Origin of the sequence: Caballeronia sordidicola (assembly GCF_000729995.1) — a bacterium.
GTDB lineage: Bacteria > Pseudomonadota > Gammaproteobacteria > Burkholderiales > Burkholderiaceae > Caballeronia > Caballeronia sordidicola_A.
In genome coordinates, this window is sequence record NZ_JNFG01000021.1 from 57,056 (window position 1) to 114,382 (window position 57,327).

The 57,327-nt window shown below is 59.8% G+C and carries 55 protein-coding genes, 2 pseudogenes and 3 riboswitches (2 of these 60 only partly in view); of the genes and pseudogenes, 43 read left to right on the plus strand and 14 right to left on the minus strand.

Translation table 11 applies throughout. The features are described 5' to 3' along the window. On the minus strand, window positions 1-149 hold the 5' end (the start) of the coding sequence (locus FH08_RS0121605) for a substrate-binding domain-containing protein (protein WP_031360356.1). 649 nt of this gene lie to the left of the window's left edge; the window shows 149 of its 798 coding nt (coding positions 1-149); the start codon lies at window positions 147-149; the stop codon falls past the left edge of the window. Between the two features lie 511 nt (window positions 150-660). On the opposite strand from FH08_RS0121605, the gene FH08_RS52595 reads away from it, so the two are divergent. From FH08_RS52595 to FH08_RS52605, 13 genes are all read left to right on the plus strand, one after another. After that, entirely contained in the window at window positions 661-813 is a 153-nt protein-coding gene (locus FH08_RS52595) for a hypothetical protein (protein ID WP_160172488.1), read from the plus strand. A gap of 15 nt (window positions 814-828) precedes the next feature. Then, window positions 829-1,236: a hypothetical protein gene (locus FH08_RS0121615; RefSeq protein ID WP_051888424.1), complete on the plus strand. Its 408-nt coding sequence runs from the start codon at window positions 829-831 to the stop codon at window positions 1,234-1,236. 109 nt (window positions 1,237-1,345) lie between these two features. Further along, window positions 1,346-2,044 (plus strand): response regulator transcription factor, encoded by a 699-nt coding sequence (locus FH08_RS0121620; RefSeq protein ID WP_031360358.1) that lies wholly within the window; start codon window positions 1,346-1,348, stop codon window positions 2,042-2,044. A gap of 68 nt (window positions 2,045-2,112) precedes the next feature. Then, entirely contained in the window at window positions 2,113-3,471 is a 1,359-nt protein-coding gene (locus FH08_RS0121625; RefSeq protein WP_152602881.1) for a FecR domain-containing protein, read from the plus strand. A gap of 9 nt (window positions 3,472-3,480) precedes the next feature. Continuing rightward, the gene (locus FH08_RS0121630; RefSeq protein ID WP_051888426.1) at window positions 3,481-5,931 is read left to right on the plus strand and encodes a CHASE2 domain-containing protein; all 2,451 of its coding nucleotides are present in this window, start codon (window positions 3,481-3,483) and stop codon (window positions 5,929-5,931) included. A 19-nt stretch (window positions 5,932-5,950) separates the two neighbouring features. Next, window positions 5,951-6,523 carry a DUF4136 domain-containing protein gene (locus FH08_RS49570; protein ID WP_152602882.1) on the plus strand — a complete coding sequence of 191 codons (573 nt, stop codon included), beginning with the start codon at window positions 5,951-5,953 and terminating at the stop codon, window positions 6,521-6,523. Between the two features lie 210 nt (window positions 6,524-6,733). Then, window positions 6,734-7,504, plus strand: a complete 771-nt coding sequence (locus tag FH08_RS0121640) for a MipA/OmpV family protein (protein ID WP_419178020.1) — start codon at window positions 6,734-6,736, stop codon at window positions 7,502-7,504. Window positions 7,505-7,959: 455 nt separating this feature from the next. After that, complete coding sequence (locus tag FH08_RS0121650; RefSeq protein WP_235210442.1) at window positions 7,960-8,451, plus strand: hypothetical protein; 492 nt, start codon at window positions 7,960-7,962, stop codon at window positions 8,449-8,451. Window positions 8,452-8,712: 261 nt separating this feature from the next. Beyond that, window positions 8,713-9,435, plus strand: a complete 723-nt coding sequence (locus tag FH08_RS0121655; RefSeq protein WP_031360364.1) for a helix-turn-helix transcriptional regulator — start codon at window positions 8,713-8,715, stop codon at window positions 9,433-9,435. 32 nt (window positions 9,436-9,467) lie between these two features. Beyond that, complete coding sequence (locus FH08_RS0121660) at window positions 9,468-9,842, plus strand: VOC family protein (protein ID WP_031360365.1); 375 nt, start codon at window positions 9,468-9,470, stop codon at window positions 9,840-9,842. A 281-nt stretch (window positions 9,843-10,123) separates the two neighbouring features. After that, a complete protein-coding gene (locus FH08_RS54410) occupies window positions 10,124-10,282 on the plus strand; it encodes a cupin domain-containing protein (protein ID WP_160172489.1) in 159 nt (52 codons plus the stop codon). A gap of 337 nt (window positions 10,283-10,619) precedes the next feature. Further along, window positions 10,620-12,221 (plus strand): FAD-dependent monooxygenase, encoded by a 1,602-nt coding sequence (locus FH08_RS0121670; RefSeq protein WP_031360366.1) that lies wholly within the window; start codon window positions 10,620-10,622, stop codon window positions 12,219-12,221. Window positions 12,222-12,329: 108 nt separating this feature from the next. Continuing rightward, window positions 12,330-12,497 carry a hypothetical protein gene (locus FH08_RS52605; protein WP_160172490.1) on the plus strand — a complete coding sequence of 56 codons (168 nt, stop codon included), beginning with the start codon at window positions 12,330-12,332 and terminating at the stop codon, window positions 12,495-12,497. A gap of 287 nt (window positions 12,498-12,784) precedes the next feature. Here FH08_RS52605 and FH08_RS0121680 read toward each other — a convergent pair whose 3' ends face one another. Next, window positions 12,785-13,090: a DUF4148 domain-containing protein gene (locus tag FH08_RS0121680; RefSeq protein WP_031360367.1), complete on the minus strand. Its 306-nt coding sequence runs from the start codon at window positions 13,088-13,090 to the stop codon at window positions 12,785-12,787. Window positions 13,091-13,228: 138 nt separating this feature from the next. Beyond that, entirely contained in the window at window positions 13,229-14,167 is a 939-nt protein-coding gene (locus tag FH08_RS0121685; protein WP_031360368.1) for a LysR family transcriptional regulator, read from the minus strand. 185 nt (window positions 14,168-14,352) lie between these two features. On the opposite strand from FH08_RS0121685, the gene FH08_RS0121690 reads away from it, so the two are divergent. From FH08_RS0121690 to FH08_RS0121760, 15 genes are all read left to right on the plus strand, one after another. Beyond that, on the plus strand, window positions 14,353-14,931 hold the full coding sequence (locus tag FH08_RS0121690) for a YceI family protein (protein ID WP_031360369.1): 579 nt from the start codon (window positions 14,353-14,355) through the stop codon (window positions 14,929-14,931). A 69-nt stretch (window positions 14,932-15,000) separates the two neighbouring features. Then, window positions 15,001-15,906, plus strand: a complete 906-nt coding sequence (locus FH08_RS0121695) for an NmrA/HSCARG family protein (RefSeq protein ID WP_031360370.1) — start codon at window positions 15,001-15,003, stop codon at window positions 15,904-15,906. A 39-nt stretch (window positions 15,907-15,945) separates the two neighbouring features. Further along, complete coding sequence (locus tag FH08_RS49575; protein ID WP_235210443.1) at window positions 15,946-16,299, plus strand: hypothetical protein; 354 nt, start codon at window positions 15,946-15,948, stop codon at window positions 16,297-16,299. A gap of 87 nt (window positions 16,300-16,386) precedes the next feature. Further along, window positions 16,387-16,450, plus strand: a riboswitch (Fluoride riboswitch). A gap of 404 nt (window positions 16,451-16,854) precedes the next feature. Continuing rightward, complete coding sequence (locus FH08_RS0121705) at window positions 16,855-18,390, plus strand: MutS-related protein (RefSeq protein ID WP_031360372.1); 1,536 nt, start codon at window positions 16,855-16,857, stop codon at window positions 18,388-18,390. Continuing rightward, window positions 18,387-19,949, plus strand: coding sequence for a MutS-related protein (locus tag FH08_RS0121710; protein ID WP_031360373.1), 1,563 nt, complete (start codon window positions 18,387-18,389; stop codon window positions 19,947-19,949). The genes FH08_RS0121705 and FH08_RS0121710 overlap by 4 nt, the downstream gene beginning before the upstream one ends. A gap of 270 nt (window positions 19,950-20,219) precedes the next feature. Beyond that, the gene (locus FH08_RS0121715; protein WP_031360374.1) at window positions 20,220-20,588 is read left to right on the plus strand and encodes a DUF190 domain-containing protein; all 369 of its coding nucleotides are present in this window, start codon (window positions 20,220-20,222) and stop codon (window positions 20,586-20,588) included. Between the two features lie 48 nt (window positions 20,589-20,636). Next, window positions 20,637-20,707, plus strand: a riboswitch (Fluoride riboswitch). Window positions 20,708-20,956: 249 nt separating this feature from the next. Continuing rightward, on the plus strand, window positions 20,957-21,904 hold the full coding sequence (locus FH08_RS0121720) for a respiratory chain complex I subunit 1 family protein (RefSeq protein ID WP_031360375.1): 948 nt from the start codon (window positions 20,957-20,959) through the stop codon (window positions 21,902-21,904). A gap of 19 nt (window positions 21,905-21,923) precedes the next feature. After that, the gene (locus FH08_RS0121725; protein WP_031360376.1) at window positions 21,924-22,604 is read left to right on the plus strand and encodes a hydrogenase; all 681 of its coding nucleotides are present in this window, start codon (window positions 21,924-21,926) and stop codon (window positions 22,602-22,604) included. Between the two features lie 2 nt (window positions 22,605-22,606). Further along, window positions 22,607-24,082: a hydrogenase 4 subunit F gene (locus tag FH08_RS0121730; RefSeq protein WP_031360377.1), complete on the plus strand. Its 1,476-nt coding sequence runs from the start codon at window positions 22,607-22,609 to the stop codon at window positions 24,080-24,082. Between the two features lie 8 nt (window positions 24,083-24,090). Further along, window positions 24,091-25,566: an NADH-quinone oxidoreductase subunit C gene (locus tag FH08_RS0121735; RefSeq protein ID WP_235210444.1), complete on the plus strand. Its 1,476-nt coding sequence runs from the start codon at window positions 24,091-24,093 to the stop codon at window positions 25,564-25,566. Window positions 25,567-25,578: 12 nt separating this feature from the next. Next, entirely contained in the window at window positions 25,579-26,388 is an 810-nt protein-coding gene (nuoB, locus tag FH08_RS0121740; RefSeq protein WP_031360379.1) for an NADH-quinone oxidoreductase subunit NuoB, read from the plus strand. Beyond that, window positions 26,378-28,369, plus strand: coding sequence for a proton-conducting transporter membrane subunit (locus tag FH08_RS0121745; RefSeq protein ID WP_031360380.1), 1,992 nt, complete (start codon window positions 26,378-26,380; stop codon window positions 28,367-28,369). Before nuoB ends, FH08_RS0121745 begins: the two co-directional genes overlap by 11 nt. Window positions 28,370-28,411: 42 nt before the next feature. Beyond that, window positions 28,412-28,478: riboswitch (Fluoride riboswitch) on the plus strand. A gap of 76 nt (window positions 28,479-28,554) precedes the next feature. After that, window positions 28,555-29,865: a voltage-gated chloride channel family protein gene (locus tag FH08_RS0121750; RefSeq protein ID WP_031360381.1), complete on the plus strand. Its 1,311-nt coding sequence runs from the start codon at window positions 28,555-28,557 to the stop codon at window positions 29,863-29,865. A 29-nt stretch (window positions 29,866-29,894) separates the two neighbouring features. Further along, entirely contained in the window at window positions 29,895-30,242 is a 348-nt protein-coding gene (locus tag FH08_RS0121755; RefSeq protein ID WP_031360382.1) for a DUF190 domain-containing protein, read from the plus strand. 27 nt (window positions 30,243-30,269) lie between these two features. After that, on the plus strand, window positions 30,270-30,503 hold the full coding sequence (locus FH08_RS0121760) for a hypothetical protein (protein ID WP_152602883.1): 234 nt from the start codon (window positions 30,270-30,272) through the stop codon (window positions 30,501-30,503). A gap of 149 nt (window positions 30,504-30,652) precedes the next feature. Here FH08_RS0121760 and FH08_RS48540 read toward each other — a convergent pair. Both FH08_RS48540 and FH08_RS0121775 read right to left on the minus strand, forming a co-directional pair. Further along, a pseudogene (locus tag FH08_RS48540) lies at window positions 30,653-30,898 on the minus strand (cupin domain-containing protein); the annotation flags it as partial. Between the two features lie 132 nt (window positions 30,899-31,030). Beyond that, window positions 31,031-31,666: an FMN-binding negative transcriptional regulator gene (locus FH08_RS0121775; RefSeq protein WP_031360384.1), complete on the minus strand. Its 636-nt coding sequence runs from the start codon at window positions 31,664-31,666 to the stop codon at window positions 31,031-31,033. A gap of 122 nt (window positions 31,667-31,788) precedes the next feature. Between FH08_RS0121775 and FH08_RS0121780 the strand changes: the two genes are divergently transcribed. The 3 genes from FH08_RS0121780 to FH08_RS0121790 all read left to right on the plus strand — a co-directional run bounded on the left by FH08_RS0121780 (window position 31,789) and on the right by FH08_RS0121790 (window position 35,910). Next, complete coding sequence (locus tag FH08_RS0121780; RefSeq protein ID WP_031360385.1) at window positions 31,789-33,318, plus strand: PLP-dependent aminotransferase family protein; 1,530 nt, start codon at window positions 31,789-31,791, stop codon at window positions 33,316-33,318. A 289-nt stretch (window positions 33,319-33,607) separates the two neighbouring features. Further along, entirely contained in the window at window positions 33,608-34,351 is a 744-nt protein-coding gene (locus tag FH08_RS0121785; RefSeq protein ID WP_235210446.1) for a DUF4239 domain-containing protein, read from the plus strand. Window positions 34,352-34,464: 113 nt separating this feature from the next. Further along, window positions 34,465-35,910, plus strand: a complete 1,446-nt coding sequence (locus FH08_RS0121790) for a DEAD/DEAH box helicase (RefSeq protein ID WP_031360387.1) — start codon at window positions 34,465-34,467, stop codon at window positions 35,908-35,910. Window positions 35,911-36,031: 121 nt separating this feature from the next. On the opposite strand, the pseudogene FH08_RS50510 reads toward FH08_RS0121790, so the two are convergent. The 3 genes and pseudogenes from FH08_RS50510 to FH08_RS0121805 form a co-directional block, all read right to left on the minus strand. Next, window positions 36,032-36,214, minus strand: a pseudogene (locus tag FH08_RS50510) (phage integrase N-terminal SAM-like domain-containing protein); the annotation flags it as partial. 390 nt (window positions 36,215-36,604) lie between these two features. After that, window positions 36,605-38,320: a ShlB/FhaC/HecB family hemolysin secretion/activation protein gene (locus tag FH08_RS0121800; RefSeq protein ID WP_031360389.1), complete on the minus strand. Its 1,716-nt coding sequence runs from the start codon at window positions 38,318-38,320 to the stop codon at window positions 36,605-36,607. An 88-nt stretch (window positions 38,321-38,408) separates the two neighbouring features. Next, window positions 38,409-40,754 (minus strand): filamentous hemagglutinin N-terminal domain-containing protein, encoded by a 2,346-nt coding sequence (locus tag FH08_RS0121805; RefSeq protein ID WP_326928972.1) that lies wholly within the window; start codon window positions 40,752-40,754, stop codon window positions 38,409-38,411. 1,195 nt (window positions 40,755-41,949) lie between these two features. Between FH08_RS0121805 and FH08_RS0121820 the strand changes: the two genes are divergently transcribed. Together FH08_RS0121820 and FH08_RS0121830 are read left to right on the plus strand one after the other, a co-directional pair. Beyond that, on the plus strand, window positions 41,950-42,426 hold the full coding sequence (locus FH08_RS0121820; RefSeq protein ID WP_031360392.1) for a cupin domain-containing protein: 477 nt from the start codon (window positions 41,950-41,952) through the stop codon (window positions 42,424-42,426). A gap of 403 nt (window positions 42,427-42,829) precedes the next feature. After that, window positions 42,830-43,657, plus strand: a complete 828-nt coding sequence (locus FH08_RS0121830) for an AraC family transcriptional regulator (protein ID WP_031360394.1) — start codon at window positions 42,830-42,832, stop codon at window positions 43,655-43,657. A gap of 23 nt (window positions 43,658-43,680) precedes the next feature. On the opposite strand, the gene FH08_RS0121835 is transcribed toward FH08_RS0121830, so the two are convergent. Both FH08_RS0121835 and FH08_RS0121840 read right to left on the minus strand, forming a co-directional pair. After that, the gene (locus tag FH08_RS0121835) at window positions 43,681-44,268 is read right to left on the minus strand and encodes a LysE family translocator (RefSeq protein WP_031360395.1); all 588 of its coding nucleotides are present in this window, start codon (window positions 44,266-44,268) and stop codon (window positions 43,681-43,683) included. A gap of 370 nt (window positions 44,269-44,638) precedes the next feature. Continuing rightward, the gene (locus tag FH08_RS0121840) at window positions 44,639-45,550 is read right to left on the minus strand and encodes an amidohydrolase family protein (RefSeq protein WP_031360396.1); all 912 of its coding nucleotides are present in this window, start codon (window positions 45,548-45,550) and stop codon (window positions 44,639-44,641) included. Between the two features lie 287 nt (window positions 45,551-45,837). Between FH08_RS0121840 and FH08_RS0121845 the strand changes: the two genes are divergently transcribed. From FH08_RS0121845 to FH08_RS0121865, 5 genes are all read left to right on the plus strand, one after another. Next, window positions 45,838-46,266, plus strand: a complete 429-nt coding sequence (locus tag FH08_RS0121845; RefSeq protein WP_031360397.1) for a YciI family protein — start codon at window positions 45,838-45,840, stop codon at window positions 46,264-46,266. 152 nt (window positions 46,267-46,418) lie between these two features. Beyond that, on the plus strand, window positions 46,419-47,042 hold the full coding sequence (locus FH08_RS0121850) for a glutathione S-transferase family protein (protein ID WP_031360398.1): 624 nt from the start codon (window positions 46,419-46,421) through the stop codon (window positions 47,040-47,042). 286 nt (window positions 47,043-47,328) lie between these two features. Further along, entirely contained in the window at window positions 47,329-48,201 is an 873-nt protein-coding gene (locus FH08_RS0121855; protein ID WP_031360399.1) for an AraC family transcriptional regulator, read from the plus strand. Between the two features lie 61 nt (window positions 48,202-48,262). Beyond that, window positions 48,263-49,291: an alpha/beta hydrolase gene (locus FH08_RS0121860; protein ID WP_152602884.1), complete on the plus strand. Its 1,029-nt coding sequence runs from the start codon at window positions 48,263-48,265 to the stop codon at window positions 49,289-49,291. Window positions 49,292-49,480: 189 nt separating this feature from the next. After that, window positions 49,481-49,876: a nuclear transport factor 2 family protein gene (locus FH08_RS0121865; RefSeq protein WP_031360401.1), complete on the plus strand. Its 396-nt coding sequence runs from the start codon at window positions 49,481-49,483 to the stop codon at window positions 49,874-49,876. 137 nt (window positions 49,877-50,013) lie between these two features. On the opposite strand, the gene FH08_RS50515 is transcribed toward FH08_RS0121865, so the two are convergent. Together FH08_RS50515 and FH08_RS0121875 are read right to left on the minus strand one after the other, a co-directional pair. Next, entirely contained in the window at window positions 50,014-51,579 is a 1,566-nt protein-coding gene (locus FH08_RS50515) for a M56 family metallopeptidase (RefSeq protein ID WP_075583358.1), read from the minus strand. Further along, window positions 51,579-51,953 (minus strand): BlaI/MecI/CopY family transcriptional regulator, encoded by a 375-nt coding sequence (locus FH08_RS0121875; RefSeq protein WP_031360403.1) that lies wholly within the window; start codon window positions 51,951-51,953, stop codon window positions 51,579-51,581. The genes FH08_RS50515 and FH08_RS0121875 overlap by 1 nt, the downstream gene beginning before the upstream one ends. A gap of 350 nt (window positions 51,954-52,303) precedes the next feature. Between FH08_RS0121875 and FH08_RS0121880 the strand changes: the two genes are divergently transcribed. Then, a complete protein-coding gene (locus FH08_RS0121880) occupies window positions 52,304-52,675 on the plus strand; it encodes a VOC family protein (RefSeq protein ID WP_031360404.1) in 372 nt (123 codons plus the stop codon). Between the two features lie 217 nt (window positions 52,676-52,892). Here the strand turns inward: FH08_RS0121880 and FH08_RS0121885 are convergent, their stop codons facing one another. Continuing rightward, window positions 52,893-53,384: a GNAT family N-acetyltransferase gene (locus FH08_RS0121885; protein ID WP_031360405.1), complete on the minus strand. Its 492-nt coding sequence runs from the start codon at window positions 53,382-53,384 to the stop codon at window positions 52,893-52,895. A 66-nt stretch (window positions 53,385-53,450) separates the two neighbouring features. On the opposite strand from FH08_RS0121885, the gene FH08_RS0121890 reads away from it, so the two are divergent. The 4 genes from FH08_RS0121890 (at window position 53,451) to FH08_RS0121905 (ending at window position 57,222) form a co-directional block, all read left to right on the plus strand. Continuing rightward, a complete protein-coding gene (locus FH08_RS0121890; RefSeq protein WP_031360406.1) occupies window positions 53,451-54,431 on the plus strand; it encodes a LysR family transcriptional regulator in 981 nt (326 codons plus the stop codon). Between the two features lie 193 nt (window positions 54,432-54,624). Beyond that, complete coding sequence (locus FH08_RS0121895; protein ID WP_235210447.1) at window positions 54,625-55,344, plus strand: hypothetical protein; 720 nt, start codon at window positions 54,625-54,627, stop codon at window positions 55,342-55,344. 220 nt (window positions 55,345-55,564) lie between these two features. Continuing rightward, a complete protein-coding gene (locus FH08_RS0121900; protein ID WP_031360408.1) occupies window positions 55,565-55,936 on the plus strand; it encodes a YciI family protein in 372 nt (123 codons plus the stop codon). Further along, window positions 55,933-57,222: an RNA polymerase sigma factor gene (locus FH08_RS0121905; RefSeq protein WP_031360409.1), complete on the plus strand. Its 1,290-nt coding sequence runs from the start codon at window positions 55,933-55,935 to the stop codon at window positions 57,220-57,222. The genes FH08_RS0121900 and FH08_RS0121905 overlap by 4 nt, the downstream gene beginning before the upstream one ends. Window positions 57,223-57,239: 17 nt before the next feature. On the opposite strand, the gene FH08_RS50520 is transcribed toward FH08_RS0121905, so the two are convergent. Beyond that, on the minus strand, window positions 57,240-57,327 hold the 3' portion of the coding sequence (locus tag FH08_RS50520) for an FmdB family zinc ribbon protein (RefSeq protein WP_075583359.1). It continues 77 nt past the right edge of the window; only the last 88 of its 165 coding nucleotides appear in the window; its start codon lies off the right edge, out of view; its stop codon occupies window positions 57,240-57,242.

Here is a 57,327-nt window from a genome sequence, read left to right on the forward strand (position 1 = left end):
AATTTTGGCCCGAGGATTTTATAGGCCGCCGTGAATCCGCCTGAACTCATGACATGTAATTCCGCGGCATGAACGGTGGTGGCAGTGGTCGCGGCCGCAACGCCGCCGATGAACGCGAATGCGGAAAGCTTCAGCAAGAACGATTTCATGGATGACCGTAAAAAGTAGATGAACCGATAACGTTTGCGCCGACGAAGTTTAAACGCATCGAAGGTAATGGTCGTTAGGGAACACCCCGTGTTATTCGGCGCAAATAGACGCGCAAACGATTTCCGCCTTAGCCTGACGATTAACTTACCGCTCAAAGCCAAACGTTGTACTTTCAACGCCTCCGACCATGTAAGCCGAGGCTCTCTGGTGGAACTGTCAAATACTGAAAAGTACGTGAAATAGCGCAGTGATTGGCGGTAGAGTGTTTCATCGAAAGACATTTTTGGTTTGTCCTTCGGTAAATAATATTAGTGGGGAAAAACATGCCCGGCGCCACGCTCCGAGGGATGAGAACCCATGAAGGCGATCTGGTTTATTTAGCGCTGAGAGGCTGGCTCGCCGCGCACAAGACGTCAGTTTCGGGGATATCAAGTGAATACCAAAACGCCATACCAGGGAAATCGCGCGTCGATAATAATCGATGCGGAAATAGTCCACATTGAAGGGATCATGTCCCGTTGTCTCGCGATGGGCGCCAATGGCGCTATTTTTCACGCGAACTATTGGCGCAACCGTTTATTGACGCTGCGGGATTCCGGTCTGAGCCATACGCAGGACGTCGCGGTGCAATCGCTTCTAAGCAATCTCGTTGCGTGTCACTAAACCGGGGTGCTTTGAATGTTGAATAAATCCAGCGGCGGCCCGCTTGCGTGGAAGTCGAAAATCCGGCCAGAGCAATCGGTCGACAGCTTACATTATGTGACGCTGGATCTTGCGTCGGATTCGCATGCTCGTGCGGCAATCGAGGCTTATGCCGATTCGTGCGCTGCCGAAATACCGTGGCTGGCGGATATTCTGCGGGCACGACTGGAGAAACTAAACCGTTCGGTAGACCGCACTCAGGATCGATTTGCTGGAATTGAGGAAGATGAAGCCGTTCCAATGCCGCTGACGTATTGCGAGCAGACGGCGCGGCGATTGATTGCTTTCGCGTGCATGTGCGCGCGGGCGCGTGAGGATTACTCGGATGCGGCGTGGGATCATGTCATGAAAAGCTTTGACCGGATGCTGATTCAAATGCGTTGATTTCGCATAAAAAAGTATAATAAAAATAGCAGCTAATCTGCATCGGCATTCGGCGTCCAAGCAAAATAAATGACAAGGCCGTCTTGACTATTTAACGGGATATCAGGCAATGCGGATTTGTGTGCTGGACGATGACCTGAGCCAGACGGCGTTCGTGGCTCAGACATTGACTGCGGCCGGGCACTCCTGCCAGGTTTTCACCGAGGGCAAGAGCCTGATCCATGAGCTGAGGCGTCAGCCGTACGACCTGCTGCTGCTCGACTGGAACATGCCGGAAATGCCGGGCGACGTCGTGCTGAAATGGGTCAGGCAAAACCTCACCACGAACCTGCCGGTGCTCTTCCTGACAAGCCGCAGTGTTGAAAGCGACATCGTCCAGATGCTTAACGCCGGCGCCGACGACTACATCCTCAAGCCGGTGTCGCGGCCTGTGCTGCTCGCCCGCGTGGAAGCTTTGCTGCGGCGGATCTACATGAGTCAGAACGACGTGACCGAGGAAACCTACGGCATCTATCGATTCGATCTGACCACCCAGACCGCACTGGTCAGTGAAACTCCGGCCGTGTTGACGCAGAAGGAATTCGAGCTGGCGCTGCTGCTCTTTCGCAACCTGTCGCGGCCGTTATCACGCTCCCATATTCGCGAATCGGTGTGGCGGCAGGACGTGGATATCCCGTCGCGCACTATCGATACCCATGTCTCGCAGATTCGCTCCAAGCTGGTGTTGCGGCCGCAAAACGGTTACCGCATAACACCCATCTACAGCTACGGCTACCGGTTGGAAAAAGTGGGGAATGAATCGCCGTGAACGGGTTCCATAAAAACAGGCGCGGTTGGGCGGCGCATCAACGTTCGCACTCAGGGCTGGATGCTGCAATGGCGGTGGCCGGTGTCATCGCGATGATCTGTTCGATCCAGCCGGCCTATGCCAAACGCGTGCCGCCGCAGGACATGACGCCTTACGTGGTGCGCGCGGACGATTCGCTCTTCACGCTCGCGGACCGTTATATGCAGAGTCCTGCCGACTGGCGGCTGTTGCGCGACATCAATCACGTGGCGAATCCGCGGCACTTGCAGGTCAACGCCCGTCTTTCTATCCCCACCTCGCGGCTCAGGCAGACACTGCTGACAGCCAAGGTAGTGGCGGTGCGCGGCAGTGTCGAGAAGCTTGATACGGCGGGTGCACCCCCGCTGCCGGTGAGCGCGGGGACGCTGCTGATGGAGGGCGACGAAATCAGCACTGGCCGCGACGCATTTGTCTCCATGACGTTGCCCGACGGCTCGCATGTCGTGTTGCCATCGAGCAGCCGGATCCACATCGGCCGCTTGCGGACCACGCTGCTGACCGGTGCGGTCGATCGCCAGTTCGACCTGAAGCAAGGCGAGGTCACAACCGACGTCACGCCGTTCAAGAACCCGCGCGATTCGTTCCGGGTCATTACGCCGTCAGTGGTGGCAGGTGTACGCGGCACGCGTTTCCGGGTGAACTACCTGTCCGCGCAGGATGCGACTACCGTCGAGGTGCTGGCGGGCAAGATCGGCGTGGATGGAGCAGGGCCGGACGGAGCGGCCAACAGCACGTCTGCTCCGCAGCCTGTCCCGGGAGGCGCGCAGACGCTCGTGCTGGCCGGCTACGGCAACCTGACGCGCACGGGGAACGCCGCCGGCGCTCCGGTACGGCTGCTCGATCCGCCGGAGATTGCCGATCCGGGCAAGTTGCAGAACGCCCCGGAAGTCGCCTTCGACCTGATGCCGGTCGCGAGCGCGGGCGCGTACCGTACGGAGATCGCGACCGATGCCGATTTCCTCGACCTGCTTCGCGACCAGCGCACCACCGGCCTGCACGCGGCGTTCGACAACATTCCTGACGGCAACTATTTCGTGCGTGTCTCGGCCACCGACACCCACAGTATCGATGGCTTGCCGCAAGTGTTCACGTTCAGCCGTCATCTCGATACCACCAACGCGGCGGCCACGCCCATCGACGGGAATGGCTACACATTCCGCTGGCATGTCGATGGGGAGGCAAAGGGCGCGCGGTATCGGTTCATCCTGTCGGATCATGCGGACCTGAGCGCGCCGTATATCGACTTGCTCGATGTGGCGGGAGGCGAGATGACGGTGGCGAATCTGCCGCCAGGAAAGTACTACTGGACGGTTGTTGTCGATACCTTCGAGAACGGCCGGCTCCTGTCCATTCCGAGTGAAATCCGGTCGTTCACTCAAACGCGGTAGGCGCCACCCATGCCATGGCGCTTCCCCTTCCACAACCGGCGCTGGCTCGCGCCATCGATCGGCAAGCGCTTCTTGCTGGAGTGGACGCTGATCGGCGTGGTGGGAGTGGCCGCGGTGCTCTTTGGCGTAGTGAGCCCACTGACGGAACGCGCCAGTTTCCTGTTCTACGATCAGTTGTTGTTGCACGCCGCGGGCCATCCGTCGAACGGCATTGTGATTGTCGCGATCGACGACGAGAGCATCGCGGAACTCGGGCGCTGGCCGTGGCCACGCGAGACCCACGCGGCGCTGCTGACGCAACTTGCGAAGGCCAAGCCGGCGAGCGTCGCGTACGACGTGCTGTTCACCGAACCCACTCCCGGCGACGCCGTTTTCGCCGCGGCAATGAAGCATGTGCCGACCTATCTGCCGCTGCTCGTCGACCGGCTGCCCGTCAACCAAAACGAGCCCGCCGTAGTCGAACCCGTCCCGGTGTTGCGCGAGGCGGCGGCGGGCGTGGGTCATATCGACCTTGAGGTGAATCACGACGGTATCGTGCGCAGCGTCTCGCTGTTCGAAGGCAGCGGCAAGGATTGGTGGCCGAGCATTACGGTGCCGGTGTATCAGGCGTTGCGAGGGCCGGATGCAGCGCTGCCCGGGATCGAAAGGGCGGCGACCGACACGGCGTTCGCGGCGTCGGAACCGGCGGGCGAGGGCGACCTGAAGCGCGCACATCGGATGATGATCCCGTTCTCGCGCACGTCGCTGGACTATCCGCGCGTGTCGTTCGCGGCGGCGATGCAGGGCGCGGTGCCGCCTGAATTCTTCGCAGGCAAGATCGTGCTGGTCGGCGCAACTGCGGCCGGCCTGCGTGACCGCTTTGCCACGCCGATCTCCGGCGAAGTGGGTGAACTCCCCGGTGTCGATATCTACGCAACCATCCTCGACGCGTTGTTCGACGGCCGCGCCATCGAACCAGTAAGCAACAAGGCGGCTGGCTGGGTGAGCCTCGTGCCGGTCTGCATCCTGCTCGCGGCCCTGCTGGTGGTGTCGCCGTTGCAGTCACTCATGCTCACGATCGCACTGGGTGGCGCCAGCCTGATTGCGAGCGCTTGCCTGGTGTATCTGCGCTCGCGGTGGCTTTCGCCCGTGCCGGCACTGGGCGGCCTGGCGCTGATCTATCTGTTGTGGAGCTGGCGGCGTCTCGAGGTCGCGATGTCGTATCTCGGCCAGGAGTTGCGTCTGCTGGCTGCCGAGCCCAACCTGCTGCCTGGGGCCGACCAGAAACCGCAGGGCACGGCAGGCGATCTGCTCGAGCGCCTGATCGCGCTGACGCGTCAGGCCGTGCAGCGCCAGCGCAATATGCGGCAGTTCATCTGGGACAGCTTGAACAGCTTGCCCGAGCCGATCATGGTCTGCGATCGCAACGGCCGCATTCTGATGGTTAATGATCCCGCACGGCTGCATTTCGGACCCATGCGTTTCAACGACATGTCCATCGTGCAGATCTTCAGCGAGTTCCACTTCGTGCGTCCCGTCGATGAAGACAGCAGCGGCGCGCTGCCCAGCGGAATGTCATGGCCGGCGATGCTCGACCCGCGCGTCGAGCGGCACACTGCCGTGATGATGCACGGCATTGAAGTGCGCGATCGCCAGGGCCGCGATCACATGCTGCGGTACGCGCCCTGCACGACCAGCACGGGTGAATCGCTTGGATGGATCGCAAGTTGGGTCGATATCACCGCGCTCCACGCTTCCGAGCGTCAGCGCGACGACATGCTGCATCTGCTGTCTCACGACATGCGCTCACCGCAGGCGTCGATTATCGCGTTGCTCGACACCGAGCGGCCGCGCATCGACTCAAAGCCGGCGATGGAGTTGATGGAGCGCGTGGAACGTTACGCGCGCCGCGCGCTTGCGCTGGCTGATGATTTTGTGCAACTCGCCCGCGCCGAGTCTCAGCACTACAGCCTCGAGCTGCTGAACCTGCACGAACTCGCGATCGACGCCAGCGACGAAATCTGGCCGCTTGCGAACGCGAAGGACATCGAGGTGCGTTGCGACAGCGAAGGCCAGGTTTTCTGGGTCCTGGCCGACCGGTCGCTGATGACGCGCGCGCTCATCAACCTGCTCAGCAACGCGGTGAAATACAGCCCGCCCGGCACGCGCGTCGACTGTATCGTCACGGAGTTGCCGGGCGCGATCGTGTGCGTGGTGCGCGACGCGGGCTACGGTATCGCGCTTGAGCAGCAGGCACATTTGTTCGAACGCTTCCGGCGCTTTCATCTCGATGGCCAGCCGCCGAGCGACGGCACCGGGCTGGGGATGGCATTCGTGAAGACGGTGATCAGCCGCCACGCGGGCGAGATCGCGATTCAAAGCGCGCCGGACCAGGGGACAACAGTGACGATCACCTTGCGCTCGCAGACAATCGAGCCGCGCGAAGCGAGCGGCGAACAACCCGGTGCGCCGAAGCAATGAACGTTTTTTGGGGAATGAAGTGAACCTACGATCGATGGCATGCGCCATTTTCTTTCTCGCGCTTCTCGGCGGGTGCGCCAGCGAACCGCCGGTGAGGATCAGTGCCTACAGTGGAGATTTCGCGACGACGGACGCTAAGACCTATGCGTTGCAATCATCGAGTATCCAGGCTCAGGGAGACGCCGTGACCAGCGTGGTGACCGACGCTGCCACCGCTCGCTGGCTTGATGAAGCACTGGCCGCAAAGGGCTTGCGGCACGCGCCTGCGAACAGCGCGGACTACCTCGTCAAGCTGGGTTATGCAACGCGTCCGCAAGCTGTGCGTGTGCACGCCGAGTGCACCGGCGCACCCGAAAGCGCATGCGACGATGTGGCGCCACAGAAGGAATGGTTTGGGCGCAAGCACTACGTTCATGCGCTGACCATCCAGTTCGTCGAGCGCTCGAGCGGGGCGTTGAGTTATCAGGTGAGCGTCACGCATACGGATCGCGACCCAGCCGGTAGCGCGGTGCTGCACAGCCTCATGAATTGTGCGTTCGCGGACTTTCCCATGCACAATGCCGGACGGCGCGAGGTCGCGCACTGTGATTAGCGGCTGGCGGTTGATCGGCATGCGGGAGATTGGCGTGCGGAGATTGGCGTATTCTTGCGCCTGAACGAAGCGGCGAGCATTGCAGGCGACGCCCAAGCCGCTGAAGCCGTTCAGTCCACACGAGCCCGAAGGACTCGACATGCCAGGGAACCCGCAGTGAAGTTTGCCGATTTTTGCCGTTGCACCGTAATCTCGTTTGCTTGCGTTTGGCTGACGAACGCCATTGCGGACGAGCCAAGCACTGCGCCTGATGTCGGCGCTTCCCCCAATGCGAGCGCCGCTTCCGCCGATCCATGGAAAGTCTCGATCGGCCCCGCGTTGATGGTGTCGCCGAAATACCCCGGTTCCCGTGCGTTCCAGGTGCTGCCGCTGCCATCGCTCGATATTTCCTACGATGACCGGATCTTCTCGCAAGGTCTCGACGTACTCGGCATCAACCTCCTGAAAGGTCCGGCGTATCACTTCGGTACGGCAATCAGCTTCGATTTTCAATCGCGTAACGAGTCCGACGATCCGCGTCTTCACGGCCTGGGTAATGTGCATTACGGGCCCAAGCTGAAAGTGTTTGCGGATTATTCGGTGTCGCTGTTGACGGGCTCGGTCGCGGCTTATCAGGACATCGCGGGGACGGGGCAGGGGTTGCTCGTCAGTGGGGATCTGGTGGCGAATATGCCACTTACTTCGAAGCTGCTGGTGTCGGTCGGGCCCGGCGTGACATGGGCCAATGCCGTCTATAACCGTACGCTGTTTGGCGTGTCCGCGAGTCAAAGTGCTGCTTCCGGTTTGCCGGTCTACGACACGAGTTCGGGCATCCGGGACGTTCACCTCAACACCTACGTCAGCTACGATTTTTCGAAGAAATGGGTGGGATCGGTCTCGCTCACGGCCGGCCGGTTGGAGCACAACGCAGGGCATAGCCCGATCACCGAGCAAAGAACTGAATTGAATTTTCTGGCTGCGGTGAATTATCGGTTCAAGTGAACTGACTTCTGGTGGTGCCGGGCGACACCATTCCTGAAAAGTTGGTCTTTGAATTTAAAGCGATTTTCAGAAACAGTGGCACCGGGCGCCCTGCACGTGCCACGGAAAGTGAAATAACCGTCTCGCACGGCGTCAGTAAGCGAAAAAAACTATTGTGTTCTCATCGTCCGCTTGACGCTGGTGGACGCCCTTCGCGACAGCCGGCTGGGGGCCGGAAGCACACGTCTGGTGGGAGGGCTGTGTCCATTCCATCTCGGCCATCGGCGTGCGTTCAAATGGCCTAAAATTCACGGGAGACGCATCGGCTCGACGCTCGCTGGGTATTGCAGCGGGGCTAACGCGGAGCCGGCACCGCAGTTCCGTGAACGGTTCGACTTGACCACATTGGTGAACACACCAGGGACACCTTCCTGAGTCACGAACTAAGGGCCGAAATGTTCGCTGTTGGACGGGTCATGCCGGATATCGATCGCTGGGGCACGTCCAACTCGGACGTCACAACCTATGGGAGTAGAGCCATGGTCGCGGTCAAATACGACGATCTTTCTATGGCCTTGGACTTCATTAGCTCCGCATCGCTGATGGAGCACAACGCGTACGTCTCGCTTGATACGGGCGAAGTCTATTGCACATCTGATTCCATCGACGCATTCGACGAGGAGGTTCCTGACGACCTTGAATCTTCGGATCGCTACCTTGCGATACCGCATAAAAGCGATCTCGATCTCGGAAGAAGGCTCGCCTTGCGCTTTGTCGCTCAAGAGTTGCCTGCGCGTTACGACGAGGTCGAAGGATTTTTCCAACGGCAAGGCGCTTACTCGCGCTTCAAGGATCTGCTGCAGCACGAAGGCGTTCTCGAAGCCTGGTTTACGTTTGAAGCCGACTCTGTCGAAAGCGCACTGAGGCAATGGTGTGCCGACAACGGCATCGAGATGATTAAGACGTGACTGGCCGTTTTGTGGGGCGACAAAATGTCTGGTCGCGCCGGGTTACGATCGCCGTGACAAAGAATCACCCAGCGTATCCGCTCCGAGTCCGATCAGAACTCTCCGGTCTGGATTGTTGGCAATCGGCCAACTGGAGACGTTCGACAGAGTCTTATAGATCGTTAACAATGCAATCTCTTATCTGGAAGCAACCAATTGTTATGCGGCTCGAAGCCACCGATGGTGTCGTCGACTTACTGGAGTGTCGATCAGGATCAGCGTATGCCACGCTCCGAACGTCTCCTTAATCTCTTGCAAGTGTTACGGGGTTGTCGACGCCCCGTAAGTGGTCAAGCTTTGTCCGAGAAGCTTGGCGTGAGCATCCGAACGCTATACCGGGACATCGCCAGTCTGCAAGCGCAAGGAGCAATGATCGAGGGGGAGCCGGGCGTTGGATACGTTATGAAACCGGGCTTCATGCTGCCGCCAATGATGTTCCGCTCAGAGGAACTCGACGCCTTGGTTCTTGGCATGCGCTGGGTGGCTGATCGCTGCGACAAGACGCTATCGGACGGCGCGCTGAGCACACTTGCGAAGGTAGCAGCTGTACTACCCACTGAACTGCGTCGAGAACTGGAGGAATCGTCGCTGCTAGTCGGTGCGCCGTTGAAGAGACCTGCCCACAAGGTCTCGCAAGACCTTCTACGTGCCGCAGTGCGGGCGGAGCGAAAGCTTAATATTACTTACGCGGACGGCAGCGGTATTAACTCGCAGCGTGTAGTTTGGCCATTTGCTCTGGTGTATTTCGACCAAGCCCGGGTGCTAATGTGTTGGTGCGAGCTTCGAGCAGATTTTCGGAATTTCCGATCGGACCGAATCTTGAACGTCGAGCAGATGGAGGAGCGCTACCCCAAAAGACGGTCAACGCTGCTTCGAGAGTGGCGTAAGGTCAATCACGTAGCTAGCCGCACAATACTGCCAGAATCTGACAGCATCGACCATTAAACTGAGTTTCCTTTCTTAGCCAGGAGCTCAAAATGAAGTTCGCATCTGTTCGTGTTGTTACCCAGGATATTGAAGGTCTGGTCGAGTTTTACCAAAGGCTTTCCGGTCTCGGGGCTGCGCGGCCGGCCGATGGGTTTGCTGAAATACAATTCGAAGGAGCGACGCTTGCGATTTCGTCTGAGCACCTGATTAAGCTTTTTAATGTCGGTGCCGCCATCGCGGCTGCGAATCAGTCGGCGATCCTGGAGTTTGAAGTGGAGGACGTTGACGCAGTGTTCGAACGAATGAACGCTTCGGGGACAGACATCGTTATGCCGACAACGTTGATGCCGTGGGGCAATCGCTCGCTGTTGCTGCGTGACCCGGATGGGAATCTCGTTAACATATTCTCTCGACCTAAGCGTTGAGGAAACCCGCTGGAGCACGGTAACTTCCCCGACTTCAGTTCCTCATCGCAGCCGCCCGTAGCTTCGCTGTCGTTCATTTACGAACGGCCGTTTTAGAGAGATGCGAACATCCCTATACAGGGTCGCTTTGCGACCGTCACGGAAGGCCGAGTCTTCGCACTAGCGTGTCAGCCGCCCGGATTATTTCACTAACCGTGTCAGTAGTTTTCCACTTACCAGTCACAGTTTTCACTTTCTGTGTCATCCGACAGGCGGTTCAAGATTTAACGGAGTGCGTCCGTGTGGTCGCGGGCGAACTCATCGCTGAAGTTGCTGGTGTCGACTACACCGTCGTCGGTGGTGAAAGCGTTTCCTTCGACGGGCGGCTAGCGCATCGATATCGGAATGAGTCGGACAAGCAAACCGAGATCATCTTGTCGGTTACGCCGCCGAATCCTTAAACTCGGCGTTAATTCTGAACTCTGAATTGTCCGGCAAAGGGTGGGTTCCGCGAAGATCAGAATCGGCCAGGAACGTCCGTTCGACACAGCTGCCCGTATTGTCGAAAATGCGCGCAAACAGTTGAAATCGAGACTACATTTTGACGAAAGCCGGTGAGTCTCACTCCCAATATGCGTTCGAGTCGTTTGCCGTTAGCTGCTGCCGCCTCACGCATGCTCGGACGCGCGAGTGCGTCGCTTCGGTAGACCTGCTCGGCCCGGTAATTTGTATGTGGAATCGATAGCTCCGCGTTACAAAACAATGATTCCCGCCACTCATCATTGAGGGTTCATTGACATGCTAAATGCTGCTACAGACGTCCTGATCGTTGGCGCCGGCCCGGTCGGTCTACTGCTCGCGACAGAGTTGCGACGAGATGGTGTCGATGTGCGTCTCATCGACTCTATGGCCGCCCGAATTTTCTACTGCAAGGCGCTTGGGGTCACCCCGCGCACCATCGAAATTTTCGAGGACATCGGCATCGCCCAACGCGCGATTGAGGCCGGCACATGGCTAACCGGCATTGAATCCTGGCAGGATGGTGTCCGGGACTCCGCGCGCAGCATGAGTGTCCCGACGCAAGGCCTGCCGTACGGCTCGTTGTCGCTCGCGCAGTTTGAAACGGAACGCCTGCTTGAGGCCGCACTCGCGACGCATGGCGGACGTGTCGAGTATGGCGTCGAGCTGATCGCTTTCGAAGAGCACGAGGGCGCGGTCCATGCACAACTCACCGACCCTCACGGGCAAGCGCACACCTTGCGCTGCCGTTGGCTCGTGGGCTGTGACGGCGCGCACAGCAAGGTTCGCTCGACGCTCGGTCTTCCGTTTGAAGGCGGTCATTACCCGCAGACATTCGCGCTCGCCGATCTCGACGTGGAGTGGGACTTGCCCCGGGGACCCATGTATCGCTTCGACTGGAGTGCTGGCGCACGCCCGAAAGCGTCGCTCGCGGCGGTTCCGATTCGTGGCTCGGCGCGGCGCTATCGCCTCTCGGTCGTCGTGCCTGAAGAAAGGGCTGTGGCGCTCGCCAATACCCCTTCGCCCGATTTCGATACGATGCGCGCGTTGCTCCAGCCGGCATTGCCCGATGGCACGCAGTTGTCGTCCATGCGCTGGTCATCGGTCTATCGTGTCAGCCATCGCATCGTGCCGGCTTACGCTCGAAGTCGCGTGTTTATCGCCGGCGACGCCGCGCATATCCATCCTCCGGTAGGCGGTCAGGGCATGAATACGGGGTTGCAGGATGCACACAATCTGGCGTGGAAGCTAACGCTTGCGGCCAAGGGTCTCGCACAGCCTGAATTGCTCGAGAGCTATTCGGAAGAACGGCATCCCGTCGGAGTCGACGTCGTCCAGTCCACCAGCGCAGCATTGAATGCGGTGCTCGCTCGCGGGGTGGCGACACCGGCCATGCGCGAAACCCAGTTGCTTGTGACCTATCGAGGTAGCCGCATCGTCTCCGACGAGTGTCCAGACATGGACGCGACGTTACCCGCGCCCGGCGACCGGGTTCCCGAACTAGGGAGCCTCCGGCAGACGTTCGTCGGGCATGCGCGTCGGCTGCATGAATGTGTCGGCCGGGGCCGGCATGTCTTGCTCGGCTATATCGATGCACCCGGCATTCAATATGATGCGTTCGTCGAGGGTTCCTCTGCGCTCGATGCCTTGCCTCACGAGCTGGCGTCTGCGGTGCTGATCGCTGCACCGGGATGCGAAGTGCCTCCCAACGAGCAGATCACTGTGCTGACCGATGCGGCAAACGAATTCACTACCGCGTTTCGTGCCCCAGGCGGCACGGTGTGGGGAGTACGGCCTGATGGGCATATCGGCTGGCGTAGCCGTCACTGTTCGAAAGAGGCGGTGAAAGGATGGTTGCGGCGTTCGATAGAGCTCGACTGATTTGAGGCGCGGCGGGTCGGAGTAATTGCAGCTCGCCCCGAAGGTGTTCCGGAGAGACGATGGAACGCGCGTACTGATCGTCAATGATCACGAGCTATTAGAGCCGGATTGGCACTGCTGCTGAGAGACCTCTTTCCGGACATCGAGTTGCTGCACGCGAGTACGTTGTCGCAAGGCGTGAGTCACGCACTCGGCGAGCTCCTGAACATCGTTTTTCTCGATCTCGACCTTCCTGACGGCCACGGTTGCAGCGCGCTTGGCCGATTGAAGGCGTAGCGGCCGTCGTTACCGGTGATCGTGATATCGGCCGATGAGAGCGCGGAAACCATTACGCGATGCATCGAGCTTCGCGCCATGGGATACGTGCCCAAATCGTCGCCTCCTGACGCGCTTCATGCCGCCATCAGCGCGATGCTTGCCGGGGGCATATTCCTGCCCGCCGCCAGCATCGCGAGGCTCAGGCGTGACATGGGCACGAGCTGCGGAGATGTCCGAGGAACGTATTTACTGCTTGCCCGAAGCGTGGGCGCGCACGCCGGGGGGCCGGTATTTACGCAACCGGGCTATGTTTTCGGGCACTCGGTCTCGTACCAGATATTGACCTGACGCTGCGCGGCCTCCAGATCGGCTGGGTAGTAAGGATCATCATTAAACCATCCAGGGTGGTAGCCCGCTTTCTCCAAAGCCGACAGTTCACTCATATTGCGCTCGTGGGTAACGGGTGCCTTATTCCTGATCTCGGTCAGGTCGCGACATTCCATTGCGCTCAGGTGTGTCCCCGAGCCTGCCTGCATGCCCCCTGTGGCACATGCGGTAAGCAGAAGCACCAACGCGGGAAGCATCGGCCAAGCCTTGTTTGCATTCTTCATTTTGCATTTCCTCCAATGAAGGAACGCTTACCACGCATGGTTTATTCCCGGCCGCAGGTCGGGTGTCGAGCCGAGGCGCTTCCCACCCCTCGGCCTTCGCCAGCCTGTGATTGCCGGCAAAGGTCGATAACCGGCTATCTACGGCCGTTCGGCCGGCGACTCGGTATGGCTCTGCGAGGGGTTTGTCATCGCTTCGCCCATTTTCTCCGCAAGAAATTCGGCGAAGACCGCAACTGCGGGCGGCACCGGTGGGCGGCTCGTGTAGACGAGCTGCAGACCGAGGCCGGTGCTCGCGCGCCGATAGGTCGGCAGCACGCGCACCAGTTTCCCCTTCGCCATGTTTGGCTCAACTATTAGCTGCGGCAGCAGCGCAATACCCAGTCCAGCTGTGCAAGCCTGCGCCAGCACGCGCATGTCGTTGACCGCGAACCGGCTGTTGATCGAGACTTCCTGACTGCCGCGTGGACCCTGCAGCCGCCACGTGTGGCGCCCCTGCCGATTGGAAATCGTCAGACAGTCGTGTTCGGCCAGTTCACGCAGCGTGCGCGGTGCAGCGCGCTGCTCCAGATAGGCCGGACTCGCCGCGAGGATCATTGCACTCGGAGCAAGCCGACGTACCTTAAAACCGCTACCGGTCTCGATGCCCATGCGCAAGGCCAGATCGATACGCTCAGAGATCAGATCGGTCGGCGTATCGTCGAGCAGGAACTCGAGGCTGATGTGTGGATAGCGCGCGTAAAACTCGACCAGCCATTCCATCCCGATGAGTTCGAACAGGCCAGCCATCGCGGCAACGCGAACCGAGCCGGACGGTGCCTGTTCATCTGCATGGAGCCGCCCGATCTCGAGGATCTGGTCAAGCGCCGGCGCATAGCGCTCGAACAGCGCCTGACCTTCCGTGCTCAGCGCGAGTTTGCGGGTGGAGCGATGAAGCAGACGTGTGCCGAGTTGCCCTTCGAGTTTATCGATGCGCCGGCTCAGCGTGTTTGCTGGCATTCGGAGAAGCCGCGCTGCCTCGGAGAAACTACGGGCGCGGACCACCTGGACGAACATCGCCAGATCATTCAGATCGAGCATGTTATTCCTCCATAAATGGATTAATCCAATCCCATTTTACCATCTAGTGTGAAGCGAATTTGATCTCCATACTTGAGATGTTCCACAAGAGGCGGCCGTAAAAAGTCATTCCTCCGCTCCACCGTGGCATTGCATCACCTGAAACCGCGCACGGCGCGGCAACTTAACGATTCAAGGAAATTGATTTGAAGAAGCATCTGATGATTGCGGCTGGTGCACTCGCCGCCTCGCTGTCGTTTTCGGCATTCGCGGACGTGTCAACGTACCAGCTTGATCCTGACCACACGTACCCGAGTTTCGAGGCCGACCACATTGGCGGCCTGTCGGTCTGGCGTGGCAAGTTCGACAAGTCGCAGGGCACCGTGACGCTCGACCGCGCGGCGAAGACTGGCGCCGTTGAAGTGACGACCGACATTGCGTCGGTCCACACGGGTAGCACGAAGCTCGATCAGAACCTGCAGTCGGATCAGTTCTTCGACGCGTCGAAGTTTCCGGACGCGACCTACAAGGGCACGATCGAGTTCACGGGCGACAAGCCGGCCGCTATCGTCGGCAATCTCACGATGCATGGCGTGACCAAGCCACTAACGCTGAAAATTGACTCGTTCAAGTGCATGCAACATCCGATGCTCAAGCGCGAAGTGTGCGGCGTCGACGCGGTGGGCGAATTCGATCGCAGCGACTTCGGCGTCGACTTTGGCAAGACTTACGGCTTCAGTATGAAGACCAAACTGCTCATCTCGGCCGAAGCGCTGAAGCAGTAGTTCCGTCGGACCGCCGCCCTCGCTGCGTGAGGTCGCACCCTTCAACAAAATATCCCTTGGAGCGCAATCATGTCGAACACCCAGAAGCTCATCGCCGTCGTGGGCGCAACCGGCCAGCAAGGCGGCGCCGTTGTGCGCGCGCTGCAGGCGAGCGGTCAATTCAAAGTGCGCGCGTTGACGCGCAATCCGGCCAAGCATCCGAACCTGGGTGACGAAGTCGTTCTGGCAGATTTCGATCGACCGGAAACCCTTAAGGCCGCCTTTGCCGGAGCACATGGCGCTTTCCTGGTGACCAATGCCTGGGAAGCACAGGCAGACGAGCCCAGGCAGGCGCTCGCGGCCGTCAACGCGGCGAAAGACGCCGGCGTGCAGCACGTCATCTGGTCGACGCTTCCCAATGTGGAGACGATCACAGGCGGCACGATCGATGTCGCGCACTTCACGGCCAAGGCGAAAATTGAACCCGTCGTGAGAGAGGCCGGGTTTGCGTATCACACGTTCGTGATCGCGCCGTTCTATTACCAAAACCTGATCGGCCAGATGGCTCCGCAGAAGCAACCGGATGGTAGCGTTGGTTGGGCGCTGCCGCTCGATCCGGAGCGGCGCGTCATCCATATGGGCGACATCACTGAACTCGGCCGCCTCGTGGCCGGCGCGTTCGCGCAGCCGGAACTCGCGGGGCACGGCGAACATTTGGCGCTGGTGGGCGATTTTCTGAGCTTCAACGAGATCATCGCCACCCTGAATCAGCAAGGAAACACGCTCTCGTTCAAGCAAGTCCCGCGCGAGGTTTTTGCCAACTGGTTTCCGCACGCAGACGGTATCGCGGCCATGCTCGCCTACTTCGAAGCGCACACCTATCTCGGCTCGGATTCGCGTGACGCGATCGCGCTCGCCATCAAAGTCGCCGGCCAGCAGCCGACGAAGTTTGCGGCGTGGGCCAAAGCGAACTTTTCGATCCCCGCCGCCACCTGAACGAAGTGCACTCATCGAATCACGAACGAGCCAAACCCCATGAGCCGAATTCCTACCCACACAGTCGAGAGCGCACCCGATGCGTCGCGCCCGCTTCTGCAAAAGATTGCCCAGTCTTCGCCGACGGGACGTCACCTGAACCTGCATGCCCAGATGGCGCATTCTCCTGCAGTGTTGGCGGCGTACGCATCGCTGCGCGCCGTGACCGCCGAGCACGGCACCCTTGATCCGAAGGTGAGCTGGGCGCTAAATCTCGCCACTGCGGCCACGGTCGGGAACGACTACATGATGGGTATCGCCAGTCGATTCGCCGGCATGAACGGTTGGACCGACGCACAGATCACCGCCCTGCGGACAGGCACAACGACGGGCGACGCCCATCAAGCTAGATGACTTGGACACCCCTCGCGGAATAAACAGGTGTCCGACCGCTGCTTGGCAAGGGGGTTGTCCCTGCAGCTTGCGAGGCGTAGACTTTGAATTGACGTCGGAGATGGCATTCCTCCGTAACCGCCCGCAACGGGCTGATGATGCCTACAGGCCTGGGTATGGCACTGTGGGCGCGCGTCCAACGGCTTCACTTGCTTTAAAACATGCGCCTCGTTAGCACGGCGCCCGATCCCAGTTTCCATCACCGTCCGTGCAGTCCCTCCGCGATCCAATTCGATTGCGTAGGCTGCTCGTCGAACAAGGAAGCATGATGGGTCGGCTATCTCTCGACTATCGGCCTGCGGGCCTCTCTTAGGACATTCCGCTCGATGCGGGCGCACGCGTGCGCGCTGCCCGGAGTGTCCTCTTGCGCCGCGTGGTGTCGCGTCATCCGGTTCAGCGCTAGCCCGCTAGCGGCATGGCTTGCCCGAATCAATGTGGAGGCGACCTACAGGCGGGCTATCGGCCGCATTGATCTGCGGGGTGCGAATGTAGTCTTCAAACAAGAAGGGGATACGCGTGGTCTTTCACAGCATCCTGTTCGAAAAGCAGGAAGACGGCCCAAGGCGCGACGATACGTCGGAGCCGGCGTTTTTCGGCGACCTCAATCTCGACCAGATCGTCTCTGCAGTCACGCTGGGACGGGACGAGTACATGCTTAAGCCCTTCTTCCACACCGAGCTGGCGCGCGAGGGAGCGATCACCTACCGGCATGAGGTCATGCAGGACCTCGACAATGTCGCCGTGCTCGACAGCCTCAACGCTTTCGCCGTCGGCCTGCGCAAGATGCGCCAGCATCTTGCGCAGGCGGAGAAGCTCCACTACCGGCTCCAGAGCGAGTGGTGGCTTCTCGAAGCGATCGCGGTTTATTGCAAGACACTCGAGACCTTTTCCCGTGATCTGCCGCTGGCGGCGCCCAGATCGAAAGGGTTGCGTGAGTTTCATCTGACCCTGAGCGGGTATGTTGCATCAGCTCGCTTTCAGTCGCTCATGCATGACGCGATCCATATCAAGGAGAGTCTGGCGGCGATTCGGTATTGCATTCGCGTCAAGGGGAGCACGGTCACGGTGCTTCACTATGATTCAGAAATTGATCAAAGTGCCGACGTCCTGAGTATCTTCGAAAAATTCAAGCAAGGGGCGGTCAAGGATCACCGCGCAGAGCTGCGCGACTGGCTGGACATGAACCATGTCGAAGCCCGTGTACTGGATTTCGTCGCGCAGCTGCACCCTCAGGTGTTCATCGAACTCGCTGCGTATTGCGTGAACAACGCGGATTATCTCGACGCCACGATCCAGACGTTCGATCGTGAAGTTCAATTTTACCTGGCGTACCGCGACTACATCGGCATCTGCAAATCTGTGGGTTTGAGTTTTTGCTACCCACGTATGTCGTCGACTAGCAAAGCGGTGCACTGCGACGAGACGTTTGATCTGGCGCTCGCGCACAAGCTCGCTGTCGAAAAGGCGCATGTGGTCTGTAACGATTGCCATCTCGATGGCGAAGAACGCCTGATTGTCGTATCGGGTCCCAACAACGGCGGAAAAACGACCTTTGCCCGCACGTTCGGCCAACTGCACTATCTGGCGAAGATAGGTTGTCCCATACCAGGCCGGAACGCCGAGCTTTTTCTGTGCGACCAGCTGTTCACGCACTTCGAGCGCGAGGAGAATACGAAAGACCTGCGAGGCAAGCTCCAGGACGACCTGATGCGGGTCCGTCAAATCCTGGCGCACGCCACGTCGCGAAGCGTCATCATCATGAACGAAATATTCAGTTCTACAACGCTGACGGACGCGCTGTTCCTGAGCAGGAAAATCATCGGCGAGATACTGCAACGCGATGCCTTGTGCGTTTGCGTGACCTTCATCGAAGAGCTCGCTCATCTCGACGATCGAGCCGTGAGCATGGTGAGCGAAGTCACGCCCGAAGACCCGGCTTCTCGAACCTTCCGCGTGAGAAGAAGGCCCGCCGACGGCCGGGCGTATGCAGTGTCGGTCGCAGAGCTTTATGGCCTGACCTATGATCATTTGACGGAGCGGCTCGGGCTATGAAGGCTTATCTTTTATACCAGGAACGCGACCTGGATATGTGCCAGGAGGCCGTGTGGAATGAGGCGGAGCTCGTACAGGACCTGGAGTTGAACACGCTCTATCAGGCGATGGCGCAGGGCGATGCGTTCGTCTACGACGTGACCAAACGAGTGGTCCCGGCGAGCTCCATCAAACTGGACGAAATTATTTATCGTCAGGCAGTCCTTAGCGACTGCATCTTCTTCGAAGCAGTAGTGAGGCAGATATACGCTATCGCGATCGAGGGGATCGAAACAAGGCGAAAGTGCTACTACGGGGTGTTTTCGGGGTCACCCAGTTCGGTGCTGCACGGCGCACGCGACTTGATTCAGCAATTCGTCGGCGTTCTGAAGAAACTGCGAGATGTCGCCGACACGCAGGCGGCGCAGTTTCAATCAGAAGGGTTCGATCAATTCTTCTCGATGATCCAGCGAGAGTTGACGGACGAGTATTTCGTGACAATTCAACGTTGCCTCAAGGAGCTCAGGTTCAACCACGGCCTGCTGATCAGTGCCGGGCTGGGCCAGGGCAACAAGGGAATCCACTACGTGCTCCGGAAACCTCACGAGAAGGATCCCAATCTTCTGAGGCGATTGTTTGCAAAGCGGCCTCGCTCGTCGACGTTTCATATCGCGGACCGGGACGAGGCGGGTGCCAGAGCATTGTCGGACCTGGAGGCGCGCGGCATCAATCTCGTCGCGAATGCACTTGCCCAGTCCGCGGAACACATACTCAGCTTCTTTACGATGCTGCGCACGGAACTGGCTTTCTACATCGGATGCGTCAATCTGCATCACGAACTGACGCGGCTGCGCCTGGCCGTGTGCGTTCCTGTTCCATTGGAGCGCAGTGAAAGGAGGCACACCTTTAACGGGTTGTACGATGCCAGTCTCGCGCTGCGCATCGCGCGTGCGCCCGTCGGCAACGACGTGGCCGGGGATGGCCGCGACCTCGTTGTCATCACCGGTGCAAATCAAGGCGGCAAGTCGACGTTCTTACGCGCCGTCGGCCAGGCGCAGGTCATGATGCAATGCGGAATGTTCGTCGCGGCGGCGTCGTTTTCGGCGAACGTATGCGACGGGATTTTTACGCATTACAAGCGCGAAGAAGACGCGTCGATGAAGAGCGGCAAGCTCGATGAGGAACTCAAGCGAATGAGCGAAATCGTCGATCACATTCGCGAACACTCGCTGCTGTTGTGCAATGAGTCATTCGCGGCAACCAACGAGCGCGAGGGTTCCGAGATCGCGCGCCAGATCATCGCGGCGTTGTTGAAAAAGCGCGTGAAAATTGTATTGGTGACGCATCTGTACGCGCTGGCTCACGGGCTGCATGAGCAGGAGGCGCGGGGCATGATGTTCCTGAGAGCGGAGCGGCGCGCGGACGGCGAGCGCACGTTCAAGTTGACTGAGGCTGAACCCTTGCAAACCAGCTATGGGGAAGATCTGTACAGGCGAATATTCTTCTCGCAAGGTGACTCGGAGGATGACTTGGAAGCGCATGGCGAGTCCATCTCCGTCAGTCTGTCGAAGGTTGAATAGATGGGTTTGTAAGAACGCATGCACCGCCGCGCGGTAGTCAATCTCGAGTCGGAGTGACCTAGAAAAGGCAGTCAGCTAAGGGTGTTCGCGGCTAACCAGAGCCATCGCAAGAATCACATGACGGCGCTCGCGCAGTATCGCACTGCACAGTCGTGCATCGCCGGACCCATGAACTAGAATGAATAGTGATAGGGGCCCTTGACAGTCTGCCAGCGCGTCGCAGCGCCGCACGGTGGGCAGGAGGGCCTATTGCGCCAAGGGAGGTGGGTGATGAACGGCTATCAACTGACGTTCTATACCGAGCAGAACCGCAAGCACGGCCACCAGACCGTATGCGAGTGGCTGTTACACGAGGTTCGCGAACTTGGGATCCGCGGTGCGACCGTCATCAGCTGCGCAGAAGGCATCGGCCACGCGGGTGGGCATCATGCGGCGCACATGCTTAAACTCGCCGATCAGCCGCTGCAGATCATTCTTGCTGTGACCGAGGACGAGGCCGAACACATCCTGGATGTCGTGCGTGCCGAAAACGTGCACGTGTTCTATACGCGCTTTCCCATCGAGTTCGGAATTATCGGCGACGATGTCCCGCCTAAGCCGCCGAAGCATTTTTCGCTCTACGGCCGCTCGCCAAGATAGTTCGATGCCGACCTTGCACACGTCGGCGCGTCACCTATACTCAAGTTTGAATCTGGCGGAGATGGCATTCCTCCCTAACCGCCGCTAGCAGCTTAGCGGCTAATGATGCCTACATGGTCCCCGGGCGCTTCGGGGCCGGTAGGCATTTTTCCGCCGGCTCGTTTCTTTGAGCATCCCCGGGCATATTGTTGCCTACAAGAACACAAGAATATGGGATGCATCAGCGAGTCGCCGTATCGTGCTTGTTCCCGCTTTCGTCGCCGCCTTCGTGACCGCGTTTGGTCGCGTCATTGTCTAGCGATCCGCACGTGCGTTGAGACACGTTCCCATCGCAGTGTAAGCGCACCCTTCGTTTCAGCGGAGGGCGCATGAGCACACGCGACGTGGCACTCCAGGTTGCCCAGGTGGTAACCGTCATCGCAGTATCGCCGCTGCTGCAGGGCGTCATCCTGCAATGGGAAGAGCGTGTGCAACGCGCACGCGGCCCTGGCATATTCCAACCGTATCGGGATCTGTGGAAGCTCTTCCACAAGCAACTCGTGGTGCCGGACAGCGCCTCGTGGATCTACTGGGTTGCGCCCGTCGTGGCCTTCACCTGCATGCTGACGGTGCCCATCCTGATTCCGGTGCTCACGGACTTTCCGCTTCCTCTATCCGACATGGGCGACATCCTGGGCGGCGGCCTTATCCTGACGCTCGGGTCGTTTGCTGTCGTGCTCGCGGGGCTGGATTCGGGTAGCGCTTATGGTGGCATTGGCTCGAGCCGCTCGGTCATGCTCGGCATTCTCGCGGAGCCGACGCTGATCCTCGTGCTGGTCGGCATTACGCTCCTCGCCAAATCGATGCTGCCGTTCGTCGTGAACCATTTGCTGGTGGCACAACCCTCCGTGTACTGGAGTCCTGCGCACCTTTTTCTCGTGTTCGCCTTTTTTGTTTTGCTGCTGGTGGAGACGGACCGTCTGCCGATTCACTCGAGCACGCACATCGAGGTGTACATGATCGAAGAGGCACGCATCCTCGAGTATTCGGGATCGCTTCTCGCGCTGCTCAAATGGGCGTCGATGATGAAGCAGTTCATTCTCTACACCATCTTTTGCAACGTGTTGACGTTGCCGTGGGGACTCTCGCAACGCGGTACGGCCTTGGGTGTACTGGGTGCAGCGATCGGCCTATTCCTGCGCATGCTGCTGGTTGCACTCGTCGTGGTGCTGGTCGAGACGGCGCAATCCCGCTTGCGCTTCTTTCGTTATCAGGAACCGCTTGCTGCATCGTTCATGCTGGCGGTGCTTGCGATCGCCGCCAACCAGCTTCGGTGACCAACTTAGGTGACACATCATGCTGCTCGCCCATTTGAGTCCGCTTGCCGCATCCCTCTTCAGCCTGCTGGCGATCGGCAGTCTCCTGCTCGCGTTCGTGATGCTGGGTTCGCGCTGGTTGAAAGACTACCTGCTCGCGTTCATGGCCGAGTCGTGGCTGATCGCGGCGCTCTCCGGAGCCGTGGGTTACTACGGTAACTATCACGAGCTGTACCTGATCGCGGCCCTGACCGCGCTCTTTCGGGGGCTGGTGTTGCCTTATCTGATCTGGCGAATCATCGTCCGGCTGAAAGTCGAGCGTGAGTTGCACGTCATCTTGCAGCCGAGTTCAAGCATCGTGCTCGGTGCGCTGCTGGTGCTCTTTGCGTTCGTGGTATCGAACCATCTGGGTAACGCGCTGGGTTTCGGCGGCACTGTCGTAGTGCTGGCGCTCACAGTGATGCTGTCGATGAAGCTCATTGGTTTCCTGATGCTCGCGGTGCGTCATGAGGCGATCAGCCAGGTGCTCGGCCTGCTGATCCTGGAGAACGGCATTTTCCTGGGCTCACAAATCCTCGTTCCGGGCATGCCGATGTTGATCGAACTGGTGTTGCTCTTCGATCTGCTCGTCATCGTGGTGAGCTTCGGCGTGTTGGTTCGTTATCTGGTCGAGCACGTCGGCAGCACGAGCAGCCGTGAACTCACACGGCTGGTGGGGTGATCATGATCGAAACGTTGAGCATCGTGATCGTTGTTTCACCCCTCGTTGCTGCAGCTATTTGCGCCGCGTGCCGGCATGCGCGCGTCGCTGAGTATGCGAACCTGATCGCGTCGTTCGTCTGCGTGGTTGCGGCGCTTTCGCTGGCGTGCAACGTCAAGGACGGGTATCGGTTCCTGCACGATTATGTGGTGGTCGATGCGCTGGCCGCCTGGACGCTGGTTTGCACCGCGCTCGTGTATTGCCTCGCTTCGATCTATGCCGTCGGCTACATGCGCTTGCTGGCTGAGGAGCGCGAACAGCTGCCGAACTTCTATGCGCTTTTTGCCCTGTTCGCGGCAACGATGATCTGCGGACCGATCATGAACAATATCGGTGTCTACTGGATTGCGATCGAGCTGACCACGCTCGTCAGCACGTTCCTCGTCGGCTTCGAGCGCGGCCGGGAAGCGATCGAAGCGGCGTGGAAATACATCATCGTGGTGTCCGCGGGCATCAGCCTCGCGCTGCTCGGGACCGTGCTGTTCTACTGGGCGGGAAGTCTCGTCATTGGCCCGACTTACGACATGACCTGGGATGCGCTGCGCCATGCGGCCCCGCAGATGAATCCGGCCCTCACCCAGATGGCGTTCCTGCTCGTGCTGGTGGGCTATGGCACGAAAGCGGGCCTCGCGCCGATGCATACGTGGCTGCCCGACGCACACAGCGAGGGTCCAGCGCCGGTGTCCGCCATGCTCTCCGGTGCGCTTTTAAACACGGCGATGCTTGGCATCGCGCGATTCCTCACCATCACGGATGCCGCGAGTTCCTCGCTGCTGCCGCGCACGGTGCTCGTCGCGTTTGGCGCGTTTTCGCTGTTTGTCGCCGCGCTCTTCATCGTGAAGCAGCAGGGCATCAAGCGGCTGATGGCCTATTCCAGCGTCGAGCACATGGGCGTGCTGGCGCTCGGATTCGGATTCGGCGGCCCGCTCGCGATCGCCGCCGTGCTTTATCACATGCTCAACCATTCGCTAAACAAGTCGCTCATGTTCTTTGGCGCCGGCAACGTCATGCGCGTATTCGGCACCAAGGACATGGGCGAGATACGCAACGTGTGGACTCGTTTTCCGGTCACGGGGGCGCTGTGGCTGGCTGGCGCCGTGGCGATCACGGGTGCACCTCCGTTCGGGCTCTTTCTGAGCGAACTGACATTGATGCGCGCTGGCATGGCGAGTTCGAACGCCTGGGCCGTGATCGTGATGTTGCTACTGCTGATTGTTATCTTCATCGGCTTTCTCAACCACTTCAGGGCCATGTACTTTGAAGCCACGCCAGCGGGCGAGGCACACGAGATTATTCGTAAGGTGAGCGTCAGCGCCTGGATGACCGTCCCGATGTGGCTCGCCCTGGCGCCGGTGTTGATCCTCGGTGTGTGGTGGCCGCAAGACCTGTGGCGCTTCTTCGAACTGGTCGCCGCGGATCTGGGAGGGGTGGCGCGATGAACAACTGCATGCTCAAGACCATAACGCCTGCCGAACTCAACGCGGCCGCTGCCGATCTTCTTGATCACGGAGGTCGCATGCAGGTTGCGTATGCGTGGTTTCCGAGACCGGACGCACCGGAATTGCGGTACATCTCGACCACGCCCGGCCAGCGGGAGTTTATGAGCTGGCGTGTCGATGCGGGCAAAGAACCAGTCGCGAGTCTTGCGGCGAAGTCTCCACTGCTTGGCTGGCACGAGCGCGAGATCATGGAGATGAGCGGCATCGCGTTCGCCGGCCATCCAGAGCCGGAGCGTCTGGTGAGTGCATTTCTGCCTCAGACGGCGCGTGGCCCGCTCGAGCCTGGCGGGGCGGTGCATGCGAGCGCAGCGGCCTCACTTGCGGCACCAACGCTGCCGCAAGTCTCCGGCAAGCACGTTCAGTTATTGCCCTTCGGTCCCGTGCGAGCTGATGTGGTCGAGTCGGCCCAGTTCATTTTCTACTACGTCGGCGAAGGCATTCTCCACTATCACCCGAACCTGTTCCTCAAGCATCGTGGGATGGAGAAACAGTTCGAGGGGATCGACATTGAACGAGGTGTTCTGCTGGCCGAGCGTGTATCGGGCGTGGACACTGTCGCGCACGCGCTCGCGTATGCGCAGGCCGTCGAGGACGCCTCGGGGTGCATTGTTCCGCGGCGCGCACAGTGGCTTCGTGTCATCGCGGCGGAACTCGAGCGTACCTACAACCACTTGCACTACCTCGGCCACTTGTGCCACACGACCACGCTGAAGGTTGGCGAGGCCCAGGGCAAGCTCCTGGAGGAGCGCGCAAAACAAATGAATGCGCTTGCATCGGGTAGCCGGCTGTTGCGCAGCATTGTCTGGCCGGGTGGTGTACGCCGTGATCTGGACGTGGTTGCGATTTCCCAGGGCGTCGCGACGCTCCGGCGTGAACTGGACCGGTACGTCGACCTCATCGAGCGGACCACCAGTCATCTCGACCGGCTCATTTCCACCGCGCCGCTCAGTCAGCAGCTCGCCTTTGATCAAGGCGCTACTGGGCCTATCGAACGGGCGTCAGGCATCGATCGTGATCTCAGGCGGGATCATCCGTATGCCGCGTACGGTGAACTGACGCCGGCTGTCGCGGTCCGCAGCGAGGGCGATGCGTATGCCCGGATGAAGGTGCGTATCGCGGAACTCCAGGCGAGCCTGGGACTGCTCGACGACGCCATCACACGCGGCGTTCCAACCGGGCCACTGCTCGAGCCTTGCCGGCGCGTGCCCAACGCCGAAGGGCTCGGGTGGGCGGAATCGTCGCGCGGCAGCGTGCTCTACGCGCTTCACTTCGACGACCAGTCACGCATTGCGCGCGCGAAGATCAAGTCGCCATCAGTTTCGAACTGGCGGGTTTTCCCCTTCACCGTGCACGACAGCAACATGATGGACTATGCGATCAACGAGGCGAGTTTTGGTTTGACCATTTCGGGTTGCGCACGATAGGACGGAGCGGTTATGTCTCTATGGACATGGTTCGGCTTGACGAGCGGCAGCGCCAGTACCGGCTGGCCGCTCAAGGGCGACGCGCATGGCCAGCAAGGCGTGCTCGGCATGCCGCGTTATGACCCGGCCAAATGCCAGGACGGCTGCGACGCGTGCGTGCAGTCTTGCGTGACGCACGCCATCACGTTTTCGCCGAAGCTTGGCGAGAATGCGCGTCCCGAGGTGGACTGGGGCCGCTGCATCGTCTGCCAGCTCTGTACCGAAGCGTGTCCGACAGGCGCTTTTTCAGCGTCTGAAGATTGGGCGCTGGGTGTGAAGCAACGCGACGATCTGGTGTGGGCCGAGGCGCTCGCGCCCGGTGCAGCCAGCGACCTCTCGGACCGTACGCGACGACCGTTTCGGCGCAGTCTCCATATCCGGCACGTCGATGCAGGCTCGTGCAATGGATGTGAATCGGAGCTGCAGGCGTTGAACAATCCGTTCTACAACCTGCATCGGCTCGGCATCTTCTTCACGGCGTCTCCGCGCTCGGCCGATGTCCTGCTCGTCACCGGTCCGGTGACGCACGCGATGCGCGCGCCGCTGCTGCAGACCTATGAGGCGATGCCGGATCCGAAGTGGGTCATCGCGACTGGCACGTGCGCGGTGTCGGGCGGTGTCACTGGCGGCAATTACGCATGCGGCAACGGGCTTGATGGCGTGCTGCCGGTTGACATCTATCTACCGGGCTGTCCGCCGAACCCGGCCGCGATCATTCACGCGCTGCTGTTGCTCCTCGGCCGCGCAGAGCAACGGATGCGAGGAGGGCAGCTTGAGCGCTGATCTGATTCTGGCCACGAGCGCACTGTGGCTCGCCGCCGCCATCCTTTCGCCGCTGCCTCCGCTGCGCGCGTTGGTCAGATATTCGCTGACCGCCGGTTGCGTACTGGGCGTCGTTGCGTGTCTGCTCGCTTTGCCAACCGCGACGCCGCGCGTCGAATTTCCGTTTGCGCTCGCGTCACAGCGAATCGCGTTCAAGCTTGAGCCGTCGGCGCTATGGTTATTGGGCTTTGGCCTGGTACCGGCCATCTTTGCCTGCTGGCTGGGCTCACCGCTCTCGGGGCACTCGGGGACGTGGTGGATGGGCGCATCGCTGAGCTTGTTGGGCGCGTTGGGCGTATTCGGCCTGCAAGACGGCATGTCGATGCTCGTCGCCTGGGAGGTGATGAGCCTCGGCGGAGCAGTGATGCTCGCAGGCGAGCGCGCACGCGATACCAATGGCAACTCCGTGCTGCTCATGCTTGCGCTGCTCGAGGTGGGGGCTATCGCGCTCGTCCTCGCGATCCTGCTGCTCGACCACGCGTCGGGCGGTATCAGCTTCGATGCGTTCAGTGCTCATGCGCCCCACGCGTCAGCGCTTCTCTCGTGGGTGGCCGGGGTCGCGCTGCTCGTCGGCTTCGGCGCCAAGCTGGGTCTCATCCCCTTCTATGAGTGGTTTCCGCGTGCGTACTCGAGCGGCAGCGGTGCGACCGGCGTGCTGTTTTCCGGTGTTGTATTGAACGCCGGCTATTTCGCGTTGAGCCGTGGCTGGAATAGCTGGCTCGGCGTGGCGAGCGATAGCGGCACCGCATTCGGCCTGGGTGTTGTCGCGATTGCAATCGGCGTGGTCAGCGCGGTGCTGGCGATTTTGTTCGCGTTCCAGCAGGACGACTGGAGAGCGCTGCTCAGCTACTCGTCCGCGGAGAACGCGTCGGTTGCGGTGGCGATGCTCGGCGTGACGCAACTCTTTCGAAGTGACCATCTGGGCGACCTCGCCGGACTCGCATGGACCGTCGCGCTGCTTCACCTCGCCGGCCATTCACTCGCCAAAGGTGCGCTCTTTCTGGTCGCTGACGGCATCCAGGCGTCGACCGGGAACTACGATATCGTGCCGCGCGCATGGCTCAAGAATAGCGGTTTCATGCTCGGGCTCGGCGCGGCCTTTGCGGTGATGAGCCTCGCCTCCGTTCCACCGCAAGCGGGGTTCGTCAGTGAATGGTATGTCTTCCAAACGGTGTTTCAAGGTTTTCATCTCTCGGCCTTCACAGGACGCCTCGTGCTCGTACTGGCCGGAGCGGGCCTCGCGCTCGCGGCAGCGGTGGCGCTCGCTACGTTCGTGAAACTGTTCGGGTTGGGGCTCCTGGGCATGCCGGACGTCGACTACGCGCGTCCGGTGCCACGACGGAATGCGGCAGTCGTCGGGGTGCTGGGACTATGCGTGCTCGCAGTGGCCGTCGGTGCACCGCTCTGGCTCAACGCACTGGCGAGCGGCGCCCAGGCGCTGTTCCAAGCCAACAGTCCCCAGGCAATGGTCGCCGGATGGCTGCTGGTACCGTTGACCGACAAGTTCGCTTTTATCTCTCCGTCGAAGCTCGTCATCGTGATGCCGTTGCTGGCGCTTCTGCCGCTGGCCCTCCTGAGGCTCACGAAAACGCGTCCGGTGCGGCGCACGGCGGTCTGGTTCGGCGGCATGACCACGGATGGGCGCGAGTCGATGACCACGCCGCTGACGTTCTCGAACGCAATGCGCACGTTCTACAGCTTCGTGTATCAACCGACGATGAGCACCGAGCGCGAACACGAACAGCGTGAGTACTTTATCAAGCGGCTGGTCTTTTCCGAGGGCGTGACCGATCTGTTTGAGCGGCACCTGTTCGCGCCTGCAACGCGGATCGTGACGTGGTCCGCCGAGAAGTTGCGCGCATTGCAGTCCGGCAACCTGAATTTCTATCTCGCACTGATCGGCGGATTGCTTGTCGCGATACTGGCCTTGACGCTGGTATAGGGAACGCAGTTGTTGCGTCGCGCAAATTTAATCCGTAAAATCCGCGTTTCTGGAGATGGCATTCCTCCAAACAACCGCCGATCTTTCGGCTGATGATGCCTACGAGTTCCTGGGTGCAGGAGGTCGTAGGTCGTCCGTGCGACGCCCTGTCGCCCAGGTTTGATGTTCCGTCAAACCTAGAAATCATGAAACGTCTCAAGTCTGTCGAACAGATAGCCATGGTGCCGTATCTCGCGCGCTGGCTGCTGCTTTCCTCCGTGCTCGGCGCCCTGGCCGGCTCTGCCTCCGCGCTTTTCCTCTTTGCATTGGACCGCGCCACCGATACGCGGGTGGATCATCCGTGGCTCGTCTGGTTGCTGCCGTTCGCAGGGTTCCTGACCGGCTGGATCTATCACCGCATTGGCAAGAGCGTCGAGGGCGGCAACAACCTGCTGATCGACGAGATTCACGATCCGCAGAAGATCGTGCCGAAGCGCATGGCGCCGCTTGTGTTGGTGGCCACGGTGATCACCCACTTGTTCGGTGGCTCCGCGGGCCGCGAGGGCACGGCGGTCCAGATGGGCGGGGCACTGGCTGACCGTGTCACGCACCTCTTCGACCTAGGTCGCGAGGACCGCCGCATCCTGCTGATGGCCGGCATTGCAGCGGGCTTTTCGTCGGTCTTCGGCACGCCTCTCGCCGGCGCGATCTTCGGCCTCGAGGTGCTTGCGATCGGCCGCCTGCGCTATGACGCGTTGCTCGCGTGTCTCGTTGCGTCAGTCGTGGCCGACGCGGTATGCCGTCTATGGGGCATCCACCACACCGTGTATGCGATCCCGTTCGTGCCGCCCGTCACGGCCCTCGGGCTTGGATCCGCGATCGTCGCCGGTATCGCATTCGGTGTCGTTGGGATGCTCTTTGCCGACTCGACGCATGCGTTGTCCGCCCTCACCAAACGCAAGATCGCCTATGCGCCTTTCAGGCCTGTACTTGGCGGCGCCGTGGTGGCGATCCTCGCCACCGTGTTGAACGTTCCGCAGTATCTGGGTCTGGGGATCCCGACCATCGTGCAAGCCTTCAACGGTCCGTTGCCGGTCTATGACTTTGCCGGCAAATTCGGTTTCACCGTGGTGACGCTTGCGTCAGGATTCAAGGGCGGCGAGGTGACTCCGCTCTTCTATATTGGCGCCACGCTGGGCAACGCGCTGGGCCACGTCCTTGCATTGCCGGTACCGGTGCTGGCAGGGCTCGGCTTTGTCGCCGTGTTCGCTGGCGCGGCAAATACCCCGATCGCATCGACCGTGATGGCAATCGAACTCTTTGGTCCTCAGATCGGCGTGTATGCCGCATTGGCTTGCGTGGTCAGTTATCTCTTCTCCGGCCACACGGGTATCTATCGTGCGCAACGGGTCGGCCACGCAAAACATCTGCTCATTCCAGCCGGCATGCGCCTCGCCGATATCCCCGCCTGGCGCCGCGCGCGCCGCAAGGCCGCGACCGTCTCCGCGCAACCCTGAACGCTTCGAACCCTTTCCTGCTTATCGCCATGACTCAGCTGATTTCGCTTCGCCTGTATTTCCACCACTCCGAAAGGGCTCGTCCGACACGCTTCTGGCATCGGGTATCGCGACCGAGCCTTGCCTCGCACTTACTTCGCCATGCGAAGGAAGCGGGTATCGAGCAGGCACTCTTGCATCGCGTCCATGCGGGTTACCTGAAAGGTGACCGGCTGCGTCACGAACACATCGAGATCGCGCATCACCGTTTCCCTCACTGCATCGAACTCATTGACCTGGATGCCAAAGTGCGCGACTTCTGGCGTACGCATGGCAAGGGGCTCGACAACGTAAGGGCGATTTTCCTGCCGTGTGAATTGCCGATGCAGGCGACGTGACGAACAGCCACGCAGGTGGAGTCGACCATGAAACCACGGACCAGGATGTGGCTGACAGGACAGTTCACAGTGCTGGCGTTCGCGGCGCTCGTGACCCAAGTCATGGCCTGGATGCTGTCCACGGCAGTGAATTCTGTCTATGGAAGCGTTTCGCCCTTCTGGTTTGCGGCCTTCGGCGCGTTGACGGTGCCTTTTGTGATCCTCTGTATACGAAAGGACGTGGCGCGCGCGTATGAGACCGCGATTGGGCAGGGCTTTTAGGCTTGAAAGGTGAGCCGGCGCAGGTGATCTCGATCGCCAACGATTGCCCGAAGCGCTGGTGCGTGTTGCTTCACATACGGCTCCATCCGGAGTTGATCGGCGCGGACGATCGTTGAGCCAGACGATTGCGGCGCGCAATCGGCAAAGCGTTATACCGCGTAACTGAGCAGGAACAGGCAACCGTTATCGCTATGGAAAAGCTCATCGGCGGTACCTTGTTCTGCGACACCTGCCCAGCCAGCGGTCAAAACCTGACCGTTCTGAATGCCTTCCCCTTCCAGCATGAAGATGAACTCCGGTCCGCTGTGCTCGTGAGTGGGAAAGACAGCGCCGGGCTCGAAGCGGACCAGTTGCGTGGCGCGCCTATTTACCTTGCCGAGATTTTTCACCGCGACGCCCTCTGCCGATTTCGATTTTTGTCAGCGGACAGCGTTGCTGTCGGTGAAGGTGAACTTCGCTTCTTGTCGCGCAGTCATGGCCGTCCTCCTCGTCTGGAATTTCGCCGGGCTGCCGTCAAAGGACGCTGGCTACGGTTGCTTCTGCGCCGCGCACTCAAGCATCGCATCGCCAATCCGATTGTCGAGCGCCTTGAGCGCTTCTCCGGCACCCTGGATATCACGGACTTCCTTATTCTGGCTGAGCTTGCTCTTGCCCGTGAGCCGGGTGATATCGATTTGCAAACCGACAATCGCTTTAACCATAGTGTCGATGAACTCCTTCGGCGCGTCTCCCATTTTCCAGGGTTCGGGCTGCGTTGCCTCATGCGTGCGGGTTAGACGGGCGATCACGCCGCGCACATATTTCTCATCGTCGCGAATGGTAATGCGCCCATGGGCGTGAACGACGATGTAATTCCAGGTCGGCACCTGCTTGTGCGTTTCATGCTTGCTCGGATACCACGTAGGCGAGACGTACGCATCGCCAGCGCGGAAGACGACCAGGACTTCGTCGCCATTGACGACGTCCTGCCACAAGGGATTGCTCCGCGCGACATGCGCATGCAGCACACCCAGTTCGCCTTCGTTCGCGGCAAGATCAAGTGGAATGTGATTGGCGTCCAGACCGCTCCTGCCATTGGTAATCAGACTGCCAAAGGGATTTTGCGCGATGAGTGCGTGCAGCACGTCTTTGCGAGACTCGTTGAAATGGGCGGGTATATACATGCGTGCTCCAATAAATTTCTGTCCTTCACCAGTGCGAAGGGTGTTCGTCTTGCACGCAAGTGTGTGCCGAAACTGGTTTATCCTGTAGAGCCAATTTAAATCATTTTCATTGAACCAGAATCATGGCGCGCACTCCCCTTGTATTAGACGTTCCCGCGCTCGGCGCACTAGAACGCGGTGCGGGAAACCTGTCCGGCCAGTTGGCGCAGCTGCTGCGAGAGGCGATACACAGGGGAGAAATCGTTCCGGGCGACGCTTTGCCGTCCACGCGGCTGCTCGCCGCTTCCTTGCAGGTCGCGCGTGGAACGGTGGTGGAAGCCTATGAGCAACTGATCGCCGAGGGCTTCCTCGAGTCCCAACGAGGTGCGGCCACGCGCGTTGCAGAAGCATTGTCGGGAGCAGGAGCAGGAGCAGGGACGCGGGTTCGCAAAGCGCACACTGCCCACGGACGAGCATCGCGGACCAGCTTGCCTGAGCCGGCGGCGCGCTTTGCCCAAGTGGCGCGCGAATTCACTCCATTACCGCCTATGCCATTTGCTGTCTCGGTCCCCGTTGGCCTGACCGCGCCTGCCGACATCTGGCGCCGGCTTGGCAACCGTGTGCGCGCCAAAGGGCCGGGCGCGCCCGCCGGTTATGACGATCCGAAAGGCGCGCTGCCGCTGCGTGAAGCGATTGCTGCCTACGCGCGCAAGTCGCGGTCGGTGCACTGCGACGCCGGCCAGGTGATCATCACTAGCGGAACGCAGCAGGGCTTGTATCTCGCGTGTCAGGTATTGCTGGGATCGAAGGATCAGGCGTGGGTGGAAGATCCCGCGTATCGCGGTATCACTGCCACGCTCGAGAATAACGGACGGGGCAGTGCAATGATCCGGGTGCCGGTGGATGATGAGGGCATCGATGTTGAAGCAGGCATCAGGCAAGCGCCGCACGCGAAAGTGGCGTTCGTGACGCCGTCGCATCAATATCCACTCGGCATGCCGCTGAGCATGGCGAGACGCAGCGCGATACTGGCGTGGGCACGCACCAACGACGCATGGGTCGTCGAAGACGACTACGACAGCGAATTCCGCTACGAGGGTTATCCATTTCCGTCGCTGCATAGCTCGGAGCCTGACCGGGTGGTCTACCTCGGTACGTTCAGCAAGATCCTGTTTCCTTCACTGCGGTTGGGCTATGTCATCGTGCCGCACGATCTGGCCGATGCGTTTTGCGGCGCGCGTGTCCTGATGGACCGGCACCCGCCGAATGCGGATCAGCACGTTCTCGCGGCGTTCATGGCGGATGGACATCTTGAGCGGCACATCAGGCGGGTTCGCAATGTGTATGCGAACCATCGGGCACAGCTCATCGCCGCAATCGACGCTCTGTTGCCTCAGGAGGTGGCATGGGTTCAACCCGGCGATCAAGGCATGCACCTTGTTCTCTGGCTCGAGGAAAGCCTGGACGACCGCGAGGTGGTCGCGATGGCCGCGCGAGCCGGAGTAGCGGTACGAGCGGTATCGCCAATGTTCTCGCCAGGGAATGGTCGGCCCGGCCTGGTCCTTGGGTTCGGCGGATTCAGCAATGCACAAATGGAGGAGGCCGCGCAGCGGCTCGCGGCAGTCATCACTGACGCCGTGAGATCAGGTGTGGGACGACGAGGCGCCGGGTAGCGGGCATCCATGAAGGAAGGCGGGACCAGGTCGCAAACGGCCGTTGAGATACAAGTGCTGATAGACAGAAAGGGGTCGACTTCTGCGGATCGTTGACAGGTAAAAGGCGGCCAGTTTCCGCCGTTTGCCATCACGGCGCAACGTGGTCGAGCGCACAGACTACCGATGGAGCCTCGTGGTCTGGTTGAGGGGTTTGGACTCCCCGACCCACCAGGAATATTCCGTTCGGACTGCGCACTGCGCAACCACAATGATGAGTACATGGGTACATGAGCTGCCGTTATGGTTGATGGCACTTGTCACTTTCGGCGCGATATTTCTCGTGGGTGCGGCCGTCCATTTCGTCACCGGATGGCTTGCTGCCGGTCGACATGGGCGATCACTCAAGGCAATTTCGCCCGGTCTGCTTTCTCCGCTCGGGATCATATTCGGCTTATTTATCGCCTTCACGGCCTCGCAGGTCTGGAACGATACGGCGCGGGCCAGTGTCGCGGTCGCCACTGAAGCGAGTGCGCTGCGATCGGTTGTTGTCATGTCTGCCGTTTTGCCAAACGACGCCCAGACCGAACTGCGAAGGATGGTCCGAGACTACATCCAGTACACCGCGACGACTGAATGGCCGCTCGTGGCGAAGGGAGCCGTCACGCTTAACGTGAGCCCTCCCACGCTGAACAACGCACTGAAGTTCACGCTATCCCTGCCAGTCGTTACGCCCGGGCAGCAGACGGCGCAGCGCGAGGTCGCGGCGTCCCTGGAGCATGCTCTCGAAGTGCGTCGCGATCGTATCCTGATCAGTCGCAGCGAAGTGAATGGTGTCAAATGGTTTTGCCTGGCGTTTCTGGCGCTGTGCCTGCTGTTCGCCATCGCGTTCGTTCATTGCGACAACCGGCTGACCTCTGCCGTGGCAATCGGTCTGTTTTCGGCGGCACTCGCCACAACCTTTTTGCTCATCCTCTCCCACGATCGGCCCTTTACAGGAGAAGTCGCGCTGACGCCGGAGCCGCTGTTGCAGGTGATGCCTGAGAATCGCTGACCGTTGCCCGCTCATCGGCTTGTCCGAGACGGCCACACGCAGTCTCAGATAGCTCAGGAGTCGCTCGGGAGTCGCAAACCGCTAGAATTGCGGCTTTAGCCCGGAATACGCCAATGTCTTTTGCCTCGCTTGGCCTGATCGACTCCTTGCTGCGTAATTTGCAAGACCTCAATTACCAGACACCTACGCCGGTGCAGGCCAAGGCGATTCCTGCTGTGCTCAGTGGCCGCGACGTCATGGCTGCGGCACAGACCGGCACTGGCAAGACGGCGGGTTTTGCGCTGCCGCTGTTGCAACGGCTGGTGCAACACGGCCCGGCGGTGTCCAGCAACCGCGCGCGCGTTTTGGTGCTGGTGCCCACGCGTGAACTGGCCGAACAGGTGCTGCAAAGCTTTATCGATTACGGCAAAGGCCTCGACTTACGATTTCTGGCCGCCTACGGCGGTGTGAGTATCAACCCGCAGATGATGACGTTGCGCAAAGGCGTGGATGTGCTCGTTGCCACGCCGGGCCGTTTGCTGGATCTCAATCGCCAGAACGCAGTACAGTTTGATCAGGTACAAACGCTGGTGCTGGATGAAGCCGACCGCATGCTGGATCTGGGCTTTGCGCGCGAACTCGACGCCGTCTTTGCTGCGTTGCCCACTCAGCGTCAGACCCTGCTGTTCTCTGCTACGTTTACCGATGATATCCGCGCCATGGCGGCGGGCATTCTGCGCGACCCGGTCAATATCAGCGTCAGCCCGCCCAATTCCACGGTCAGCAAGATCAAGCAGTGGGTGGTGACGGTGGATAAAAAGAACAAGCCTGACCTCTTCATGCACCTTGTGGCTCAGAACAACTGGGAGCACGCGCTGGTGTTCGTCAAGACCCGCGTTGGCGTGGATTACCTGGCGGCCATGCTGGATGAAGCGGGCTATGCGGTCGACACCATCCACGGCGACAAACCGCAACCCGCGCGCTTGCGTGCACTGGAGCGCTTCAAGACGGGCGAAGTACGCATGCTGGTCGCCACCGATGTAGCTGCGCGCGGGCTGGATATTGACGACCTGCCGCTGGTGATCAACGTTGATCTGCCGATTGTGGCGCAAGACTATGTGCACCGTATTGGCCGTACTGGTCGCGCGGGCGCCAGCGGCGTGGCAGTGTCCCTTGTGTGTGCCGATGAAGCACCGCAACTGGCCGCGATTGAAGCGCTGATCCGGCAAACGCTGCCCCGTGAAGAAGAGCCGGGGTTTGAGGCCGAACATCGCGTGCCGCAAACTAGTGCGACGGGCCAGATCACGAAGAAACCCAAAAAGCCTAAGAAGCCAAAAATGCCACAAGCAGCGCCGGGCAACATGCAGGTGCTCAGCAAAAAACCTCGCCCGCAAAGTGGCGAAAACGATCGCAAGCCTGCGGTTCAGCGGGCTGTGGCCGAAGGTAAGGGCACAAGCTTCTCCGGCGGTAACCCATTCAGCGTGCAAAAGCCACGCAGCAAACCCGCCAGCAAGCCAGTTGCGGGTTCTCGTAAGCCGGCTGGCAAACCCGCTGGTGGCAGCGGCAAACGCCAACCGTGATGCGTGGGGATGAGTAACGCCAGCCCTGGAACCGGCTGGCGGTTTGTGGCCCGCTGCCAGGCGGCGCGGCTTCGGCGTGCATCAGGTCGGCGGGTAACGGCGCACTGAATTCAGGATCGCTATGCAGCTGGTAGCGTCGCAGGTCCTCGACGGAGGCCGTGTCAGGCGAGCGCCCGAGAAACCGGGCAAATTCGCGCACGATGCGTAGATAAGTGTCCTGCGTCTTCGGTGAAAGCTGGCGCATGCGCATGTCGTCGATCATGCGTTGGCGCAGTGGACTGGCGTTTGCCTGTAAGGAGGTCATGATTGGGCTCCTGCTGGAGAACGAGGCGGATTGCCTCATTCGCCAACATACGGAACCGCGCGGCGGACCTCCCATGAACCGCACGCGATGGCCGGAGCCCCCTACCGCGCGAGCGGTTTCGTTCTTCGGCCATTTGCAGCCGTTGGCCCACGCTCTCACACAGACGTTTGAACGGCGACTTCCCTTAGCGACCGGACATTGAGGTACAGACTATTAGGTCGTTCGCGACAGTGCTCGGCGAACGGCCGATCTTGCGTGTGTGTCTGTGCCCGAATCGACTCCACAACCAACGATATCGAAAGCATGCACATGCCGTTGCGCAAGATCGTCAGGACCCGCGGCGACTTCCGGTAGGTGACGATTTCGGCGCCTCACCCTGGCGCCATTCTGCTAGGTGCCAATCACGACATACACGAGTGCCAGCGGCGCTGTCGAGCCTCCCGGCAAGGCTGCGCGCAGAGGAAATCCAATGGTAGTGCGTACGGTCGCAAATCGCGACATCTGAAAGCGCAAGCCCGCGCCGACGCTGACGAGCGAACCGTTGCTCTGCTCGGCCGGCTCATTGATGCGGTTCCAGGCGTGCCCGGCATCGACGAACAGAAAAGGTTGCAGCGCCGTGTTCGTCGCGCCGAATCCGAGCGGCGGCGTGCGCAACTCCGTCTGCAGGCTCCAGCCGCGGTCGCCCAGCACAACATACGGCTCGTAGCCGCGCACACTGCTATCGCCGCCAAGCCCCAGTTCTTCGCTGGGCAGCAACGTATTCGGCGTCCACTGGAACACGCCTCGCGCATACAGCGAAAAGCCAGCGCCAATCGCCACATCGCGCTGGGCCGACGACTGCACGTACGCGTATCGCGCTGTCGCGCCGAGGCGCGAGGTGTTGAAGGCCATGTCATTGTCGTTACCGTCGAAGTGCCCGGGACTCAGCACAAGTGTTGCATTCACGGCCCCCTGGCCGAGCGTGTCGGTTTTGGTGGCGTCATAGGCAATGACGAATTGATGGATGTGGGTATTCGAACCGAACACCTGGAAGCCGCCGAATTCGAGGTTGTTATTCGACCGCTTGAAGTCATAGCCAAACTGCAATTGCTGCTGCCACTGTCCTGACGACGCGATCCGCCAGTCGTAACGAAAGCTCAGTTGAGCTGAGATTCCGGTCTGTCCATAACTGTCCGGCAGATCCGGCGTACTCTGCGCATACACGCCGAACAGCTCGACCCGATCGAGCCACGGCAGCGGCGCGCTGTAATTGAATGAATGGCCTACGAAGCGCGGGCGGTTGGCGCCGCCGAAGATATCCGGGCGGCCGTCGAACACGTCGCTGTTCGTCGTGAGCTGGTAGCCGATTTCCTGATCGAGACCGAACAGATTGCCGTAGTCTATTCCAGCGAAGAAGCGGTCCCGGCCAAGCTGGCTCACACCCGCATTGTCATAGCCGGCGCTCAGGCGCAGCGGCAGACGGTCTTGCGTTTCCAGCACGACGTCCGTCGAGTCTTCCGCCCCCCCGGGCGTGTACACCACATTCACTGTCCGGTACGGATTCAGGTTGAGTAGCGCCAGTCCCGACGTCACGTCGGCCTCGCTGATCGACTCGCCGCTGGCGAGCGGCATTTCCTTGATCAGCAAGCGATCGGAGAAATAGCGGTTACCGCGCGCGATCACCTTACCCAGGCGGTAACTTGCCACCGCAATCCGCACGACGCCCCCTGACACATCCTGCTCGGGCACATACACATCAACGAGCGGTTGCCCTCCCTCGCGATAGCGCTGCACAACAGCGCGGCGTATTTGCGCGAGCCGTCCGAACGTCATGGGCCGGCCGAGGTCGGCTGAGAAGCCGGCGAGGAACGACGCATCGAGTAGCGGCAGACCCTGCGCGGTGATCGCGCCCTGCGCCACCTGTGTGACGGGTGACTGAACACGGTGATCGGCTACGAAGACCAGCCCGCGCAGCGTCTCGACAGCCACCTGCGTGGCGTTGAGGTCGCCCCCGGGGGGAACCGGCGGCGCCGGTTGGCGCGCGGCAGCGGGGGGTGGCTGGGGCGTTACGTCACGATACGACTGCGCCGCCGCCCCGATCGCAAAAGCGATCAGGGCAGCGCCCATTCCCGCACGGGTGGCAGCAAGCGCCCGCTTACGCGCGGTTCCTGGCGGTTTGCCGCGCCGCCGCAAGTTGCATCGCAACGCTACTTGCTCAATGCTCAACTTGCCATTGCAGCACAGGAGAAGTCGCACCAGCGGGGATCGCCCACGTTCCGTTGGGCCTGAAATTCCAGCTCGAACCGAAGCTGGCCGCAACGCTCATTTGCGCGGTCGTCAAACCATTGGCAGCGGGTATCGCCGTGCCGTTGCCTACGCCCGGAGCGCCACCCGTGGTGTCTGCGTCCCAGAAAACGTTATTCGCGATGGTGCCCGCGTTCGCCGCCGCAATCCCTCCGTAGAGCGCGCCCGGGGGACCTCCCGCCGCCCGCGTCGATGCAGAGTAGGACTCTTCAATTAATCCGGTGTTGTACCCGACCAGACCGCCGGCCCCGGCTTCGGTGCTGATCATTCCGGTTGCGTAAGACTGGTTGATGATGCCGCTCGACGCGTTCAAACCAACGAGGCCGCCTTCCTCGGCGTGGTTCCCGCCGTTTAGGCGGCCAGTGGCGTACGACTGCAGGATCAGTCCGTTGTTGGTGCCGACAAGGCCGCCAAACGAGCCGTTCCCGCCGACTCCCGCGCTGCTCCAGGAGCGCTCGATCGTGCCGTCATTCTGACCGGCCACTCCGCCGCCACTGCCCATTCCGAAGCTTCCTACGGTCATCGCCCCGGTGCTGTACGAGTTCGTGATCAGCCCAAGGTTGTCGCCCGCAATGAGGCCGATGCGTGCGAATACACTCGAGCCAGATGCATTGACCACGCCCAGGTTGCGCACGACACCCGCTGTGCCTACTGTCGAGAATAGACCGATGGCCCCGGCAGTGGAATCCGAATTCGTCGTCGCATAATCAAGACCGCTGATGGTGTGTCCCATGCCGTCGAACTGGCCGGTAAACGGCGTAGCCGCCGTGCCGCCGATCGGGTTGAAAGCGACTGTCGGATCAGCCTGGATATTGTTGCCAAGAGCGTAAATGCCTGCGAGGTTCTTCGATACGTTGTTCAGATCGGCGAGCGTGTTCACGAGTTGATAGGCCGTGACCTGCGTCAGCAGTCCGCTAAACGGCGCAGCGCTCCACGCGCTATTGCTTCGTATCGTGCCGGCTTGCCAGCTACCGTTCATGTCATAAAGCGCAGAAACAATGCCCGTGCTCTTCGACCAGTCGATCGTACCGGCGTTGATCACGCTGCCGCCGTTGTCGATTCCGGTAGCATCGGCGCGCAACGTCAGATTGCCGCTTCCAGTATTGGCGACGCTGACATGCTGCCCGACGTTGACCGTGTGATACGCATTCAGCGCCAGCGACGCCGCGCCCTTCCAGTTCAGGCTGGACGATACGGTCAGGTTGCCGTTGGCGCCACCGGCGCCCGTTGTGGTCACAGCGACTGAGGTTCCGAGCGACAGGTTTTGCGCGAGTGCGCTGGCCGTCGCCGCGTCGATCGTGAAGGTGGGCGCGCTCAAGTTCCACTGTGCAGCATCGACCGTCGCGCCTTGGACATTCAACGTCTTGCCGCTCATGTCGACCGTGCCACCGCTGCCGCTTGCATTCGCTGCATCGATGGTTCCCTGGGCGTTGACGGTGCCGGTGTTCGCGACCAGCCAGACATGACCGTCGCGCGTGGCTGTGCCCGTCGCGCGCATCACGCTGTTCTTTCCGGCAAGCGCGTACACGTTGCCGTCGGCAGCTTGCAGGTTGATCTGCGCCGCCCGAATCGTGCCTGAGTTGAGCACCTGCCCAGCACTGCCGGCTTGCACGAACACCTGCGGTCCCGAAGACGAATCCTGCAGCAGGACCTGGCTGCCGGCCGCGAGCTCGGCGGTCCCGTTGGCTGCCGCCACCGTGCCCTGGTTCGAGACGGTCGTGCGCGAGATCAGGAACACATCGCCGCCGGTAGAGCTGATCGCGCCGAGATTGACGACGGTGCCCTGACCATTGCCGCTGAACGTGAGCGATCCGCCGTTCATGAAAGCGCTGTTGGATACGCCGAGCGTCGACGCCACAAAGCGGCCACCGGTTGTGATGACGCCGGTCGGTCCCACCAGCACGCCCTGCGGATTGATCAGGTACACGCTGCCGGTCCCGCTCAGCAGTCCGTTAATCGATGAAAGACTGTTGCCGGTGACAACGTTCAGCGTCGCGCCCGAGCCATTGTTGATCGTGACGTGTTGCCCTGCACCAATCGAAAAGGAATTCCAGTCGATCACACCGCGCGCGCTTGTCTGCGAGATGCTGAGGCCGGAACTGACAGTCGAGATCTTGCCGCTGCCTGCAACGTACTGGCCGCCTTGCGGAAGCACGCCAGCCGCTTGCGTTGATGGCAACCAGACAGAGGTCGCGATGGATACAAACAGTGTGACAACGGGACGCCGGTGCATAAAGTGGATTTGCAAACCATGCACTCGTTTTTTGCGACAAAGTAGAACGCGATGTAGAGAGGGAAAATTGCGGATCTGCAGGACTAAGGCCATTCGATATCCGAGTCGCGACATGTCTCTCTCCAGGGCACAACGATTGCGTCGGTCACGGGACTGCCCGGTATCCAAAATACCGACACTTCCGGTCGACATATCAGGCATTTAATGCCGGGAAAATATTCAGCGATGGAATGTGGTGAAGCAATATCCACCAGCACCGATCCAGTATAAAAGCCTTGCCACGAAATTAAGCAGAATATATCTGGGGTTCAATGAACGTTGAGTGGTCTGCCGCACTGTTGTCCCGCCAATACTTGTAGAAACAAATTTGAGCCGTTGAATCACTTGCGACGGTGAAAAAATAAGAGATTGCGAAGCGCCCTTCGCGCACCGACAATAAGATGTTAGCCAGCCGGCGCCCTCTCCCTTATCGATCATTCACCCGAAGATTGGTCGCTCACGCGTCGGCAACTGCTCGCACACATTGGCGGGCGAGCCCGAGCGTGGGTGACCGAAGCAACGCCTGCCTAGGCGGCAACATGCGCGGCTGAAGCGAAGACTTGAGCGACTTCAGTGAGGAGTCGGTCGGTTGCCCTGACGCCGACTCCCGGTATGCTGCCAGGACCGGCCAAAGTAGGTGCGCACGCACCTGGCGTTCAACCGAGAAAACGCGGAGCCAAGCCGCCGTCAATCGGCTACCCCGGCAGACGCTCGCGAGAGCGCCCATCCAAGACCACCGGAAACGCCGATAACCAACCCAACCGATTGAGTGTCCGCGCGTCACATCCCATTGAAATGAACAGACACCCTGCAAGTCGATGCAATCGCTGCTCTGGCGGCGCGTTCGATCAGTTGGCCGCTTTGCCCTACAAGCGGCCCGAGCTGCGACGCCTTGTCCAAGGTCCGGAGTGGGTCGCGTGCTGCCGAACGCCGGCTCGGCAGCTTCAGGCGGCGTATGCCGATTGCATCGGGCAGCACCCGGGCCGCTTTCGGCCGTTCGACATCAGAGCCTGGATCGCTGACAATCCCCATGGGAATTATTCGCGCATTCAACGAATGGGAAAAGCTGCAGAGCTATTTCGTCGTGTCGTACGGCCAACAATGGAGCGTGAAGGTCCGCGCGGTATGTTAAGCCGCTAGCCGTGGCGGGCCCGAAAACCTCTCTTAGCCAAGGAAATCCATGAGTAACCCGCCAAATCTTCTGAAGGCTGACGACATTTCCCAAATGGAAGGTAAGTCCAGACCGCATCTCCTGAATCCGGCCGCGATTCGTTTCGCGAAATCGCTTGGAGCAGCCACCGGCCTCAGCAACCTTGGCTTTCATCTGATGACCGTGATGCCGGGCCGTGAGTATGCGGAATACCACCGTCACTTGTACGAGGAGCAATGTTTTTACATTCTCTCAGGCCGTGGCGAAGCAATTATTGAAGAGATGCGTTACGTCATTGGTGGCGGGGATTTTCTCGGATTCCCCAAAAATGGTGCGGCCCACACGATAGTAAATACGGGTGATGAGCCATTGGTCATGCTTTCCGCGAGAACAAATCTGGAGCAGGATGTTTGCGATTACCCGAGAAAGAAAAAGCGTCTATATATGAACGGCACTGAGGAAGCGCTCGTCGATTTTGACGATGTTAAGTTTGAAGGTCCAGCTTAGGCCGGTGCGAAGTGGAGTTGCATAAGCTTCGTTTGGATCGCATGCTGCAGCGGTGGATTGACCAGGACGCTGCAGCGCGCTATATATCGCCTGATTGGGCAGCAAAGCCGCGCGAAATGGCCCGTGATCCATTTCACCCCGGGGCTCAGCAATATCGTCGTTGGGCTGAACTCGTCAGCCAGCAAATCGTGGATTTACTGGTTAAGGAGCGCGTTTTCAAATAGACCGCCAATCATAGAGATTGTTGAGACTAATCTACCGGGCGAGTGGTCAATATGGGCCGACTGCAGCCGGTCATGAGGAGTCGCTCGTCGTACCCGGCAATCGAACGTTCCAGGAACCGCTTCTCCCGGGAAAACTGCCGAGTAGTGCGAGGCTCATCGAAAACTCAAAGGAACCCACGGTGGCGTTACCCAGTATTTGCGCATCGGCTCCACGTTTCTGGCGAGATGCCGCGCTACCGTTCATCGAAGCCAGAGCGATCGATGACGGCCGCGAGATCTGCTATGCGCGGCACGCTCACGAGACGTTCTCGATCGGCGCAGTGACGGGCGGCGAGAGTATCTATGAGAATGGCCGTGTGCGTCAGCGAGTGGGACGGGGCACCGTAGTGCTGATGAATCCGCAAGACGTGCACGCGTGCAATCCGCTCGGCGACGAGCCGTGGTCCTATCGGATGTTGCATGTCGACACTGAATGGCTAACTTCGCTCCAGCACGAGCTCGGTTTTAGCGAAGGGCATGGCTTCCGGGCTTTCTCGACAGCAGCCAACTGGCAGCCCGAACTCTATGCTGGCCTTAACCGGCTCTATACGACGCTCACTGACGAGCTCGCCGACACGTTGCAAAAACACAGCTCCGTTATCGAGTTTTTTGACGATGCTCACCGTTGGCTGAATCGCGCGCCCACGCAGGCACGGGATACGAACCACAAGCTCGGACGAGCAGCGGAATTTATTCGCGAGCACCGCACGCGTTCGCTGTCGCTCGACGAAATTTGCGCGGCAGCGCAGTTGTCGGCGTCATATTTGATTCGCGCGTTCAAGGCGCGCTATGGCATGACCCCACACGCGTACCTGATCAATTGCCGCATCGAATTTAGTCGCGTCCAGTTGAAGCGCGGCCGTCCGATCGCCGAAGTCGCGGCCGATGCCGGATTCGCCGACCAGGCGCATCTGCATCGTGCATTCCGGCACCTGGTCGCGGCAACACCGGGCCAGTATCGCGGTTGATCCACGAAGTTGTTCGCTGGCCGCTAACCTTTTAGCAGGTAGATCGCGCTGCCGCCGAGCAGCATCGCCATGGAGCGATTGAAAAGCCGCACGCGCGACGGCTCGTGCAAATGCTGGCGCAGCAACGTTCCGGCCACCGCCCAGCAAGAAAGCGACGCATAGCAAATCACGAAATATAGCGCCGTAAAGCGCCACACCAGGAGGCTATCGCCGTTCGCTGCGTACGCACCCATCCCGGCTATGGACGCAAGCCATGCTTTCGGGTTGAGCCATTGCATCACTGCGCCCGACCATAGCGATGGTCTGTCATCGCTATGGTCGGTGGTGAGCGTACCGTCGTCGCGGGCGAGCTGCCAAGCCATGTATAACAAGAACGCGACGCCCGCCCACTGAATGACTAGCGTCAGTTGCGGCCAGCGCGCAAGGATCTGGTGCAGACCAAGGCCGACCAGCAGGAGCAGTAGTGTGAAGCCAACGGTCGCGCTGGTCACATGCCGCATCGCGGCACCGGGTCCACGGCGCACCCCGGTGCTTAGCGCAACAATGTTGACCGGGCCCGGGGTAATTGAACAGACAAGCGCAAACGCGGACATCGATAAGAGCTGATTCATGTGGCTTTCGGAAGTCGGAAGTGAACGACAACCCGAAGGTACGCAATCAGCAAATGGGCGTATTGAATAAAAACACCCTACGCGGCCAAACTTGCCACGTACGGTATCGTCAATCGACGCCTTTGGCGCAGGCCTATTCGTCGAATCGAATGTAGGGGGAAGGGCAAACGAACGACTGCTTTGGGCCACGCCAAGTGTCTCTTCAGGGTCGAACTGAGCCGGACGCGGCTGGAACGGCATCAGGCTCGCTCGTCGGGCCGGGCTCGCCAATCCCGGCCATTCGAGAGCCGCCGCCAATTCGGCTGTAAGCGCACAGGGCTCGGGGGACATGCCGCGCGTGGGCTGCGTCGGCGACTCTTACCAACATTTCTCACGCTATCTTGTAGATCCCGGCAGCCGTGTCGTGTAGCACCTGGCGCTTTTCCGACGCGCTGAAGTCCGCTATCACCTCGAGATACGCACCATAGAGATGTTGAAAGCTGCAGGCGAGCTTGCAGATCGGCATGTGACTCGCGAACATACTGCGCGCAGGGCCAAAAATCTCGATGGCCTGTAGGATCCACGGGCGGACCTGGGCGATCGTCCAGTGGATACCGAAGATGCATTCCAGTCCGAAGATCTTGATCGCGACGTTGAGGCACTTGCCAAGGGCTGCGAGTTCGCGCTTCCACGTTGTCTGGCCTGCTCTCGTCAGGTCGACGGGCCAGCCCATTACGGGCAGGACAAACTGGATATCCGGATACGCGGCGGCCACCGATGCGAACTCGCGCAGTTGGGGCGCGAATATCTCGATCTCGCAGATCAACCCGCGACCGCGAAGCAAGTCAATCCCTCGGCGCCAAGCGAGATCGGACAGAAGATCGGGCCGTTGCGCGTAACGCAACAACGGATTCTCCGGATGCCAGCCCATATGCTGACGCACGCACCGGACGCCTTGAATCGAAGCATAAGCATCCAGCGTACTGTTCAAATCGGGACTGCGAAAATCGACCAGAGCAATCATGCCAGCGGGGCGGGTGGTCGCCTGCATCAACTCATCCGCCCATCGCACTTCGCCGACCGGATTGTCTGAAATGAACTCCGCCCAAACCGTCCCGACGACGTTCAACCCCTGGGTGTCGCGCGCATAGTCTTCGGGAAGATACACGCTGGGCAACGCGCTGTAATCGCCTACGAGCTGCTCGAACCCTGCGCTGCGCTGTGCGAACACAGGGTAGTGCAAACGTCGAGCGTCGTAGAAATGCTGGTGGCAATCAATAATGGGGAGTCCGTCGCCGTTCATGACTCGTGTTCCATGTTGAGAAGGGTTGCGCTTGCATCGCACCTACCGCCGCTCTTGCCTCACGAGGCTAGCACATTCGTCGATGCGCCCAGCAACACGCCGATCAGCGTCCGCAAACTCGCGTGGGCCCGTTGCGTGGCGGGTAATGCATGACTGCGATCGCAGCGTTCTGAAAAAAACTGCGAAGTCGTGTCTTGCGCATGTCGATTTCTCCCACGATCATTCGTCGTAGTCACTGGAGGCGCATTTGCCTCCGAACACTATCGTCTTCAAAGGAGAAACCCAAAATGCGCGTAATGGTCATGGTCAAGGCAACCCCCGAATCCGAAGCCGGGCAAATGCCAAGCATGGAACTCATCGCGGCGATGGGCAAATATAACCAGGAACTGGTGACAGCTGGGATCATGCAAGGCGGCGACGGGCTGAAGCCGAGTTCGGCGGGCGCACGCGTGAGGTTTTCAGGGAAGGACCGAACCGTCGTTGACGGCCCGTTTGCAGAGACCAAGGAATTGATCGCCGGGTACTGGCTCTGGCAAGTTCAATCGATGGACGAAGCGATTGAATGGGTAAAGCGCTGCCCGAATCCGATGGTGAGTGATTCAGAGATCGAAATTCGGCCTTTCTTTGAGCCTGCGGACTTTGGTGAGGCCTTCACACCTGAGCTTCAAGACGAGGAAAAGCGTCTACGGCAGCAGATTGACGGGCAGATGAAGTGATAATTTTCACCGCATTGGTCTGCGCGGGGTACGCGGACGCAGACCAAACCCGGCTGTCTGAGACTTGAGGCAGGGTTCCTGGCGCCATGCAGATATCGCGTCAAAAATTCGTTTGCCCACACTGGGTGCATTGCCAGCCATAAGAGCCCCGCATGCTGAAAATTCTTGGAAAAGCATCGTCCATCAACGTCCGCAAAGTGCTGTGGGCATGTGCCGAGCTGCACATTCCCTTCGAGCGGGAGGACTGGGGCACGGGATTCAGACAAACCGATACCCCCGAATTTCTATCGTTGAATCCCAATGGTCTTGTACCCGTCATCAAGGACGGTGATTTTGTGCTTTGGGAGTCAAACTCGATCATCCGCTATCTGGCTTCGCGCTATGCTGGCGAAACGCTTTATCCCACCGACCCCGTGAAGCGGGCAAGAATCGATCAGTGGATGGACTGGCAGGCAACGGATTTGAATCGGTCCTGGAGCTATGCATTTCTCGGCCTCGTCAGGAAATCGCGCGCGCATCAGGCGCCGGACGAGATTTCCACGTCGCTCGCGGGCTGGGCTCGGCACATGAGCATCCTGGAAAGTCAACTTAATGCGACGGGCGCGTTTGTCGCCGGAGAGCATTTCAGCCTCGCCGACATTCCTATCGGGTTGTCCGTGAACCGCTGGTTCAGCACTCCGTTTGAGCATCCCCGTTTTGCCGCCGTTGCCGACTATTTCGACCGCCTTGCTGATCGCACCGGCTTTGCAGCGTACTGCAAGAACGGAACGCCGTAATCGTCGTCTGGCCCCGTCGCTGTGTTTCTGGCCGAGAGCCGTTCGGTGGAGGGCCCGCTTTGGACGGTTCAACCAGCTACCGCGAGTCGATCTGAGCCGACCGCGTCAGGCAGAGACCAGCGAGTTTGAGTCGTTCCGGACCGCCTCTGCGTCATCTCCTGTTTCCTCCAAGGCCACTCGCGTCCATATCAGAAACGCCGTCTGGATATCCAGCAAGAACGGCTAGGCGCAACGTGCCAATCATGGGCGACCATATCGTAAATCGCACGATCCAGACATCCAGACCATGCAAGCTCACGCCGACGCCACACGCGTTTACTCGAAGCGCTTCGAAATCGTACTCGCTTACATTGATACGAACCTCGAGGGCGACCTGTCGGTGGACGCGCTGAGCTGCATCGCAAACTTTTCGAAATTCCATTTTCATCGCCAGTTTGCCGCCTACGTGGGGATACCAGTCGCACGCTACGTGCAACTGATGCGCCTGCGCCGAGCGGCCCATCGCCTGGCCTCGCGCGAGTCCTGCTCGGTGCTCGATGCCGCACTCGACGCGGACTTCGACAGCCCCGAAGCCTTCAGTCGCGCGTTCAAGCGTGCGTTTGGCGCCGCGCCGAGCTCGTTCCGGCAGCGTCCGAACTGGCAAATCTGGAGTGCGACCTTTGTTGTCCCCTACCTCTCAAGGAAACTGGCCATGCAAGTGCAAATTGTCGATTTTTCTGCAACGCGTGTCGCCGCGCTTGAGCACTGTGGGCAGATTGGACTCGTCAACGAGAGCGTGCGTAAGTTCATTGACTGGCGCAAGCAAAGTGGACAATCTCCGCTGCCATCGAGCAGGACTTTCGGTATCCCGCGCAGCAACCCGGATACGACACCGGCGGATGGATTCCGCTTCGACATTTGCGGAGAGATTGACGAACCGGTCGCGCCGAATGACTACGGTGTTCGCGAACTCGTCATTCCAGGCGGTCGATGTGCGGTGGTCCGGCATGCGGGATCAACCGACCACATTGGCGAGACAATCTATCCGATCTATCGCGACTGGCTTCCTGCAAGCGGAGAAGAACTGCGGGACCAGCCATTGTTTTTCCACTACCTAAGCGTCTATCCGGACACTCCGCAGGACCAGTGGCAGACCGACATCTACATTCCCCTGGTGTGAGGAGCAATGTCTGCTGCGAACGTTGCGTTCGCGACCCCTCAATCGGAAGCCGGAGGTACCTTTGACTCTTTTGCTCGGAATGGGAATTTTTATTGCAGTGATGGTGTCGGTCGTCGGTGTCGCCGTGGCCATGGTAGCGACTTCGCCGAGTCCGGAGACGGAGGAGAACGACGTTTTCGGCTTTGCCTCCTTGCAGCCGATGCCCGACTCCAATTTGCCGCCCCTCCTCCGATACTCCGCTCGAGACGGCGAACAACTTGCCTATCGCTTCTATGATTCCTCAGCGGACCAGTTGCTGATCTTCGTGCACGGTTCGTCCTATCACGGACGCTCCTATCATGCGCTTGCTTCAGCCGTGAGCGCATCGGGCGCAGCGAAGGTAATACTGCCGAATCTCCGTGGCCACTATCAATCCGGCCGCCATCGTGGAGACGTTGAATACATCGGCCAGTTAGAAGACGATATCGCCGACCTGATTGCCGAGTTGCGAAGACAAGACCATCGAGGAGCCGTCGTCCTCGGGGGGCATTCCAGCGGCGGCGGATTCGTTATCCGCTTCGCGGGCGGCGTACATGCTCACCTCGTTTCGCGGTTCCTGTTGTCGAGTCCCGTCATTCCGAGTTCCTCGACTCTCAGAGGGAGGTCGACCAGCGGTGGTTGGGCCCGAGTCCATATGCGCCGCATCATTGGCCTTACTATCCTGAACGCATTGCGCATTCGTGGGTTCAATGGACTTCCGGTCATAGACTTCAACAAGCCCGTGCGCTTCAGGGATGGTACCGAAACGCTTTCGTACTCCTATCGTCTTACCACGTCTTTTCACCCTCGCAACCGATACGTGTCGGATGTGCGAAAGTTGGCGGCCGGAGCAGTCGTTTTGATCGGAGAGGATGACGAGGCGGTCGACGCTCAACGCCTGCGAAAGTTGTTCGATCGAGAATCTCCCGCGACGCAGTTCAACGTCCTTTCCCACACGAACCACTTCGGGATCTTCACGAGCGACCGCACGCTCAAAATGCTGATTGGATGGTTGACGGGTGTTGAAATTCACGCAGCGGTCAAGGCAGGTAAGACGGTTGACTTGGTGTAGTCGAATGGTTGTTTCCGGGAAAATCGGCCGTCGGGGTCGACTTCTGCCCGACGTGGACCGATCAATGGTGGCGCGCTCCGCCAGTTCAGCGTCGGACCGGGTTCGGCCGACAGGAGACATTCGACACGGGCGGCGGAATCGCTGACAATCTCGAATCACAACTCCTTCAATTTGCCGAACGCAGCAACGATGACAGAAGACACTACCGATATCTCGGTGCTCGTGCGTGAGTTTTGGACGCTCATGGGTTCAAACGACTTTGCATCCGTGCAGGCGGTGTTAGGTGAGCAATTCATCCTGGAATGGCCCCAGTCGAACGAACGCATTCGTGGTGCCGCGCGGTTCGCACAGATGAACTCGGAGTATCCGGCGCAGGGTCCGTGGCGCTTCGCAGTGAACAGAGTCGTGGCTAACACGGTTAGTGAAGCAGTATCCGATGTGACGGTTACCGATGGATCCATGACCGCGCGAGCCGTATCGTTTTTCTCAGTCGAAGCCGGCAAAATCACTCGCATCGTTGAATATTGGCCGGAGTCATATGCTGCCCCCGCCAATCGTGCGCATCTGGTCGAGCGCATCGAGTAGGTGACCGCGTATCGCCAGCGTTGTGCCGGCTAGACCACCGCCGTGAACCGGGCCAATTTAAGACGATGGGACGAAGTTCAGCCTTACTCTCAGAGATTGCGAAAAGGCTCGTACGTAATTGCGGGCCTTTCCTCGGCTCAAGGACCTGCAGTCACCAACGCTCCATCGATAATGCCGTCGCTGAGCAAAGACAGGCGCCAGATCGCGAATCCATGGTCAAAGCGAGCCTGATAGACGTCCCAGCCTTTGCCGCCGACACCTATAAATGTCAGAGTTTGCAGTGTGCCTAGTCGATCTAGCGATTCTCTCAAGCGAGGAAGCTGCTCACGAATCGCATCCGCCAGTGCCGGGCTCAGTTCCGCATAGTTGGGGTTCCCGGCGACAAGTCCTCCGATCAAGCTCCTAAGGGCCGCTTCGCTGCCCGGCGTAGCCGTCTGGGTTTTGATCTTGTCAGCGACAAAGGTTTCGATCTGCTGTGCGCTCGCCGGATCGATAGGTTGCATTTCGAGCGTGTTTCCAAATTGATGCAGAACTGCCCTCGTCACATGACCTTGCTGATTGATATCGAAGTTGATCGTGCCTTTGACGGATGGTGCGTAGATCTGTGTCTCACTTTCTGCAAAGTTCTCGATCGTTCTTTCACCCGTGAACGTGGTCAAGATACGGTCGCCATCCCGCGTAACCCTCAGCACCGAGAATCCGTTTGCCTTATAGGTTCCGACGTAGCGATCAACGATGTCGGGGGCGAGATGGATGAATTGGTGGTTGTCCGATGGCTGGGTCATGTTAGGTGGGCTCACTTGCGCTGCAAAAACTACGAGCGCGGTTGAACTGCATACAAGAAATACCGCAGTTATCAATCTGGGTTTAACAGCTTTGTGAGTCATGATGCGTAGCCGTCTTTCCAGGAATGATCGCGATTCCGACATACCTGCGACGGATCCGATATAACGCGACTGGCGCTCGCCGACTGCGATGAGAGTCTCACCGTAAGTCGTGAAATCTTGCCCTCCCTTCAGTACTCGTGCGTCACAGTCAATCTCGATGGCACATCGAAGTCGTCTTAACTGCCACCAGATCGGCAGATTCCACGGCATAAGCACGATCAGGCACAAGCAAATCGCTAATATCAGCGGGTCGCCTGCCGCAATGTGTGACTTTTCATGTGAGATAACCGCTGACTGCTGGGCGGGGGATGAGTGTGTCAGCCACATTGGAACAACGATGCGCGGTCGGATAAGGCCGACGACCGCCGGTCCGACGTTTTCAGAAATATAAACCGCCGTTCCCGCGACCGTACCTGTCTCCCATTTTCTTTTTCTGGAATGCAGGTTTAACGCGCTTACAAAAAGGAGAAGCGACAATGCAAGCGATGCGACACACCATCCACGCTTGAGGACCGCATCCATCGTTTCCAGCCTGGATGGAGCAATCGTAACGTCGATCCAGGTGAGCGGCGACAAATGCGCGGACGTAACCTGCCTGAGAGCGACTACCTTCTGCGACACCGTAGAACTAAAGACTTGGGGTACTGTGATTGATATCGACGACATGGCAGTTGGGATCAACAACGAGGTAGTGATTGCAATCAACCAATACCACCGGCTTGCAGCCCGACGTCGGCGTGCTAAATGCTCGGCGCAAAGAGCGGCTATAGTAAGCACCGATGACACTGAGATCGCATACGCCATCCATGTCAGCATCAAGAGTTCTCCTCGTCCGAGTGTTTATCCAGCAACTCCCGCATGCGACGAATCTGGTCCGGTTTCAAGTTCCTTTCAGAGACCAGTTGTGCGAATAAAAGCTCAGTCGATCCCTTAAAAAGCTTGCTTGTCAAATGACGCAGCGCGCTCTTCCGGGCGGCCTGCTGCTTCACTGTAGAGAAGTACCGATGGCCCCGGCCTTCCTCGGTATGCGAAACGTACCTCTTGGTCTCAAGCGTGCGAAGAATGGTGAGCACGGTCGTGTAGGCGAGCTCATCGTGGAGAGCAACACGGACGTCTGCCACAATGGAAGGTCCCAGCTCCCACAGTATCTGCATGACGTCGGCCTCGCGGTCTGTAAGGATGATCTCCAAAAGTGCCTCCGTCTACTAAAGGTGTAGTAGATACTAGCACCCCATCTTTGTTTGTCAACTATAAATCTAGTAGAGATTTTTCATCGAACGCTCGGAAGATCATTCGATCTAGCGCAGTGGAATGATTTGGTGACGCGTTGATCCGTCCGTACACTACATGGAGATCAACTATCGAGGAAGTACCCTGAGCGCAGTGGGTCGCCCTGAGCCGACGCGGGATCGATGACCGGCAGGCGATACCGCCGGTCGGGCATTCGGCCGTGTTCGGCTAGGATCGGTCCGTCGACTGCTGCATCAAAATGGACGACAATCCCGAAGAGTCACCAATCTCAGCATATTCGGAGAGTCCAATGCCGGTTTCTATGTCCAGGTTGATTCTTTACGTCCGTGATGTTGAGTTGCTGAAGTCTTTCTATCAGAGCCAATTCGGGTTTCCGGTCGTCGAAGAAATCGAAAGCGAATGGGCTGTGCTGAAGGCCGGTGAGATTGAGATTGCTTTCCACAGAGTTGGTGAGCCCTATCGCGAACGATCAAAGCTTCCCAACACTTCGAACGCAAAAATTGTCTTTTCGGTGGAGTCGGGGCTATCAGAGTTGCGCGAGAAACTGTTGAATGCGGGTGTCCGGATGCGTAACTTGAAGCGCTTCGATGGCTTTGCCCAATTGATGTGCGACGGAGAGGACCCCGAGGGAAACGTCTTTCAACTTTGCCAAGCTGAATAGATGATGAGCTGGCATCAAGCGATTCGACCGTACCACGGGGGTCGCGTGCCACCGATTGCCAACAGGCAGGGTTCGGCCATGAAGGGACACTCGACATGTGGGCAATACAGTACGTCCAATGGCGGATAGCTAGCGGGAAGCGGTCGTCTGCGGGGTGTGGCGTTCTCCTGGGCTATGGCGTATCCACGCCAACCTCCGGTGAGTCGATGCGCGTTTCTCAAATGGCCATTACCATCTCATGCCATGACATGCCGCCATGATCGGAACTGGACGGCTTGAGATAGCTATAGCCAAGGCGTTCATACAGCCCGACGTGACGCTCCTTGCACATGAGGTGAATGGTTTTCTTGCCCATCTCAGAAATCTGCGAGACGAAGGTCCGCATCAGCAACGACGAGTAGCCTTTACCCTGGTGCGCCGGGTCGATCACCACCGACATGATTACGACGTTCGGTGCGGCAGGGTCGTGCCCGACAAGTTCCTTAAACGCTTCGTCGGACATGACCACTTCGAACGCACACCCGCTGTTGATAAAGCCGATCACTTTCCCGTGGAGTTCCATCACAAGGAACCCTTGCGGGTATTGGAAGATGCGAGTGGCAATCTTATTGCGCGTGGCAGCTTCGTCGCCCTCATAGGCCGAAGTCTCGATTTCAAAGCAGCGGTCAGTATCTGACGGAATCGCTTGTCGGAAGCTCGGAGTTGTCATCTGCAAGATTCGACCGGGGACCGGCCCATTGAGGTGGAGAAGACAGGATGATAAAAAGGAATCAAAATGCATGCGCTGCATTTTCTTCATCCGATACTGCACGTCATGCACGATAGTCTTCGCCGTATTGATCTGAACCTGTTGTTGGTCTTCGACGCGCTATTCCGGCATCGAAGCGTAGTCTCGGCAGCCGAGGAGCTTTGCCTAAGCTCGTCGGCGTGCAGTCACGCGCTCTCGCGCCTACGTAGCGCATTGGGGGACGAGCTTTTCGTGCGCGTCGGGAACGGTATGCAGCCGACCGCAAGAGCCGAACAAATAGCATCGGGCGTCAGCGAAGCATTGCAAAGCCTGACGGGCAGCCTGGGGGATTTTGGTCCGTTCGTTCCGTCTGCGAGCAGTCAGACCTTTGTCTTCGCCGCGACTGACTTCACCGCGTTCGCGCTATTACCTCCCCTGGTTGCAGCGCTGGAATGCGACGCCCCACATATCCGCGTCCGCGTGATTTATTCGACCCATCGCGAGTCGCTGGATGACCTCGCCTCTGGGCGGGTTCAGTTTGCCCTAGGGTTTTCAGACGAAAACGACAACCAGGAATCCGGACTCGAGTCGCTCGATTGCCTTGCGGACGATTACGTGGTCGCGGTCCGGAAGGGGCACCCCCGAATCAAAAAAAAGCTGTCGCTAGCTCAGTACCTCGCGGAGCGACACGTCGTTGTCACCCCATGGAACGCAGAGGGCAGCGTTGTCGACGGGACGCTGCTAAAGTCGGGGCTTGTTCGCGACGTAGCCGTGCAATTGCCGAGCGTGATGGCCGCCCCGTTCATCGTTGCCAATTCTCAACTCCTGATCACGTTACCTCGACGGGTGGCGCTACAACTGGCGGACGCGATCCCGCTAACAATTTACCCTGCGCCGTTCGATATCCCTCGCTACATACTCAAGGTGTTCTTTCATACGCGACATTCCGGGTCGCCAGCGCACCATTGGATGCGTGAACAGATGGTTTCTGCGTTAAGCGCATTGCCGAATCCAGCAAGGACAAGCTGACCAAAAGGCAAAGAGCTCCAACGTACGATCGCGCGATTGGCTGATGAACTCGGTTCTTTCTTGAGCCCTGTTGGAATCCGGTAGGCTACGTTCGGCCACGAGACTACGGACCTACGACACTTGCATGTAAATCGTTGCTATTCCAGCCCGGTACTAACCGAATGTAGGCGACTCCCAGGAACAGTTAGCGAAAATGGCGAACTCGACGAAGTCCGGCATTGCAGAGCCTCCCGCCGGCCATCGGCTTGTGATCGTCGAGGGCATGATGGGTTCAGGCAAATCAACGACCATGCGCCTCATTGCGAAACACCTGCAAGATTCAGGGCAGCCCGCATTGCCTATTCACGAAAAGACCGAACCCCACCCGGTGCGAGCGACAGACGAGCTCGAACACTGGTTTGAACCGTGGCGGGATGCAACACCGCAGCATCTCGCAGAGCGTGCACTAATTCGCTGGACCGCCTTTGTTGAGGCAACACGGGCAGACATCCCAATTCCAGTAATGGACGGTCAACTATTTCATGGCGACCTGACTCACCTGCTGCTGATGGAAGCTGAGTCCCCGCTGATTTCCGGCTACATGCAGGCGCTGGCCGCAGTCATTGCACCGCTCAATCCGTTCGTGCTGTACCTTTGGCAGGAGGATGTCGAAGAAGCCGTTCGAACAGTCTGCGCAGACCGTGGCCCCGAGTGGATCAACTATCAGGTGAACTGGAAGCTCGCGGCCCCTTTCTGCGTGCGCAGGGGTTACAAGGGGTTGGAAGGGTTAGTTTCACCGTATCGCGACTACCGCCGAATTACTGACGATTTGTTTCGCCAACTACCATTCGCCAAGCTCGCGATTGAGAACTCCGCTGGGGACTGGCAGGCGTACGAGAGGCAAATTCTGCAAGGGTTGCGCTTGCCGAGCTGATAGTTGGATCTGCGGCGATTCTTCGGAGCTCAGGACGGCCTGAGCGCGATGTTGCAGCAATTCGATGTAGTGTGGGTCAACGGCGGATGCGGTCGGTTTCGGATGGAAACGGAAGACGATTTTTTTCGACGCATCTTGTCCGTCAGCATGCGGCCTGCGCGTCATTGTGATGGCGGCCCAAATGCAATTCATCCGCCTCAACCCCACGACGGAGGTTCACATGCAATACCTATTGATGATCTATTCGGAAGAAAACGGCTGGAACCAGATGACCGACAGCGAGCGGCAGCAAGGCGTTGCCGCCTATCAGGCGTACACCGAATCGTTGAAAAAAGCGGAGGCGCTGGTGGGCGTTAACCGGCTGCAGCATACGAACACGGCCACCACGGTGCGGCTCGTCGACGGCAAGCCGCAGGTGCTTGACGGACCGTATTCCGATTCGAAGGAGCAGCTCGGCGGCTACTATCTGATCGACGTGCCCAACCTGGACGCGGCGATCGCGTGGGCGTCGCGTTGTCCCGGCGCGGCGCACGGCCTCATGGAAGTACGCCCGGTCTGGACTGCCCCCTACGACGCGCCATCGGCTGCATGAGTCCGTCCGGCGGCGAGCGTGACGCTGACGGCGCCGCGCATTCGATTGCCGAGGCGGTCGCTCGCCGCAGCTACGGCAAGCTCGTCGCGCTGCTGGCAATGCGCACGCGCGACGTCGCCGCAGCCGAGGACGCGCTGGCCGACGCGTTTGCGGCCGCGCTCGCGGACTGGCCGGAGCGCGGCTGCCCGGCGAATCCCGAGGCGTGGCTGATGACGGTTGCGCGTCGCCGGGCAATCGATGGCGCACGCCATCGCCATGTCGGCGACGGAGTGGCGACCCAGCTCGCGATCCTCGCCGACGAGATCGACGAGCATGAAGCAGGCGCGTTGCCCGACCGGCGTCTTGCGCTGCTGTTCGCGTGCACGCACCCCGCGCTGGAGGCTGCGATTCGCACGCCGCTGATGCTGCAGGTGGTGCTCGGGCTCGAAGCGAAGATGATCGCGTCCGCGTTCCTGATGTCGCCCGCCGCGATGAGCAAGCGCCTCGTGAGGGCGAAGAACAAGATCCGCGACGCGGGCATTCCGTTCAGCGTGCCCGAGCGCGAGGAGTTGCCCGGCCGTCTCGCATCGGTGCTGGAAGCGGTCTATACGGCGTACGCGGAAGGGTGGACCGACCCGGTCGGCGGCGATACCGTGCGGCGCGATCTCGCCGGCGAGGCGCTGTTTCTTGCACACCTGCTCGTCGAGCTGCTGCCCGAGGAGCCAGAGACGCTTGGTCTGCTCGCGCTGATGCTGTATGCGCAGTCGCGGCGCGATGCCCGACGCGATGCGGCCGGCGACTACGTGCCGCTGTCGGCGCAGGATCCGGCGACATGGAACGCGCCGATGATCGATGCAGCCAACGCACTGCTGGGGCGTGCGAGCGCATTCAACGCAATCGGACGCTTTCAACTCGAGGCCGCGCTGCAGTCTGCGCACGTGCACCGCTGCCGGACCCATCGCCCCAACTGGGACGAGATTGTGCAGCTCTACGACGCGCTGCTTGCGATCGCGGCGTCGCCCGTGGTCGCGGTGAACCGCGCGATCGCGCTGGCGGAACGGGACGGCCCGCAGGCGGCGCTCGACGCGCTCGCGCCGTATGCGGACGATCCACGGCTGGCCGACTACCAGCCGTACTGGGCCGCGCGCGCCGATCTGCTCGCGCGTGCTGGCGCGACGGCCGAAGCGCTCGGCGCGTACGATCTCGCGATTGGCCTCGAGCGCGATCCGGCCGTGCGCCGGTTCCTGCAGCGCAAACGTATGGAGCTTACGTTTCCATCGAATTCCATTGGCGATGGGCTAAGCTGATCATGCGAGCTTAGATCTCAGCTCTTTTTTGAGGTCTTGGCGATAAATGGCGTCGGTGCGTGCTGAGACGTCTCGCTTCCGCACTTCGGGCAACTTGGATGGGCG

Bases quoted from the DNA above. Each gene is read 5' to 3' on its own strand.
- FH08_RS52595 (WP_160172488.1), top strand. From the start codon at position 661: ATGTCCCGTTGTCTCGCGATGGGCGCCAATGGCGCTATTTTTCACGCG.
- FH08_RS0121615 (WP_051888424.1), top strand. From the start codon at position 829: ATGTTGAATAAATCCAGCGGCGGCCCGCTTGCGTGGAAGTCGAAAATC.
- FH08_RS0121620 (WP_031360358.1), top strand. From the start codon at position 1,346: ATGCGGATTTGTGTGCTGGACGATGACCTGAGCCAGACGGCGTTCGTG.
- FH08_RS0121625 (WP_152602881.1), top strand. From the start codon at position 2,113: ATGGCGGTGGCCGGTGTCATCGCGATGATCTGTTCGATCCAGCCGGCC.
- FH08_RS0121630 (WP_051888426.1), top strand. From the start codon at position 3,481: ATGCCATGGCGCTTCCCCTTCCACAACCGGCGCTGGCTCGCGCCATCG.
- FH08_RS0121650 (WP_235210442.1), top strand. From the start codon at position 7,960: ATGCCGGATATCGATCGCTGGGGCACGTCCAACTCGGACGTCACAACC.
- FH08_RS0121655 (WP_031360364.1), top strand. From the start codon at position 8,713: ATGCCACGCTCCGAACGTCTCCTTAATCTCTTGCAAGTGTTACGGGGT.
- FH08_RS0121660 (WP_031360365.1), top strand. From the start codon at position 9,468: ATGAAGTTCGCATCTGTTCGTGTTGTTACCCAGGATATTGAAGGTCTG.
- FH08_RS0121670 (WP_031360366.1), top strand. From the start codon at position 10,620: ATGCTAAATGCTGCTACAGACGTCCTGATCGTTGGCGCCGGCCCGGTC.
- FH08_RS0121680 (WP_031360367.1), bottom strand. From the start codon at position 13,090: ATGAAGAATGCAAACAAGGCTTGGCCGATGCTTCCCGCGTTGGTGCTT.
- FH08_RS0121685 (WP_031360368.1), bottom strand. From the start codon at position 14,167: ATGCTCGATCTGAATGATCTGGCGATGTTCGTCCAGGTGGTCCGCGCC.
- FH08_RS0121695 (WP_031360370.1), top strand. From the start codon at position 15,001: ATGTCGAACACCCAGAAGCTCATCGCCGTCGTGGGCGCAACCGGCCAG.
- FH08_RS49575 (WP_235210443.1), top strand. From the start codon at position 15,946: ATGAGCCGAATTCCTACCCACACAGTCGAGAGCGCACCCGATGCGTCG.
- FH08_RS0121710 (WP_031360373.1), top strand. From the start codon at position 18,387: ATGAAGGCTTATCTTTTATACCAGGAACGCGACCTGGATATGTGCCAG.
- FH08_RS0121715 (WP_031360374.1), top strand. From the start codon at position 20,220: ATGAACGGCTATCAACTGACGTTCTATACCGAGCAGAACCGCAAGCAC.
- FH08_RS0121720 (WP_031360375.1), top strand. From the start codon at position 20,957: ATGAGCACACGCGACGTGGCACTCCAGGTTGCCCAGGTGGTAACCGTC.
- FH08_RS0121725 (WP_031360376.1), top strand. From the start codon at position 21,924: ATGCTGCTCGCCCATTTGAGTCCGCTTGCCGCATCCCTCTTCAGCCTG.
- FH08_RS0121730 (WP_031360377.1), top strand. From the start codon at position 22,607: ATGATCGAAACGTTGAGCATCGTGATCGTTGTTTCACCCCTCGTTGCT.
- FH08_RS0121735 (WP_235210444.1), top strand. From the start codon at position 24,091: ATGCTCAAGACCATAACGCCTGCCGAACTCAACGCGGCCGCTGCCGAT.
- nuoB (WP_031360379.1), top strand. From the start codon at position 25,579: ATGTCTCTATGGACATGGTTCGGCTTGACGAGCGGCAGCGCCAGTACC.
- FH08_RS0121750 (WP_031360381.1), top strand. From the start codon at position 28,555: ATGAAACGTCTCAAGTCTGTCGAACAGATAGCCATGGTGCCGTATCTC.
- FH08_RS0121755 (WP_031360382.1), top strand. From the start codon at position 29,895: ATGACTCAGCTGATTTCGCTTCGCCTGTATTTCCACCACTCCGAAAGG.
- FH08_RS0121760 (WP_152602883.1), top strand. From the start codon at position 30,270: ATGAAACCACGGACCAGGATGTGGCTGACAGGACAGTTCACAGTGCTG.
- FH08_RS0121775 (WP_031360384.1), bottom strand. From the start codon at position 31,666: ATGTATATACCCGCCCATTTCAACGAGTCTCGCAAAGACGTGCTGCAC.
- FH08_RS0121780 (WP_031360385.1), top strand. From the start codon at position 31,789: ATGGCGCGCACTCCCCTTGTATTAGACGTTCCCGCGCTCGGCGCACTA.
- FH08_RS0121785 (WP_235210446.1), top strand. From the start codon at position 33,608: ATGGCACTTGTCACTTTCGGCGCGATATTTCTCGTGGGTGCGGCCGTC.
- FH08_RS0121790 (WP_031360387.1), top strand. From the start codon at position 34,465: ATGTCTTTTGCCTCGCTTGGCCTGATCGACTCCTTGCTGCGTAATTTG.
- FH08_RS0121800 (WP_031360389.1), bottom strand. From the start codon at position 38,320: ATGGGCGCTGCCCTGATCGCTTTTGCGATCGGGGCGGCGGCGCAGTCG.
- FH08_RS0121820 (WP_031360392.1), top strand. From the start codon at position 41,950: ATGAGTAACCCGCCAAATCTTCTGAAGGCTGACGACATTTCCCAAATG.
- FH08_RS0121835 (WP_031360395.1), bottom strand. From the start codon at position 44,268: ATGAATCAGCTCTTATCGATGTCCGCGTTTGCGCTTGTCTGTTCAATT.
- FH08_RS0121840 (WP_031360396.1), bottom strand. From the start codon at position 45,550: ATGAACGGCGACGGACTCCCCATTATTGATTGCCACCAGCATTTCTAC.
- FH08_RS0121845 (WP_031360397.1), top strand. From the start codon at position 45,838: ATGCGCGTAATGGTCATGGTCAAGGCAACCCCCGAATCCGAAGCCGGG.
- FH08_RS0121850 (WP_031360398.1), top strand. From the start codon at position 46,419: ATGCTGAAAATTCTTGGAAAAGCATCGTCCATCAACGTCCGCAAAGTG.
- FH08_RS0121855 (WP_031360399.1), top strand. From the start codon at position 47,329: ATGCAAGCTCACGCCGACGCCACACGCGTTTACTCGAAGCGCTTCGAA.
- FH08_RS0121865 (WP_031360401.1), top strand. From the start codon at position 49,481: ATGACAGAAGACACTACCGATATCTCGGTGCTCGTGCGTGAGTTTTGG.
- FH08_RS50515 (WP_075583358.1), bottom strand. From the start codon at position 51,579: ATGCTGACATGGATGGCGTATGCGATCTCAGTGTCATCGGTGCTTACT.
- FH08_RS0121880 (WP_031360404.1), top strand. From the start codon at position 52,304: ATGCCGGTTTCTATGTCCAGGTTGATTCTTTACGTCCGTGATGTTGAG.
- FH08_RS0121885 (WP_031360405.1), bottom strand. From the start codon at position 53,384: ATGACAACTCCGAGCTTCCGACAAGCGATTCCGTCAGATACTGACCGC.
- FH08_RS0121890 (WP_031360406.1), top strand. From the start codon at position 53,451: ATGCATGCGCTGCATTTTCTTCATCCGATACTGCACGTCATGCACGAT.
- FH08_RS0121895 (WP_235210447.1), top strand. From the start codon at position 54,625: ATGGCGAACTCGACGAAGTCCGGCATTGCAGAGCCTCCCGCCGGCCAT.
- FH08_RS0121900 (WP_031360408.1), top strand. From the start codon at position 55,565: ATGCAATACCTATTGATGATCTATTCGGAAGAAAACGGCTGGAACCAG.
- FH08_RS0121905 (WP_031360409.1), top strand. From the start codon at position 55,933: ATGAGTCCGTCCGGCGGCGAGCGTGACGCTGACGGCGCCGCGCATTCG.